The organism is Pseudomonas sp. BJa5, from assembly GCF_030272875.2.
Lineage (GTDB): Bacteria > Pseudomonadota > Gammaproteobacteria > Pseudomonadales > Pseudomonadaceae > Aquipseudomonas.
Window position 1 is genome coordinate 1 of the sequence record NZ_JALRNG020000034.1, and the last position, 55,810, is coordinate 55,810.

The window sequence follows — 55,810 nt, forward strand, 5'->3', positions numbered from 1 at the left end:
AGCACCACTTAACTCAGTTTCCCACAGTGGCAAGCACACCGCCGGCCCTTGTGGGAGCTGGCGAAGCCTGCGATGAAAGCACCACTTAACTCAGTTTCCCACAGTGGCAAGCACACCGCCGGCCCTTGTGGGAGCTGGCGAAGCCTGCGATGAAGGCCCCGCCTAGCCCTGGTCTTTCACCGGCTTGACCACAACAGTACAGGTCGTCCCCGCCGCCAGCAAAAAGCCCTCCGGCACTTCGTCGATATGAATCCGCACCGGCACCCGCTGGGCCAGGCGTACCCAGTTGAAGGTCGGGTTGACGTCGGCGATCAGCTCGCGGCTTTCCGGGTTGTCGCGGTCGTAGATGCCGCGGGAAATACTCTCCACATGGCCCTTGAGCACCTCGCCGCTCATCATCTGCAACTCGGCCTGGTCACCGACCTTCACGTGGGGCAGCTTGGTCTCTTCGAAGAAGCCGTAGACCCAGAACGAATCCTTGTCGACCACCGCCATCTTCGGCTCACCGGTGCGTGCATAGTCGCCGCGGTGGACGTTGAGGTTGGTCACGTAGCCATCGACGGTGGCGAGGATTTTCGTGCGTTTCAGGTCCAGCTCGGCCGCGGCCAGTTGCGCCTGGGCCTGCTGGTAGTCGGCCAGGGCCGAGTTGGCGATGTTGCTGGCGTCGTCGCGGTTCTCGCGGGAGATCACCAGGTTGTCCAGGTCGGCTCGGCGGTTGGCGTTGACCTTGCGCATCTCCCAGGTAGCCTTGCGCGAGGCGACCAGCGCCTGGGCCTGGCGCACCGCCACTTCGTAGTGCTCGGGGTCGATCTGCATCAGCAGGTCGCCCTTCTTCACCAGCTGGTTGTCACGCACCGGCACATCCACCACATAGCCCGGCACATCGGCGGCGACGTTGATGATGTCGGCGCGCACCCGCCCGTCGCGGGTCCAGGGGGTGTTCATGTAGTGCAGCCACAGCTGACGGCCGATCACCACGGCGGCGGCCAGCACGAGCAAGGTGGCGATCAGGCTGAAAAACTTTTTCATCAACAAGGGTCTCAACGGTAGAGAGTCAGGGCCATGGAACCGAACAGGCAGATAAACAGGCACAGGCGCAGCAGCGCCGGGTGCCAGAAGAAGCGGTAGCCGTCAACGCTTGCGATGAAGCGGTCCAGGCCCCAGGCAAGCCCGGCGGCAAACAGGAACATCAGGGTCATGGTCGGCATGTAGACGCCATGGAAGGCGATTTCACGAGGCATGGGGCAGTCCTTGCGCCGGGGCCAGGGCGGCCAGCGGCGACTGGGGGTCGAGCAGTGAAGTACGGATGAAATGCAGGTAGCTCTGCACCCGGCGCAGGGCCGAGGTGTCGAAGTGCCGGGCAAAGGGTTCGTCGGTGGCCTGCACGCGACTGATGGCATGGTCCACCGCGACCAGGGCGCGCTCATGGTTGCTCGCGCTCGGTTGCAGGAACAAGCGCGCCAGGGCGCGGCCCATGACCCGGATCGCCTGGCGCCAGGGTTGCGACTCGGCGTAGCACGGGTGCACCGGCAAAATCGCCTGCTCCTTGCGCAGCTCGATGATCGCGTGGCCGACCTCCAGCACCAGGAACATCCAGCGCAGCAGCTGGCTTTGCACCTGCGGCTTGCCGACAGCCAGGCCATAGGCCTGGTGCAGCAGGTCGCGGGTACGGCTTTCGAAGGCCGAGCCCAGGCCGCGCAGGCGACCGCTGATGGCGAACAGCACCTGGCCGCGCAGGTCCAGCTCCAGGCGACTCCACAGCCAGCGGCTGTTGGGCGGCAGGATGATCGCCCCGGCAGCGGCACAGACCAGCATGCCGATGACCATGGCGATGTAGTCGTTGATGAAGTTGTACGGGTTGTAGACCGTCAGATTGTCCGGCACCGAGCCGGTGGAAAAGAAGATCAGCAAGCCCAGGCCGACACCGGCATAGGCCGGTCGCGAAGCGAGGAAGGCGCCGAGCACGAACACCGGCGCCAGCACCAGGCACAGCAAGGGGAAGCCGTCGATCCAGGGGAACACGAAGAAGGTTTCGAAAAAGCCGATGAAGGCGCCAATCAAGGTGCCGCAGGCCATCTGGAACGACATGCGCTTGGGGTTGGGCGTGGCCGCCGACAGGCCCACGGTGGCAGCGGCGATCAGGGTCATCATCGCCCCGCTGGGCCAGGCCGTGGCGATCCAGTAGCTGCCCAGCACCAGCAGGATGAACGACGCGCGCAGCCCGGCCGCCAGCGACACCATCCAGTTGGTCTGCGCCACGTAGGGCTCGTCCCACTGCTCGCGGGCATGGTTGTGATCGGCCAGCGAGGCATGGGTCAGTGCGTAGCTGTGCAAGTCGTCGACGAAACGGTAGAGCAGCTCGTAGGCGGTGTGAAAATCCAGCAGGTCGGCATCGCTAGGACCGCTCTCGACAAAGGCGGCACGCAGGCTGCGCACGCGCTCCGGCAAGCCTTCCTTGTAGGCCGCCAGCTGCCCGGCCAGGCGCGCCGCGTCAGCATCGGTCAGGGCCCGGCCGGCATAGCCGTCAAGCAGCTCGGCCAGGGCCTTCAGGCCCGGCTCGATGGCGGTGACGATCTGCAGCGGGCCGCGCAGACGCAGGCGTTCAAGCAACTGGTGCAAGGCGTTGAAGCGCGTGGTGATGGCCATGAACTCGCTGTTCATGCGCCCCAGGCGACCGTTGCGCCGGCGCATGTGCGGGTCTTCGAAGGCGGTGACGTTGCGCAGGCTTTCCAGCCCCACCGCCTCGGCGATAAAGCGCACGTTGCTGCTTTCGAAGCGATCGCGCTGGCTGTCGCCGCGCAAGCCTTCGGCGACGAAACCGGCAAACACGCCAAAGCGCTGGTACAGCGCGTTGCGCATCGCCGCACTGGCCGACTGCGGCAGGATCGCGGCGCTGACCAGGGTCGAGACCAGGATCCCCAGGGAGATCTCCAGCACCCGCCACACCGCGGCCATGAAGGCGCCATCCGGATGCTGCAGGGCCGGCAGGCCGACCATCGCCGCCGTGTAGCCGGCAAGGACGAAGCCGTAGGCCTGGAAGGTCCGGTAGCGCATGGCACCGGCGGAACACAGGCCGACCCAGATCGCCAGGCTCGGCAGGAACAATTCGGTGTTCTGCGGAAACAGGGCGATCAGCAAGACCATCATCGACGAGCCGGCCAGGGTGCCGAGCAAGCGCCAGAAGCTCTTGGCGAACACATGCCCGCTCTGCGGCTGCATGACGATAAACACGGTGATCATCGCCGTACGCGGCTGCGGCAGCTCCAGGCGCATGGCCAGCCACAGGGTGAGGAAGGCGGCACTGAGGACCTTGACGATATAGACCCAGGTCACCCCGTCGGTGCGCGCCCATTCGAAGAAACCGCGACGCCATTCAAGGCTGGCCAGCCAGCGAAACGGCAAGCTGAGTGTGCTCATTCGGCATGGTCCGGTTTGTCGAAGATCGCCAGGGTGGCCGGGGTCTTCGGCGCCTGCTGTTTATCCTCGTCCGGCACATCGCTGCCCGCGCCCAGGCCGCCGCCCAGGGCGGTGACCAGTTCGGCATGGGCGGTCAGGCGCGCGGCCTGGACCTGCTGCTGGATCTGCTGCTGGCGGAACAGCAGGGTCTGGGCGTTGAGCACGTTGAGGTAATCGGTCAGGCCGCGCTGGAAGGCGATCATGGCGATGTCGTAGGTCTTCTGCGCCGAAGCCACCGACTCGGCGGCAAAGTGCTGCTGCTCGTTCATCGACTCGCGGCGGATCAGCTGATCGGAAATGCCCTTGAGTGCATCGACCACGGTCTGGTTGTAACGCGCCACGGCGATGTCATAGCCGGCCGACGCCACGCCCAGCTGCGAGCGCAGGCGGCCGCCATCGAAGATCGGCAGGCTGATGGCCGGGCCGACGTTGTAGTTGAACTTGCGCCCGGTGATGAACTCCAGCGGGCCGCCGCCGGTGGCCATGAAGCCCAGCCCGCCGACCAGGTCGACATTGGGGAAGAAGCCGGCATGGGCGACATCGATGCCACGCGCCTGGGCCGCCACCTGCCAGCGACTGGCCACCACATCCGGACGCTGGCCGACTAGCTCGGCCGGCAGGGCCGAGGGCAGCTTCAGCGGCGCGCCCAGGCTCAAGCGCGGGCGCTGCAATTGTGCGCCCTCGCCCGGCCCCTTGCCGGCCAGGGCCGCCAGTTGATTGCGCGCCAGGGCGATTTCTTCGTTCAAGGCATCGAGCTGGCGATGGGTTTCCGGCAGCGGTGTCTGCGCCTGGCTGACCTCGAAGTGGGTACCGATGCCACCGGCCAGGCGTCGCTCGGCCAGGGCCAGGATCTGCTCCTGTTGCTCAAGCTCGGCCTTGACGATATCGCGCTGGGCAAAATGCAGGGACAGCTGGATGTACACCTTGACGATGTTGTTCTGCAGCTCCAGTTGCGCCTGGCGCAGTTGCGCCGCGCTCATGTGGGCCATGTCCACGGCCTGCTCGCTGGCGTTGCGCTCGCGGCCCCAGAGGTCCAGGGCGTAGCTGAAGCCCAGCGCGGCGTTGTTGTCCCAGGTGTTGGCCCCGGACAGCGCGCCGGGGCCATAGAACTGGTCTTCCGGCCAGTTATGCCGCTTGAGCGTCGCCTCACCGTTGACCTGCAGTTTTTCCGCCGACTCGACCACCCCGGCCATGGCCTTGGCCTCACGCACCCGGGCGGCGGCCATGGCCATGCTCGGGCTGTCGTTGACAGCCAGGGCAATCCAGCGATCGAGTTGCGGGTCGCCGTAGGCGCGCCACCACTGCTGGGCGGGCCAATGGGCATCACGGGCGGCCTCTTGGATCGCCTCGTCGGTGGTCAGGGTATTGGCTTGCAGCGTCTTGCTTTGCGGGGCAATGCCCCAGGTTCCGATACAGCCGCTCAAGGTCAAGCTAAGGGCACAGACACTGAGCGCATTGAGCGCTCTGATGATGCGACGCGGCACAGCTGCGAATTCCCGACGTAGAAGGTGGATGACGCTTGGAGATGGCAATTCTAGGGGGCGGCCGCACTGGCGATAAGCGTGTATTACTGCGAATCTTTGTTACGAAAACGGCGATAATCCGGCTTTAGTCTGAAGACCGACACCGTTACTTCATGTCACAATTTGTCGTCTACTTTGAGAGCGACCCATGGACACCCTGCAAAACATGCGTGCTTTTAGTTGCGTAGCGCAAGTCGGCAGTTTTACTGCCGCGGCCGTGCAACTGGATACGACCACCGCCAACGTCTCGCGGGCGGTCTCCAATCTTGAAGCGCATCTGCAAACCCGCCTGCTCAACCGCACCACCCGGCGCATCGCCCTGACCGAAGCCGGCAAGCGCTACCTGATGCGCTGCGAACAGATCCTCACCTATGTCGAGGAAGCCGAAGCCGAAGCCAGCGACGCCCACGCCCGCCCCGCCGGGCAGTTGAAGGTGCATTCGATGACCGGCGTCGGCCAGCATTTCGTCATCGACGCAATCGCCCGTTACCGTGAAACCCACCCGGACGTGACCTTCGACCTGACCATGGCCAACCGCGTGCCGGACCTGCTCGACGAAGGCTATGACGTGTCCATCGTGCTGGCCAGCGAGCTGCCGGACTCGGGCTTCGTGTCCCAGCGCCTGGGCATCACCTACAGCATCGTCTGCGCCTCGCCCGACTACGTGAAACGCCACGGCATCGCCCAGAAGCCCAGCGACCTGCTCGGGCATGCCTGCCTGCGCATGGTCAGCCCGGTGATCCCGCTGGAAAAATGGCTGTTCGACGGCCCGGAAGGCCAGGAAGTGGTGAACATCACCCAGGCGCCGTTCCAGGTGAACTCGGCCGACGCGATGAAAACCGCGATCCGCAGCGGCATGGGGGTCGGCGTGCTGCCGATCTACTCGGCCATCGACGGCCTGCGCGACGGTTCGCTGGTGCGGGTAATGCCCGAGTACCGCCTGCAGGAGCTGAACCTGTACGCGATCTACCCGTCGCGCCAGTACCTGGATGCCAAGATCAAGACCTGGGTCGAGTACCTGCGCAACTCCTTGCCGGAAATCCTCGCGGCCCACGAAGCGGACCTCAAGACCCACGAATTGCGGATCGCCAACTGAAATCTTGCTGCACAGCGGCGGCGGAGAATGATAGCGTGCTACCCATTGTCCCCCGCCCGCAGGATTTCGCCGATGAAAAAGACCGTCCTTGCCTTCAGCCGCATCACCCCGGCGATGGTCGAACGCTTGCAGCAAGACTTCAACGTCATAGTGCCGAACCCCAAGCTCGGCGATATCAGTGCCCAGTTCAACGACGCCCTGCCAGAGGCCCATGGCCTGATCGGCGTGGGACGCAAACTGGGCAAGGCGCAGCTGGAGCATGCCGGCAAGCTTGAGGTGGTTTCCAGTGTTTCGGTCGGCTATGACAACTACGACCTGAACTACTTCAATGAACGCGGCATTGCCCTGACCAACACTCCCGACGTGCTGACCGAAAGCACCGCCGACCTGGGCTTCGCCCTGCTCATGGGCAGTGCCCGCCGGGTCGCCGAGCTCGACGCCTGGACCAAGGCCGGGCAGTGGCAGGCCACCGTCGGCCCGGCGCAGTTCGGCAGCGACGTGCACGGCAAGACCTTAGGCATCGTCGGCCTGGGCAACATCGGCGCAGCGATTGCCCGGCGTGGCCGGTTCGGCTTCAACATGCCGATCATCTACAGCGGCAACTCGCGCAAGCTGGCGCTGGAGCAGGAGCTGGGCGCCCAGTTCCGCAGCCTCGATCAACTGCTGGCCGAAGCCGACTTCGTCTGCCTGGTGGTGCCGCTGGGTGCCGACACCCGGCACCTGATCGGCAGCCGCGAACTGCAACTGATGAAGCCCAGTGCTTTCCTGATCAACGTCTCGCGTGGGCCGGTGGTCGATGAAGCGGCGCTGGTGCAGGCGTTGCAGCAAGGCACCATTCGCGGTGCCGGCCTGGATGTGTACGAGAAAGAGCCGCTGGCCGAATCGCCGCTGTTCCAGCTGCCCAATGCCTTGACCCTGCCCCATGTCGGCTCGGCCACCGCCGAAACCCGCGAGGCCATGGCCAACCGCGCCATCGACAACCTGCGCAGTGCCCTGCTGGGCGAGCGGCCACGGGACCTGGTCAATCCTCAAGTCTGGAAATAATCCCGACATCGCCATCGCAGGCTTCGCCAGCTCCCACAATGGTTCATCTTGCACCTAACCTTGTGGGAGCTGGCGCAGCCTGCGATCGACCGCGCAGCGGTCGCCAAAGCGTTCACCGCGGCCTGCGTCTTCTGCCCTGCACCTTGCGGATCACATACCGCGGCCGATGCTTGGTCTCCTGGTAGATGCGCCCGATGTACTCGCCAAGAATGCCGATGCCGATCAGTTGTACCCCACCCAGGAACAGGATCGCCGTCATCAGCGACGGATACCCCGGCAGGTCGGTGCCAAACAGCAGCTTGTCCACCACCATGAACAGGGCAAAGCCCAGGGCGATCAACGACACCCCACCGCCGATGTAGGTCCACAGCCGCAACGGCACGGTGCTGAACGAGGTGATGCCATCGAGCGCCAGGTTCCACAGGCTCCACGGATTGAACTTGCTCGCCCCGGCCAGCCGCGGCGCACGGTCGTACTCGATGATCTCGGTACGAAACCCCACCCACGACAACACGCCCTTCATGAACAGCTGCTGCTCCGGCAACTGGCGGATCGCCGTCACCACCTTGCGATCGAGCAGGCGAAAGTCGCCGACGTCCTCTTCGATCGGCGTCGAAGCAATGCGATTGTGCAGCCAGTAGTAAAGCCGCGCGCTCCAGCGCTTGAGGCGGGTATCGGCGGAGCGGTCGCGGCGCTTGGCCAGGACCACGTCGGCGCCTCCCTGCCAGCGCTGCACCAGCTTTGCGATGACCTCGACCGGGTCCTGCAGGTCGACGTCGATGGGCACCACAGCATCGCCATCGGCATACTCAAGGCCAGCGAACAAGGCCGACTCCTTGCCGAAGTTGCGTGAGAAGTTGATCACCGTGACCCACTCATCGCCTGCCGCAAGCTCGGCACAGATCGCCTCGGTGTCATCGCTGCTGCCATCGTTGACGAACAGGATTTCCACCTTCATGCCGCGCAGCGACGGCTCGTCGCGCACCGCCCGGTAAAAGCGCTCGATCGTGGCTTGCTCGTTGTACACCGGCACGATCAGGGAAATGTTCATGGTGTCCTGCGCCTGAAGACCACATTGGATGAAAAGCCGTAACCCACTATCAGGCTGATTGCGGAAAAGGTCACCAGGGTCAGCCAGGGCGACAGGTGTGCCCAGTCGGAAATGGCGCCCAGCACCAGGCTCAGGCTGCCCATCCCCAACAGGAACAACAGGTAGCGCCAGCCCCCCGGGCGGGTCCCGAACGTGAATCGGGCATTGAGGAAGTAGGACAGCGTGGCGGCCACGGCGAAGGCCAGCAGGTTGCTCAGCGCCTGGGACTGGCCCAACGGCAGGTGCAGTATGAAAAATACCAGCCAGTGCACCCCTGTATTGCCGATGCCGATCAGCCCGTAGCGGGCGAAGCGCTGCAGGTTCACCACCGGTAGCTCTCCGGATCGTGGGGCGTCTTCATCAGCACGTAGCCAACATCACCGACCAGGTGGATGACGTAGAACTTGTTGTCCACCCGGGGTTGCGGGCTACGGGCCAGCACCTGCCGACGTCCCAGGGGGACATGGGAGCCGAAGTTGCTCAGTCCGAGTCTCGGCATCATCTCCGGCAGCAGCAGGAAGTTGATGTTGAGCACGTACTTCAGGGCCGGCATGGCCCGCACCGAACCGCTGGCGGCAGGCAACCACTGGCCGCTGGAGTCGATGTCCAGCACGTAGTAGCGCCGGGCCGAAGCCAGGTCCGGTCGCGAGCTGATGTCGTGGGCCAGGGAAAAACTGATGGCCTGTTGCAACTCCTTCTCGACCAGCAGCACGCGCCCATAGGCATAGGCAAACGACAACATGCACAGCAGCGGAACCAGCAACAGCCAGCCCAGGCGCAGGTGCAACGCGGTCAGCAGCCGATGGGCGAGCCACAAGACCAGTACCATGACCGTCCCCAGGCCCATCAAGGTCCGCGCGCCGTCGTTGAAGTCGGCGAACAGCAGGGTCAGCCCCGGTACCAGCAGCAGCACCATCGGCAGCGGCAGCAGCAGCGCCAGCAGCAGGCCCAACCTTGCCAGGACACTGCCCTCGCCGCGCAGTACCCGGGCAGCGGCCAGGACCACCCCGAGTAGCGCCAGGGCCAGCAAACCGAACATGAACCAGGCCGTGCCCGGCGTGAACAACAATCCAAGATGTTCTGTGATCAGTTGCAGCCGTTGCAGGACCATGTCCGGCCATTGCCCATCGAATGCCAGCAATGACTCGCGCATCGTCGTCATTAGCTGAAACGCACTGAGGTAATAAAGCAGGCAGCCGCCGAGCAACTGGGCAAGGCGTCCGATGGCGTGAATACAGGTCTGCCGAAAGTCTGCTCCCTGCACCACCTGGCGCAGCACTTCGACACAACAGAGCCCGGCAAACAGGTTGAGGCTGATCTGGTAGAAGCTGGCGGCAACGGCCACCCACACCGCACCGTAGATCAGATAACGCCGACGTTCCGGCTCGAAGGTGATCGCCAGCACGCTGGCCGCCAGGGCCAGGGCCATGGTCGGGCCGTCGAACTGGTAGGACAGGTTCTGCAGGAAGAACGGGTTGTACCAAAGGGGCAGGACCACCAGCACGGCACTGGCATCGGGCGCGACGAAGTAGTGTCGTACCAGACGTGCCAGGGCCAGGGCGCTGGCCACCGCGGCCAGCAGCAACGGCAGCGGGAACAGGTTCGGCGCCCCCGGGCCGAAGCTCAGTACCGCATAGAGCCAGCCGGTGAGCACCCTGCCCTCGCCGGTCCAGCTATCGCTGGCCACCTGGGTGCGCCAGACGTCATCCATGTAGGTGTAGTCGGCCAACAGCAGCGGCAGCAGGTGCAGGCCGATCGCAAGCAGGCAGAACACCTGGACCTCGCGAGCGGACAAGTGCCTGCTCCACAGTGCTGATGACAACATGGCCGACCCCCGCAATGTGCATTCACTGGCCTAGTCTAGCCAGCGCATGGCACTGCGCACGCCGTGCCGGGAGTATCTATCCGGAGACCGGCTTGGCCTGCACGCTGGCCGCCCCGCTGACCGGGTTTTGCTTGCGACGAAACACCAGCACGTTGCCCAGCATCACCAGCACCAGCCCCAGCAAGGCCGGCGCCGTCCACTGATAGCCTTCGTAGAAGGCCGAGACATTCAGCGCCACCAGCGGAAACAGCACCGTGCAGTACGCCGCCCGCTCCGGCCCCATGCGACCGACCAGGGTCAGGTAGGCGGTAAAGCCGATCACCGAGCCCGGAATCACCAGGTACAGCAGCGAGCCGATATAGCGCGTGTTCCACTCCATCGCAAAGGGAATGCCGCTGAACAGGCAGAACAGGCCCAGCATCGTCGCGCCATAGAACATGCCCCAGGCATTGGTGGTCATCGGCCGCAGCCCGGCTTTCTGCTGCAGGGTGGAGAGCATGTTGCCGGCGGAGAAACACAAGGTGCCGAGCAAGGCCAGGGCCAGTCCCAGCAGGGTTTGCGGGCTGGCTGCATGCCCGGACAGCTCCGGCCAGAACAGCAGGCCCAGGCCGACAAGGCCCAGGGCGCCACCGGCCAGCACATTGGTGGCGATCTTCTGGCCGAAGAAAATCCTCGCATTGAGCGCGTTCCACAGCGTGGCGGTGGAAAACACCACGGCGATCAGGCCGCTGGGGATCCACTGGCTGGCGGTCAGAAAGCACATGAAGTTGACGCAGAACAGGCACAAGCCCTGAGCCAGGCAGATACCGTGGCCCCGCCGGTTCATCGGCTGCAGGCGCCGGCTGAGCAGCAGGATGGCAAACAGCACCAGGGCCGCCAGGGCGAAGCGATAGACAATCGACACGGGAATGGCGACCACGCCCAGCTGCCACTTCAAGGCAATCCAGGTGGTGCCCCAGATCAGGACGGTGAGCAGGTACAACGACAGGTTCATGGCAGCACTCCTCTAACTGGAGGCCAGTTTCTGCCCATGTCACGGTCGCGCGCTTGCACAAACTTGCGCTTTTCCCTCAGGACCCGCTGTCAGCCAGGGCCGACGCGGGTAGGATGGCAGCAGAGGAGAAAGCGATGATTCCCCTGAACCAGCTGCAAGTCTTTCAAGCCATGCACGACTCGCCCAACACCCGCCTGGAACACAGCGCGCAACTGGGTGACGGCATGGTTGCAGCCTTGTGGAACAACCGCGACGACGCCCGCGATTACCACGCTCCGAGTCATCACACCCTGTCCTGCTACATCGCCGGCGGCACCGGCACCTTTCGCCGTGACCGGCCATCGGCCAAGGGCGCGCCGGGCAAGCTGTGCATCCTGCCGGCCGGTCACGAGTCGAACTGGGTAATCAACGGCTCGATCCGCCTGGTGCACCTGTACATCACCCAGGAGCAGTTCGCCCTGGAGTGCATCCGCCTGCTGGACCGCGAACCCCGTGCCCTGCAATTGCAGGAAAACACCTTTCTCGACGATGCCGGGCAGACCGCGCGCTTTCGTCAGTTGATCGCCCTGAACTGGGACGAGCCGGGTGAACGGCTGCTGACCAGCAGCCTGGCCCACGAGCTGGTCGACCATGCCCTGCTCCACCAGGTCGGCCTGCGCCAGGGCCTGCGCCTGAAGGGCGGGCTGGCCCCCCATCAGCGCCGGCTGCTGGCCGACTATGTCGAACAGCACATCGAGCAGCCGCTGAGCCTGGGTGAACTGGCGGCCCTGTGCAACCTGTCCGAGTACCACTTCGCGCGGATGTTCCGTGAAAGCTTCGGCCTGCCGCCGCACCAGTACCTGCTGGCCCGGCGCCTGGCCAAGGCGCGGCAGTTGCTACGTTTCGGCGAGCTGCCGCTGGGCCAGGTCGCCCTGCTGTGCGGTTTTGCCAGCGCCAGCCACTTCAGCAATCGCTTCCGCCAGGCGCTGGGGGCGACGCCCGGTGAGTACCGGGCGGCGTTCCGGGGCTAGAACGGGCTCGGCTTACCCGGGCAGCACGGCCATTACCGGCCCCAGCACCAGGCTGATGCCAAGCAGCCCGAGCAACAGCTTCGGCTGGTAGGGCAGCAGGAACACCCAGAGGGTCACCCCCGCCATCAGCACCGCGAACAGTTCGACCAGGCCCATGGCCCAGCCGCTGTGGTGCACCGCCAGCCACAAGGCCAGCACCAGCAACGACCAGCCGCCGATGCGCAAGCCACGCAAGCGCGCAGCAGTGGGCGTGGCACCGAGCAGCTCCTTGTAGTGTTTTTCCATGGCCAGGCACAGGCTGGCGAAGCCGGCAAAGCCGAACAGGGTAACGGCGAGCATCAGGTCACCTCGCTTTCGATCAGGCTGGCAGTGGCCGCTTTCTCCGCCCTGGCTGCCCGCTTGGGCGCCGTCACCGGTGCACGCCACATCTTGCCGGCGCCCCAGGCCAGGAACAGGCCGCAGCCCAAGGCCGTCAGGTCGAACCCGGCCATGGCCCAGTCACCCGCAGGAATCGACTGCAACAGGCCTGCGTGGGTGGTCAGTTGATTGAGCAACGGCAGGCCGGCCCACAGCAGGGCCGCCAGCCCCAGTTGCTCGGCCCAGGCGCGTCGGCCCGGACGCAGCACGGCGTGCAGCAACGACAGGGCCCAGAGCAGGAAGAAGCTGTTGATCTCCCAGCCGGCGCGGCCTTCGAGCCCCAGCGGCAGCAGGCGGTTGGCCCAGAAGAACGCGGCCACGCCGATCAGCAGGCCGCTCATGCTGGCGATGTTCAGCACCTCCACCAGGCGCAGCTCGAACGGCTGGGTACCACTCTTGGCGTGCTTGAGCTGACGCTTGCCCAGCCACAGCACCAGGCCGGTGCCGATCACCGCGGTGCCGGCCAGGCCGAAGAAGAAGTACAGCCAGCGCAGCCAGGGCCCGGCGAACACGCCCATGTGCAGGCCGTACATGCCACCGGAAATCACCACAGGAACGGCGTCGAGCTTGCTGCTGCCCTGCAGCGTGCCGTTGACGCCATCGAAGATCCAGCCACCACCGCGCTGGTAGGCGATGCGCTCGCCGGCATGACGGGTAAAGCGCACGCGGGCGTTCTGGTCGCCGGGGTTCTGCACTTCGATCCAGCCCAGGCGCGTGCCCGGCGCCTGCTCCTGGACCTTCTGGTACAAGCTCGGCAATGGCAGCAGCGGCGCAGCGACGCCGGCGACCTTGACGTTTTCCGGGGTACCGAACAGGTCATTGAAAAAGCCGCGGCTGTTGTCGCCATAGCTGGCGATGATGCTCGCCGGCATGACCATGGACATGAAGATCACCAGGCTGCTGTAGCTGATCATCAGGTGGAACGGCAGCACCAGCACGCCGATGGCGTTATGGCCATCGAGCCAGGAGCGCTGGCCCTTGCCCGGGCGGAAGGTGAAGAACTCCTTGAAGATCTTCTTGTGGGTAATGATGCCGGTCACCAGCCCCAGCAGCATGATGAACGCGGCAAAGGTCGACAACCAGCGGCCCCAGGGATGCGGCATCTCCAGCTGGAAATGGAAACGATAGAAGAAGTTGCCGCCACGGGTCTCGCGGGGCGCAAGCTCGGCCCCGGTGGCCGGGTCGAGGGTCTTGTCGATGAAATCGCGGCGCCCGGCATTGGCCGCACGCCAGCCGACACTCAGGCCCGGCTCGCGGGCATCGGGCAAGCGGATGAACCAGCTGCCGGCACCGGTGGCGTGTTCCTCAAGGTACGACTGGGCCAGGGCCAGGCTGGCCTCGGGGTCCAGCGCCCGCACCGGCACCTCGGGCTGGGTCCAGTGACTGATCTCTTCCTTGAAATAGGACATCGTCCCGGTCAGGAAAATCGCGAACAGCAACCAGCCGAAAATCAGACCGGTCCAGGTGTGCAGCCAGGCCATGGCCTGGCGAAAGCCCTCTTTCATCAGTTTTTCATCCAGTAGGCCAGTCCATTGATCGCCCCCAGCACCAGGCTCGGCAGCAGTACACCCAGCCAGGCCTGCCAGGCGCTGCGGCTGGCGAAGCACCAGAGGAAGGCCACCAGGTAGAACAGGAACGACAGCATCATCCCGCTGAGTACCGCCTCGGCCTTGGGCATCGGTGCCAGCAGGGTGATGCAGACACTGGCCATGGCCGCCAGCAAGTAACCGCCAAACACAGCGGCCAGGCAGCGTGACGTCACGGCCAATCGATAACTCAGGGGTAGCCCGGCGGCTTTGCTTTTCATGGCATCCATTCCTGGTGAAGAATTCCTGATACTAAATGATTTGTATTCTCATAGGCAAAGCCGCCTGACGATCCATCAGAACGAGAAGTCGACGCCCAGGGTGTAGCGACGTCCATCGAGCACGGTCTGGTAGTTCTCGTAGTCCACTTCCTTGTTGAACACGTTGTAGACACCGGCCAGCAGCTTGAGGTTTTTCGTCACCTTGTAGGTGCCGCCCAGGTCGACGAAGGTGTAGGACGGCGTACCGTCGGACATGGTGGTCCTGCCCAGGTAGTCGGAGGTCTTGCCGCGATAGTTGAGCCGCGCCCAAGTGCCCAGCTGGTCGGTGTTCTGCCAGTCCAGGGTGGCGTTGAACATATGCCGTGGCATCTGGTTCAGCGGTTTGCCCTTGAGCGGACCGCTCTTCTGCTCGGAGTCGGTGAACGTGTAGTTGGTGGCCAGCGACAGCCGCTGGGTCAGGTCCCAATCCAGGGTCGCCTCGATGCCGCGCATCTGCGCCTCGTCGACGTTGACCCGGTCGCTGATGAACTTGTACGAGGTACCGCCGATCTGGCACTGGCCCGAGGCCGTGCCGGTGCTGTCGGTACAGCGGCGTTGTTCAGTGATCTTGTCCTTGAAGTCGGTGTTGAACAGGGTGACGCCGGTGGAGAAGCCCTCCAGGCTGTCCCAGATGACCCCGATTTCCTGGCTCAGGCTCTCCTCCGGCTTGAGGCTGGAGTTGCCGACGATGATCGCCGGATCGCCACCGCCACCGGTGATCTGTCCCCAGTCATCCACGGCCGCACGGATGTCCGGCGAGCGGTAGCCGCTGGATACGCCGCCCTTGACGGTCCAGTGCGCGGTCGGGTGGTAGACCCCGTACAAACGTGGCGACCAGTGGGTGCCGTAGTTCTCGTCGCGGTCCATGCGCAAGCCGCCGGTCAGGGCGAAGGTGTCGGTCAGGCGCCATTCGTCTTCGGCGAACAGGGCCCAGGACCAGCGCGTCAGCTGGTTCACGCTGGAGGCCGAGGCCAACTGGTTGCCCTCGTCGCTCAAATCTTCGTACTTGTACTGGCCACCGAAGGTGGTGGTGTGCGAATCGCTGAAGAACGACACCTGGGAGTTGAGCACGGTGTTCTCCAGCTCCATGCGCCGGCCCGGATTCTCGATCTTCTCGCGCTGCAGATAGCTGTCGGTGGTGATGCTGTCCCAGCGGCCGGAATGGCTGATGGCGAAATTGGTGCGGTCGTAGTCGTTGTTGCTGTCGGAGGAGCGCGCCGAGCGGCCTACGTGGGCATTGCGCTCCTGCTCGGACTTGCCCGCTTCCAGGGTGATGTCGTTGTGCGCGTCAGGGGTGAAGGACAGTTTGGCCGTGCCGCTGTCGGTGCTCTGCTCGTTGAAGCCGTTGACGATATGGTCTTCATCGCGGCGTGAACGCTGGCCGTAGAGCTGCAGGCCGACCAGGTTCTCGATCAGCGGCCCGGAGACGAAGGCGCTGGTGCTGTTGTAATCGCCCGAGTCGGAACGGTCCTGGAAGGTCGCTTCGCTGCGCACGCCGCCGTACCAGGTCGGGGTCACCTTGCGGGTGATGATGTTGATCACCCCGCCCATGGCATCGGAGCCATAGAGCGAAGACATCGGGCCACGGACCACTTCGATGCGCTCGATGGCTTCCAGCGGCGGCATCCAGCCCTGCTCGATACCGGCGCCATCACTGTTGGGGCGGGTCGCCCGGGAATCCTGGCGCTTGCCGTCGACCAGCATCAGGGTGTACTTGGAGGCCATGCCGCGGATGCTGATGTCGCTGGAACTGGCGCCACCGGTGACCACCACGCCGGGGACATCACGCAGGGCATCGGTCACGTCGCGGTAGGACTTGTTCTCGATCTGCTCGCGGGTAATCACCGAGATCGACGCCGGGGCGTCCTTGATCTGCTGGGAAAAGCCCGAGGCGGTGACCACCATGTTATCCAGCTCCAGCGGCTGGCTTTCAGCGCTGGCTTGGGCGGCATACAGCGAGCCTATGGTGAGTGCGAGGCAGGATCTGACGAAAAGCGGGGACACGAGGACCTCTCCCTGAGAAATGTAAATTCTGGGTAAACCCAATCAGGGAGCGAATGCTATTTATTCGCAAATGAGAGTAAAGGTTATTTACTTTTTTTACATTTTCCTCGGCACCTGCGACCGTCGAACCTCATACGGTATACCTGCAATCTTGGCCGCGTTCTGATCCAGCGCATGCAAAAGCCCGGCCCATGCCGGGCTTTTTGCTACAGGATATTTTTCTTCATCAAGGGGTTGAAAAGTTTCGCCAAGTGCCTGACCTTGTAGTCAAGAGGCGATGAGTTCCATTGGCCGCAACGGCCCCATCGATTCTCTTGCGAGCTAGCTGAATAAGGGATTGAACTATGCAAATCCAAGTCAATAGCGACAACCATATTCAAGGCAACATCCGGCTGAACGAATGGGTTCGCAGCACGGTAGAAAGCATGCTCGAACGCTACGAAGAAGACCTCACCCGCGTCGAGGTTCACCTTCGCGATGAAAATGGCGACAAGCCAGGCCCACACGACAAACGCTGCCAGATGGAGGCACGCCCAAAAGGCCATCAACCGATTTCCGTAACCCACAAGTCAGCCTCGCTGGACCAGGCGGTCGACGGCGCTGCCCAGAAGCTCAACCATGCCCTGGAGCACTTCTACGGCAAACTGCGCAGCAAGCGCGCAGTCACTCAGCAAAGCGCCAGCACCGGCCCGGCCGACGGCCTGCTACAGGAAGAATTCCTGGAGAACGAGCAAGCTCGCAGCATTAGCTGAATGACATAACGCAGACGGTAAAAAGGCGAGCCTGGGGCTCGCCTTTTTTATTGCTGTTTTCTGCGAGTCAACTTTTTGAAAGCTCGAGCAGTCCATACCCCAGCATCAGCCAGGTGAACGCGACTAGTACTGCCCATACCGAAGCAACAAGCCAGCGTTGAAGATAGGGGGGAAAATTACGCACATCATCAGCATCCAGCACACCTCGGCGAACATTGAACTGCGGGAACAGCAAAAAGGAACCCACGCCAATGACCAGATTGAGCCGAGAAGTCAGAACGATCATCCCCGTTTTTAGTATTTGTTCACGCAGCCAGGCGCTGTTTGGCAATGCTGCAATCATGATATGGAAGTGTCGGCTGCAAGCGATGTAGTAACTCAAAGCGAGCCCCAGTAAACCCATCACAAAAGGGATCAATCCGAAGGCAATCGCAATACTCGGCGGCCAGGTGTTGATATCAATCACTTTGCACCTCGTAGAGTACGTCTCCCAGCCACTCTCCAAATGATCCGACGCCGACTCCCCCGGCAAGTGATCCGCCTCCGACCATTACTATTCCGCACACAGCACCACCCAATGGCCCTGTCATGGCTAGAACCGCGCCACAGGTGTAAGTAGCGGCAGCCTTACCTGCGAGAGCTCCAAAGGCACCTCCTCCAAGCCCTCCGGCGAAACTCCCTGCTTCAGTAAATCTAATCCTCTTGCACGCCTCAGTCTCCCCAGCACGGCAAACCTCCTGCACCTTGAGCGCCGAAGCACCACCCCCGAGCGCAACCCCGACGTATCCCCCGTACTTGAGGTACTGCGCCGTCTTCGCCACCTGATCAAGGTGCGTGGCATAGCCGGGAATTTGCCCGGGCGCACCAGCTCGGGTCCAGTGATGCACCAGACTCTTGGTCGAGATGCCCAGGTCACGACGCAGCACATCGTAACTTCCAAGATTCAACGCTTTGTTGAGGAATGAGCCTCTCAACTGCCCATCCAGTTGCCGGAGCACCTGCTGACGCGAAGCAAAGAACTCCGGACTATTCAAATTGCCGTGGGTGATGAACGAGCGTTGATACAGTTGTTCCACCGCGTGCAAGGTGCCTTCGACCTGGCGCAGCCCATGCGTCAGCATCGATTGGCCTACGCCCATCGACTCGCTCGCCCCATCAAGCAACCCCGCAATCTCGCCCTGGTAACGGACCATGAAGTTGGCCTCTTCCTCGGTGAGCGGCGTCAGGACTTCACGGACCTGGGCGGCGGCGGCCATCAGGTCGGCTTCTTCCCGGGTGCACGCCGTACCGTTGTTCGGATCGCCAATGACGAACAGCTCGCCGGCCTTGAAGCCCTGGGCAAAGGTCGGATTGAGCCGATGCAAGCGGGCCGACAGGTAACGGGTTTCACCACCCAACTGGGCCAGCACCTGCTGGCCGGACATGCTGCGCGGCACCACATAGAAGCCAGGTTCCAGTGTGCCCGGTGCAGCGGACATGGCTGGCGCTGCGTGGTTTGCGGGGGTGAAGCCGGAGCTTGAAGGCGTTGCTGCTGCCACCGGCGACCGGCTGGCGGGTTCGACGGTGCGGTTAGCGGGGGGGCTATCCGGCCCGATCCAGTCGCCCAGCGGCGCAATCAGTCGGTTGCTGCCGGGCGGGCAGCCGCAGGCCACCAGCATGCCGTCCACGGCCACCGGCAACCCGTGGAAGGTGAAGCGCGAGTCGCCTTCGGCAATTTTTCCGGACTGCCCGCATTTCGGGCACGCTGTGGTGACATCGCCCTTGCGCAGGACGCCGCGACCACCATGGGCCGCTTGCGGCAGACTGCTGATGCAGGTGGCACCGGTGGTGGTCTTGTCGCCGTGTAGCCCTTCGCCCCGGCCGAACATGTTCGAACGCTTGCCCATGCTTCAGCCCTCGACCATGAATGCAGGTTGCGGTGTCAGGGGAGTGGCAAGGTAGGTCGCAGGGTTGTCGTTCCTTGGCATGAGCAGGTTCCTTGGGCAAATGGAGCCCGGAACCTAGCATGGGAAAAACGGCTTTTTACGCGGTAAAAATCGAAACAGAAACGTCCTACAAAATTCTCAGAACGCAACGCAATCCGTAGGAGCGGCGGTGCGACGACTCGACTTGTCCCGCGATGCGTCAGAACGATCGATCGCGGGGCAAGCCCGCTCCCACCGGCAGCGGCTACACCGTCAGGCAATCAAGACCGTTGCGCCGCCTGCCATTGAGCAGACCGCCTGAACCAACCCCGTGCACACCCGGTCAATCACTACAGGTCTTTACCAGGTGAAGCACGATGTTCAACCCTTTCGAACGGATCAACGACGCCTTCGCGCCACAGTACCGGGTCAATCTGAGTATCGAGCGGCTCGACGGCAGCATCATGCTGACGCTCTCCGACGAGCAGGGCGTGGTGGCCAAGCGCTTGATCAGCCCGGCCCAGCGCAATGACCCCAAGCGCCTGCAACGGGTGATCGACAGCGTGCAACTGGGCATCACCAGCGATCACGGCGACAACAGCCTGTCGGTGCTCGCCGGCAGGCGTCAGGCCGGGAAGGTCATTTGCCTTCCTCGATCTCCTTGCCACTAGCATCGATGGCCTTGGTCGAGGGGTATTGGTAGGAGGCGTAGCGCACCACCAGGATGGCGAAGGCCAGCAACAGGATGCCGCCACAGACATACAGCAGGCCCACATCCGGCGCCTTGTGGTGCGACACGTCGCCGATCAGCAGGCGGGTCAGCGCGGTGATCGCCACGTAGAGCAGGAAGCGGATGGGCATGTGGTTGGTCTTGAAGTAGATCCCCACCATGGCCCCGAGTTCGAGGTAGATGAACAGCAGCAGGATGTCATCGACGCTGACACCGCCCTTGCCGAGCATGTCGATGAAGGTCGCCACCGCCGCGTAGGCTGTGATCGCACCAATGCCGAACAGGGCCAGGTAGTGAAACGCTTCGACGCAGAGGTTGCCCAGCGAGTCGGCCGAGCCGTGCAGGCCCTTGCGCAGTTTGTCAGCCCAATTGTTGTTCACGATGACGGTTCCTTGATACGGCGGAAAGGATGATGCGGCAAGCACATGACGTTTTGTCTGCATGCAGTAAAAAGGCCAGGCCACCTGTTTGAGAAGGCGACCAAATGCCGCAAGGCACAGCCATCGCTGGCTGTGCCTTGTCCTTTCAAGCGTGGTTCAGGGGAACCGGGTTATTCCAGGGCCGAGGCCGGACCGAAGAATTCGTAGCGGCTTTGCTGCTCGGGCACGCCCAGGCCCTTGAGGTGACGCTTGATCACGGCCATGAAGGCTTTGGGGCCGAGGAAGTAGGCGTCCAGGTCACGCTCCTGCGGCAACCACTGGCCCAGCTGGTCGGCACTGAGCAGGCCAACGGCATCGGCCGGCGCGCTGACGCCGTCGTCTTCGGCGTAGCAGTAGAAGCGCTTGAGTTGCGGGTGACGCGCCGCCAGGCTATCGACCCAGTCACGGAACGCATGCACCGCGCCGTTGCGTGCACAGTGAATGAAGTGCACCACACGACCGCTTTCCAGCGCACTTTCGAGCATCGGCAGGGTCGGGGTGATGCCGACGCCGCCACTGATCAGCACCAGCGGCTTGTCGCTGCTGTTCAGGGTGAACTCACCCGATGGCGGGAAGAGCTTCAGGGTATCGCCGACCGCCATCTGCTCGTGCAGGTAGTTGGACACCTTGCCACCGGCCTCGCGTTTGACGCTGATGCGATACTGGCCGTCGTTGCTCAGGGCCGACAGCGAATAGTTGCGGCGCTGCTCCACGCCGTCGATGAACAGTTGCAGACCGATGTACTGGCCTGGTTCGGCCGCAAGGATCGCACCGCCATCGACCGGGGCGAAGTAGAAGGAGACGATTTCGCTGCTCTCCTCGACCCGCTGCACCAGCTTGAAGTCCCGCGCCCCGCGCCAGCCACCTGGAGCGGCAGCCTTCTGGTCGTAGACTGCACCTTCGGCACCGATAAGGATGTCGGCCAGCTGTTGATAGGCCGCGCCCCAGGCCGCAATCACCTCGGGGGTGGCGATTTCCTTGCCCAGCACTTCTTCGATGGCGCGCAACAGGCAGCTACCGACGATCGGGTAATGCTCCGGCAGGATCTGCAAGGCCACATGCTTGTTGATGATCTGGCCGACCAGGCCGCCCAGTTGTTCCAGCTGGTCGATGTGCCGGGCGTACATCAGCACGCCGTTGGCCAGTGCCCGAGGCTGGTCGCCACTGGCCTGGTGAGCCTGGTTGAACAGCGGGCGCACCTCGGGGTACTCGCTGAGCATCATTTTGTAGAAATGCGTGGTCAGCGCCTCGCCACCGCTTTCAAGCAGGGGAACGGTGGCTTTGACGATTGCACGGTCCTGGGCATTGAGCATGTGATGACTCCTGAGCCTGTGGCTTCTTGATGAATGCCTCGGTTATTACATGATCCATGCCAACTTTAAAAACCATATAAATCAACAACTTATAAATTAACAAGTCAAAAGGACAACAACTGCGATATAGTCATTTCGACCAACAGGAGTCTTTATGACCGCAAAATCCCTGCTCACCGCCCTGCTGCCCCTGGTCAGCGACCTGTCTCGCGAGCTGCCCGAGCGCGAACGTTATCGCCGCCTGCTCGAAGCCATGCGCAGCCTGCTGCCCTGCGATGCCGCCGCGCTCCTGCGCCTGGACGGCGACTGGCTGGTGCCGCTGGCGGTCGACGGCTTGAGCACCGACACCCTGGGGCGGCGCTTCAAGGTCGATGAGCACCCACGCTTCGCGGCCATCCTCAGCCGTAGCACACCCACCCGCTTTGCCAGCGACAGCGAGCTGCCCGACCCCTACGACGGCTTGGTCGAAGGCCTGCACCAGCACCTGGAGGTGCACGACTGCATGGGCTGCCCACTGTTCGTCGATGAACAGCCCTGGGGCCTGATCACCCTGGATGCGCTGGACCCCGAACAGTTCCAGCAGGTCGAGGTCGATGCCCTGCAAGCCTTCGCCAGCCTGGCCGCGGCCACGGTCAACGTCGCCGAGCGTATCGAGCGCCTGGCCCTGCGCGCCGAGGATGAACACGAGCGTGCCGAGGTCTATCGCCAGGCCAGCGGCCAACAGCTCAAGGAACTGATCGGCCAGAGCAAGGCGCACAAGCGCCTGCTCGAAGAAATCCAGCTGGTGGCCAGCAGCGACCTGACCGTGCTGGTCACCGGCGAGACCGGCGTCGGCAAGGAGCTGGTGGCCCAGGCCATCCACCAGATGTCGGGCCGCGCCGAGCAACCGATGATCAGCCTCAACTGCGCCGCCCTGCCCGACACCCTGGTGGAGAGCGAGCTGTTCGGCCATGTGCGCGGTGCCTTCACCGGCGCCGTTGGCGAGCGGCGCGGCAAGTTCGAACTGGCCAATGGCGGCACCCTGTTCCTCGATGAAGTCGGCGAGCTGTCGCTGACCGTGCAGGCCAAGCTGTTGCGGGTGCTGCAGAGCGGGCAACTGCAACGGCTGGGGTCGGACCAGGAGCACCGCGTCGATGTGCGCCTGATTGCCGCCACCAACCGCGACCTGGCCGAGGAAGTGCGCGCCGGGCGCTACCGCGCCGACTTCTATCACCGCCTGAGCGTCTACCCGTTGCTGGTGCCGCCCTTGCGCGAACGTGGTCGCGATGTGCTGTTGCTCAGCGGCTACTTTCTCGAACAGAACCGCTCGCGCATGGGCCTGGGCAGCCTGCGCCTGAGCAGCGAAGCCCAGGCCGCACTGCTGGCCTATGACTGGCCGGGCAACGTGCGCGAACTGGAGCACCTGATCGGCCGTTCGGCGCTCAAGGCCCTGGGCCAGCACCGTCAGCGGCCGAAGATTCTCACCCTCGATGCCACGGACTTGGACCTGCGCGCCGTCGAACCTGTCGCGCCCCAGAGCCCGGCCCCGCAGGCCACCGATGCGCCCCTGCCCGCCGGTGACCTGCGCCAGGCCCTGGACGGCTACCAGCGCCTGCTGGTCCAGGCGTGCCTTGAGCGCCATCAGCACAACTGGGCCAGCGCCGCCCGCGAGCTGGGCCTGGACCGCGCCAACCTCAGTCGCCTGGCCCGGCGCCTGGGCCTGCGCTGATTTGGCCCGGATGATTAAAGCCACGGGCGGGCGGGTCGATAACCCGGCATCGCCCCCATTCACTCTGTCCTGAAGGTGCCCATGGCCACGCAAAATGCCCGCGCGGACTCGTTGTCGCTGCTGCTGTTCACCCTGCGCAGCGGCAAGCTGATGGCGATCAACCTGCTCAAGGTCAGTGAAATCATCCCCTGCCCGCCGCTGACCAAGCTGCCGGAGTCGCACCCCCACGTCAAAGGCGTGGCCACCCTGCGGGGCAACTCGCTGTCGGTGATCGACCTGTCCCGGGCCATCGGCGAGCGGCCCCTGGAAGACCCGCAGGGCGGCTGCCTGATCGTCACCGATATCAGCCGTTCCCGCCAGGGCCTACATGTGCAGGCCGTGAGCCGGATCGTCCATTGCCTGAGTACCGACATCAAACCGCCGCCCTATGGCGCGGGCAGCAAGTCGTTCATCACCGGCGTGACCCGGGTCGACAACACCCTGGTGCAGGTGCTGGATATCGAAAAGGTCATCCACGGCATCGCCCCGCCGGTGCACGAGCCCATCAGCCATGAACTGAGCAGCGAAGACGCCGCGGTGCTGGCCGCCACCAATATCCTGGTGGTCGATGACAGCCAGGTCGCCCTGCAACAGTCGGTGCACACCCTGCGCAGCCTCGGCATCGAATGCCACACCGCACGCAGCGCCAAGGATGCGATGAATACCCTACTGGAGCTGCAAGGCACCGAGCGGGAAATCAACGTGGTAGTGTCGGATATCGAAATGTCCGAGATGGACGGTTTCGCCTTCACCCGCACCCTGCGCGAGACTCCGGATTTCCAGCACCTCTACGTGCTGTTGCACACCTCCCTGGACAGCGCCATGAACAGCGAGAAGGCCAGGCTTGCCGGCGCCAACGCGGTGCTGACCAAGTTCTCCTCGCCGGAGCTGACCGACTGCCTGGTCGTTGCCGCACGGGCCGTGGCCTTCGAAGAACGCTGATACATAGCCGCGGGTCCCTGGACTTGAAAGTGCTTGAGCCTCAGGCACAATCGGGCCCCTCGCCTCTTGGGACTTGCGCATGAAAGCCACTCTTTTCACCCTGCTCGGCTGCGCTGCTGTCAGCACCGTCGCCCAGGCCTCCAGCGACCAGGCCTGGGACCAGCACTACCAGCAGATGAACCAGCGTTGCATCGCCGCCAGCGGCCTGAAGGATGCCAGGGCCCTGGGCAAGCCGGCCGAGTTCGACGACCGGGTTGGCTACAGCGCTCTGCTGCTTGAGGGCCGTTACCCGCAAAAGCACATGAACAACCGCAGGGGCACCGAACTGTGCCTGTACGACAACCAGCGCAAGGCTGCCTTCGTCACCGAATGGACACCTGGAAAACCGTGAACGCTGCTGCCCCTTGCATGCGCAGCTGGAGGCCTGTGGTGCCCGGGTGCGGACTACTACAGTCCCATCGGTTTCAACTGATCCCTGTAGGAGCGGGCTTGCCCCGCGATCGTGTACCGCCGGCCACATCGCATCGCGGGGCAAGCCCGCTCCTACCACCAGGCAGCCGTTCCAAGCTGTCAGCGCTGTCAGTTGGCGGTCACGCTGCTGACCGGGTCGGGGCGCTATAAACTAGCCGTACCATCCCTTCGTCGGCGGTGCCCAGCCAGCATGCGAACCCAGTCCCGTACCCTCGTGCTCAGCCTCGCCGTCCTGCTTGCCTTGGCAGGGGCCGGCTGGTGGCTGTTCGCGCGCCCGGGCGATGAAACCGTCCGCAAGGCGCCGAGCATCCCGGTGCGAGTGGTCAGCGTCAAACAGCAGGACGTGCCGCGCTACGTCAGCGGCATCGGCTCGGTGCTGTCGCTGCACAGCGTGGTGATCCGCCCACAGGTCGAAGGGGTACTGACCCGCCTGCTGGTCAAGGAAGGCCAATGGGTCAAGCAAGGCGACCTGCTGGCGACCATCGACGACCGCTCGATTCGTGCCAGCCTCGAACAGGCCCAGGCCCAGCTGGGGCAAAGCCAGGCGCAGTTGCAGGTGGCCGGTGTCGACCTCAAGCGCTACCGGCTGCTGAGCACCGACAACAGCGTGTCGCGCCAGACCCTGGATCAACAGCAGGCGCTGTTCAACCAGTTGCAAGCGACGGTGCTCGGTCACCAGGCGGCGATTGCTGCCGCCCAGGTGCAGTTGTCCTACACCCAGATTCGTTCCCCGGTGACCGGTCGGGTGGGCATTCGCAATGTCGATGAAGGCAACTTCCTGCGGGTGGCCGATACCCAGGGGCTGTTCAGCGTCACCCAGATCGACCCGATCGGGGTCGAGTTCTCCCTGCCGCAACAGATGCTGCCGACCCTGCAGGCGCTGCTCAAGGCGCAGGCGCCTGCCGCTGTCCAGGCCTTCCTGGAAGGTGACGGCGACAGCGGCGGCACCTTGCTCGGCGAGGGCAAACTGACCCTGATCGACAACCAGGTGGCCGCCAACACCGGCACCATCCGGGTCAAGGCCGAATTCGCCAACCCCGACGCCCGCCTCTGGCCCGGCCAACTGGTGACCCTCAAGCTGCAGACCGCCCTGGACCAGGATGCCCTGGTGGTGCCGCCCCAGGTGGTGCAACGCGGCATCGACGGGCACTTTGTCTACCGACTGGTGGGCGACAAGGTCGAGAGCGTGCCGGTCAAGGTGCTGTACCAGGACAGTGTGCTGAACATCGTCGCCGGGGTCGGCAAGGGCGACAAACTGGTGTCCGACGGCCAGTCGCGCCTCAAGCCCGGCGCCACCGTCGAAGTGGCCGCCGACAACGCCGCTCCCGAGGATGTCGCCGACCGCCAGGTGAAGCCATGAAAGCCCGGGGCTCGCTTTCGGCCTGGTGCATCGACCGCCCGGTCGCCACCCTGCTGCTGACTTTCGCCCTGGTGCTGCTCGGGGTCATCGCCTTTCCGCGCCTGCCGGTCGCGCCCTTGCCGGAGGCTGATTTCCCCACCATCCAGGTCACCGCGCAGCTGCCCGGCGCCAGCCCCGAAACCATGGCCTCGTCGGTGGCCACCCCGCTGGAGGTGCAGTTCAGCTCCATCCCCGGCATGACCCAGATGACCTCCAGCAGCGCCCTGGGCTCGACCAGCCTGATCCTGCAGTTCACCCTGGAAAAAAGCATCGACACCGCCGCCCAGGAAGTCCAGGCGGCGATCAACACCGCCACCGCCCGCCTGCCCCAGGACATGCCCAGCCCGCCGACCTGGCGCAAGGTCAACCCGGCCGACAGCCCGGTGCTGATCCTCACCGTCAGCTCCGCGCAGATGCCCGCCAATGAACTGAGCGACTACGCCGAAACCCTGCTGGCCCGGCAGTTGAGCCAGATCGACGGGGTCGGCCTGATCAACATCACCGGCCAACTGCGCCCGGCGATCCGCGTACAGGCCCAGCCGGAGAAACTCGCCGCCCTCGGCCTGACCCTGGCCGACCTGCGCCAGTCCATCCAGCAGACCAGCCTGAACCTGGCCAAGGGCGCGTTGTACGGCGAGAACAGCGTCTCGACCCTGGCCACCAACGACCAGTTGTTCCATCCCGAGGAGTACGCCCAGCTGATCGTCTCCTACCGCGATGGCGCACCGGTACACCTCAAGGATGTCGCCAAGGTCATCAATGGCGCCGAGAACGCCTACGTCAAGGCCTGGTCCGGGGAGCAGCAGGGCCTCAACCTGGTGGTGTTCCGCCAGCCGGGCGCGAACATTGTCGATACCGTCGACCGGGTCATGGACGCCCTGCCGGGCCTTGAGCAGATGCTCCCGGCCTCGGTCCAGGTCTCGGTGCTCAACGACCGCACGCAGACCATCCGCGCCTCGCTGCGCGAAGTGGAAGTCACCCTGCTGATCGCCGTCGCCCTGGTGATCGGGGTGATGGCGCTGTTCCTGCGCCAGTGGTCGGCGACCCTGATCGTCTCCAGTGTGCTGGGGGTGTCGCTGGTCGCCAGTTTCGCCCTGATGTACCTGTTCGGCTTCAGCCTGAACAACCTGACCCTGGTGGCCATCGTCATTGCCGTGGGCTTCGTGGTCGATGACGCCATCGTCGTGGTGGAGAATATCCACCGTCACCTGGAAGCCGGCGACAGCATGCGCGAGGCAGCGATCAAGGGCTCGGGCGAAATCGGCTTCACCGTGGTGTCGATCAGCTTCTCGCTGGTGGCGGCGTTCATTCCGCTGCTGTTCATGGGTGGCGTGGTGGGCCGGCTGTTCAAGGAGTTCGCCCTCACCGCCACCTCGACCATCCTGGTTTCGGTGCTGGTCTCGCTGACCCTGGCGCCCACCCTCTGCGCCCTGTTCATGGACCGTCCCGGGCACGACGCGCAGCACACGACCGGCCTGGGCGAGCGCCTGTTGGCCTGGTACGAGCGCGCACTGGTCAAGGCCCTGGCTCACCAGCGGCTGATGCTGGGTATCTTCACCGTGACCCTGGCACTGGCGGTGGTCGGCTATGCCGCCATTCCCAAGGGCTTCTTCCCGGTCCAGGACACCGGCTTCGTGCTCGGCACCAGCGAAGCGGCGGCGGATGTGTCCTACCCGGACATGATCAAGAAGCACCAGGCCCTGGCCAAGGTGATCGAGGCCGACCCTGCGGTACGGGCCTTCTCCCATGCCGTGGGCGTCACCGGCAGCAACCAGACCATCGCCAACGGCCGCTTCTGGATCGCCCTCAAGGACCGTGGCGAGCGCGATGTCTCGGCCAGCGAATTCATCGACCGCCTGCGCCCGCAACTGGCCAAGGTGCCGGGGGTGGTCCTGTACATGCGCGCCGGCCAGGACATCAACCTGAGCTCCGGCCCCAGCCGCAGCCAGTACCAGTACGTACTCAAGAGCAACGACGGCGCGGCGCTCAACCTCTGGACCCAGCGCCTGACCGAACGCCTGAAGGCAAGCCCCGAATTTCGCGACCTGTCCAACGACCTGCAACTGGGCGCCAGCGTCACCCGTATCGACATCGACCGCCGCGCCGCCGCGCGCTTCGGCCTGACCACCGCCGACGTCGACCAGGCCCTCTACGATGCCTTCGGCCAGCGCCAGATCAGTGAATTCCAGACCGAAACCAACCAGTACAAGGTGATCCTCGAACTCGACGCCCGCCAGCGCGGCAAGGCCGAGAGCCTCAACTACTTCTACCTGCGCTCGCCGCTGAGCGGCGAGATGGTGCCGCTGTCGGTGCTGGCCAAGGTCGCGCCACCGAGCACCGGGCCATTGTCGATCAGCCATGACGGCCTGTTCCCGGCGGCCAACCTGTCGTTCAACCTGGCACCGGGGGTGGCCCTGGGCGATGCCGTGCGCATCCTCGAACGCACCCAGCGCGAGCTGGGCATGCCCGACTCGATCATCGGCACCTTCCAGGGTGCGGCCCAGGCCTTCCAGAGTTCACTGTCGAGCCAGCCGTGGCTGATCCTCGCCGCGCTGGTGGCGGTGTACATCATCCTCGGCGTGCTCTACGAGAGCTTCGTCCACCCGCTGACCATCATCTCCACCCTGCCCTCGGCCGGCCTCGGCGCCCTGGCGCTGCTCTGGCTGACCGGCCAGGACTTCAGCATCATGGGCCTGATCGGCATCGTGCTGCTGATCGGCATCGTCAAGAAGAACGGCATCCTGCTCATCGACTTCGCCCTGGATGCCCAGCGCAACCTGGGCCTGAGTCCCGAGCAGGCCATCCACCAGGCCTGCCTGACACGCTTCCGGCCGATCATGATGACCACCCTCGCCGCCCTGCTCGGCGCGGTGCCGCTGATGTTCGGGGTCGGTGCCGGCGCCGAGCTGCGCCAGCCCCTGGGCATCGCCGTGGTCGGCGGGCTGGTGGTCAGCCAGGCGCTGACACTGTTCACCACGCCAATCATATACTTGGCCCTGGAACGCCTGTTCCATCGGCGCCGGGCGTCCGTGAACCTGGCGCAGCCCAATGCCCGTTGAGAGCCGACCATGCGTGTGCTGATTATCGAAGACGAAGAAAAGACCGCCGACTACCTGCACCGCGGTCTGACCGAACAGGGCTTCACCGTGGACCTGGCGCGCGACGGCATCGACGGCCTGCACCTGGCCCTGGAAGGCGACTACGCGGTGATCGTGCTCGACGTCATGCTCCCGGGCCTGGACGGCTATGGCGTATTGCGGGCCCTGCGCGCGCGCAAGCAGACGCCGGTGATCATGCTCACCGCCCGCGAGCGGGTCGAAGACCGCATCCATGGCCTGCGCGAAGGCGCCGACGACTACCTGGGCAAGCCGTTTTCCTTCCTCGAACTGGTGGCCCGCCTGCAGGCCCTGACCCGTCGCAGTGGCAGCCATGAGCCGGTACAGATCCAGGTCGCCGACCTCTGGGTCGACCTGATCAGTCGCAAGGCCAGCCGTGCCGGCCAGCGCCTGGACCTGACGGCCAAGGAGTTCTCGCTGCTCAGCGTGCTGGCCCGCCGCCAGGGTGAGATCCTCTCAAAGACCGCCATCGCCGAACTGGTCTGGGACATCAACTTCGACAGCGACGCCAACGTCGTCGAAGTAGCGATCAAGCGCTTGCGGGCCAAGCTCGACGGTCCTTTCGAAACCAAGCTGCTGCACACCATCCGAGGCATGGGCTATGTTCTGGAAAACCGTGCCGACTAACTCCATCGCCCTGCGCCTGAGCGCGTTGTTCACCCTGGTGGCGCTGGGGGTGTTCCTGCTGATTGGCGGCGCCTTGTACAAGCAGGTGGACCGCAGCCTCGACCTGCTGCCAGTGGCGGAGCTGGAGGCGCGCTTCAGCGTGCTGGAGTCGTCACTGACCCGCTACGACACCCCGGAGCACTGGGCCAAGATCACCAACAAGCTCAACCTGCTCAGCGAGGAGGACCGGCGCATCCGCTTCTGGGTGGTCAGTGGCCGGCTGCCCTTCGAGTACGGCCAGCCCGACGCCGGCATCCGCACCTTCGCCCAGGGCCGGCTGGGCATGCGCGACCTGCACCTGGCCGACAGCCCCTACCCGTTCAAGGTGCTGGTCAGCGAACTGCCGGCCATGGGCAACCGCCCGGCCCTGCGCTTTCTGATCGCCATCGACACCGAGACCTTCTGGCAAACCCAGCACACCTTGCTGGTGGCGATCATCAGCCTGTCGGTATTCGGCGTGCTACTGGCTTCGCTGCTCGGCTACTGGGTGGCGCGGGTCGGGCTGCGCCCCCTGGGCACGCTGTCGGCCGACGCGCAGAAGCTCGCCCCGCCGCGCCTGAGCGGCCGCCTGCAGCTGGCCGACCTGCCGCCGGAACTGGCACAGTTCGCCAGCACCTTCAACGCCACCCTGGAGCGGGTCGACCAGGCCTACAGCCGCCTGGAGGCGTTCAATGCCGACGTCGCCCATGAGCTGCGCTCACCGCTGACCAACCTGATCGGCCAGACCCAGGTGGCGCTGACCCGTGGACGCAGCGCCGAGCATTACTTCGAGGTGCTGCAGTCGAACCTGGAAGAACTCGAACGCCTGCGCACCATCATCAACGACATGCTGTTCCTGGCCAGCGCCGACCAGGGCAGCAAGGCCACGGCCCTGACCTTGAGTTCACTGGCCGAGGAAGTGGCCGCGACCCTCGATTACCTGGACTACATCCTCGAGGATGCCCGGGTGCGCGTCGAAGTCAGTGGCGATGCCCAGGCGCACATCGAGAAGGCCCAGTTGCGCCGGGCGCTGATCAACCTGCTGAACAACGCCGTGCAGCACACCGCCCCGCAGCAGGTCATCCAGGTGCGCATCGAGCAGCAGGGCGAGCAGATCAGCATCGCCGTGAGCAACCCGGGCCCGGCCATCGACCAGGCGCACCTGCCGATGCTGTTCGAGCGCTTCTACCGGGTGGATGCTGCGCGCACCAGCGGCGGCGGCAACCACGGCCTGGGCCTGGCGATCGTCAAGGCCATCGCCCTGATGCATGGCGGCAGCGTGTTCGTGCGCAGCCAGGCGGGGGCCAATACCTTCGGCATCCTGTTGCCGGCTTGATGCGGCCCATCGCAGGCTTCGCCAGCTCCCACAGAATCTCAGCCCCTTGTGGGAGCTGGCGAAGCCTGCGATGCGATGTGACGGACGGAACGCAATCCCAGGTGTAGCCGCTGCCGAGGAACGAGGCTGCGATCGACTGCAAAGCAGTCGCAACCCAGGCACCCCGGCGAGGCGTCTAGCACGGCCGTTTCACGCCCGATCGCAGCCTGACGGCAGCAGCTACGAAAGCCGAACGCAAGCACTTCAAACCCTATTATTGTTACTAAAACTGCAACAGTGCTTATCCACCCTCCCTCTGTTTCCCGCCAACCATTCCGACTAATTTACTCACACCTACTTAACACTTGCCCTGCAAGAAGGTTGTTGCAAATGTCCACCAGTATGGGTGTTGCCAGCGTTTTCGTCCTGTCCTCACTGTTGTTGTCGCCCCTGGCCATGGCCGAAGAATCCAAGGCCTTCGTCGCTCAGAATGCCGAGCATTCCGTTGCCCTCGAACAAGCCCGCCAGGCCCTCGCCGCCCAGCCGGGCCAGTCGGCAAAGCCTGCGGAACAGACCGCTTCCCAGGTTTCCGTGAGTGACGCAAGCGACAGCTGATCGATACCCCGCGCCACCCTTCGACTCCCTCGATGACTGTACAGGTGACTTGAGCGCCTGTGCGGTTGTCTTCAAAAGCCGCTGCCTGCCAGCGGCTTTTTTTTGCTGTGTCGAAAAGTGCAAGAGCACTGCTGCGTTTGTTCATAACAAGATCGTGATTCGCACAATAAAAACTGCCTTACCTTCACCTCAAGGAGTTCATACCGGTGAACACTGCGTTACGCTTCACCCCCCTGTTCGTTGCACTGTCTGCAACGATCCCTTGCAACGCCCAGGCCGACCAGGACAAGGCCGACGGCTTTATCGATGGGTCCAGCCTGAACCTGCATGCACGCAACTACTACCTCAACCGCAATCAGCTCGATCGCGGCGTGCATGACAACCGGGAATGGGGACAGGGGTTTCTCGGCAAGTTCGAATCGGGCTACACCCCAGGCATGGTCGGTTTCGGCCTGGACGTGCACGGCATGCTCGGCCTGAAACTCGATGGCGGCGCCGGCACCTCCGGCTCCAGCATCCTGCCGATCAACACCCAGGGCGACGGTGAGCCGGGCAAGGCCCCCGATTCGTTCTCGACCGCCGGTGCCGCGGTCAAGCTCAAGGCCTTCGACACCGAGCTCAAGGCCGGTGACCTGTTCCTGACCAACCCGGTGATCGCCGGCGGCGAATCGCGCATGCTGCCGCAAACCTTCCGCGGCGTCAGCCTGAGCAACAACAGCATCGAGGGCCTGATGCTCGAAGCCGGTCAGGCCAGCTTCACCAAGCCCTACAACCAGAGCGGCCACCGCCGCATCGACACCTTCTACGGCGCCCTGCCGGACGATCGCGAAAGCCGTCACCTGAACTGGGCCGGCATGGCCTGGAGCGGTGTGCCGAACCTGACCTCCAGCCTGTACGCTGCCGAACTCAAGGACATCTGGAACCAGTACTACTTCGACCTCGACTACACCTGGCAGCTCAACGAGTTGGTCAGCCTCAACCCGGGCCTGCACTACTACCACACCCAGGACACCGGCCAGGCGCTGCTCGGTCATATCGACAACAACACCTACAGCCTGCACTTCACCGTCAATGTCGGCTACAACAGCCTCACCGCGGTGTACCAGCGGGTCAACGGCAACACCCCGTTCGACTACATCAACCAGGGCGACAGCGTCTACCTGGACAACTCGCAGATCTATTCGGACTTCAACGGCCCCAACGAGCGCTCCTGGAAGCTCAAGTACGCCTACGACTTCACCGGCGCCGGCATTCCCGGCCTGAGCACGATCATGTCCTACTCACGGGGCGAGCTGGACCTGACCAAGGTCGACCCCAACAGCGTTGGCTACGGCGAGCACTGGTACAACCCCGAAGGCGAGAACGCCCAGCACTGGGAGCGTGACATCGACGTGCAGTACGTGTTCCAGCAAGGCAGCCTGAAGGACCTGTCGGTGCTGCTGCGCTGGGCCAGCCACCGTGGCAGCCAGGGTTATTCGCAGATCGACAACGACGTCGACGAGTACCGGGTGATCATCGACTATCCGCTGAACATCTTCTGATCTGTCCCTGCAAAAAGCCTGCAAAGAGCTGGCCCACGCCAGCTCTTTCCGTCGGCCAGTGCCCATTAACATCTTGTCCGACAATCACGCCGCCCCTAGAATACCGCCGCCGCGTAACCACGCCGCGACTCTTCTGACGGTCTTCGGCTGCGACCATGACTTTGCCCACCCGCTCCCAGCGATCTGCCCTGTACAAGTCTCATCCGGAGCTGATCCTGAACCTGGGCAGTTGCCTGGCCGTTCTCGCCATCGTTGCCATCGTCAGCTTCCTGCTGATACGTGAGCGCAGTAACGTCGAACAAAGTGCCACGCGCGCGGCCAGCAATATCGTCCAGTTGATCGAAAGCGACATCGTGCGCAATGTCGAACTCTACGACCTGTCCCTGCGCGGCCTGATCTGGGCGGTGCAGCAGCCGCAACTGCGCTCGATGCCGCCCGCCTTGCGCCAGCAGATCATCTTCAACCAGGCCTTCACCACCCCGGTACGCGGCGACATGCTCTGGCTCGACGCCCACGGCGATGTGGCGGCCGACTCCACCAGCGTGATCCCGCGCCAGGCCAATTTTTCCGACAGCAAGGTGTTCCAGGCCCATCGCCAGAACAAGGACCTTGGCCTGGTCATCAGCCCACCGTTCAAGGCACGCCTGGGCGACCTGGACTGGTGCATCAGTTTCACCCGCCGCATCAACGGCGCCGATGGCGAATTTGCCGGCGTTGCCGCCGGCGCCCTGCGCCTGTCGTACTTCAACGAACTGTTCAAGCGCCTGGACATCGGCAGCGAAAGCAGCATCAACCTGATGAACACCGACGGCGTGCTGCTGGCCCGCCAATCGACCACGGCCGAAGATCCGCTGATCGGCGCCAACTTCGCCGACCGCCCCAACTTCAAGCGTCTGCTGGCCGAAGGCAGCGGCAGCTTCGCCACCCTCTCCGGGCGCACCGGCAAGCCACGGCTGCTCACCTTCGCCAAGGTGGCGGACCTGCCCCTGATCGTGATCGTGGCGCGTTCGAGCGATGAAGTCTTCGACTCCTGGCGGCGCACGGCGATCCTGGTCGGCTGCGCCACCGGCGTGCTGTGCATCGGCATCCTCTGGCTGACCCTGTTGCTGGGCCGCGAGCTGCGCCGTCGCCATAGCGCCGAACAGGACCTGGCCGCGCTGGCCGCCACCGACAGCCTCACGGGCCTTGCCAACCGCCGCCAGCTCGACCAGGTGCTGCGCCGGGAATGGTCGCGCACCCAGCGCAACCAGCGGCCGATGGCGGTACTGATGGTGGACGTGGATCACTTCAAGGCCTTCAACGAACGTCATGGCCACCAGGGTGGCGACCAGGCCTTGCGCGCCGTCGCCGCCGCCATCGCCCGCAGCATCCGCCGCCCGGCCGACCTGGCGGCGCGCTACGGCGGCGAAGAATTTCTGGTGGTGTTGCCCGAGACCGAACGCCGTGGCGCGCAGAACCTGGCCGAACGCATCCGCAGCAGCATCGAGGCGCTGCCGCCCTATGCCGACGACACACAGCCGGTGACCGTCAGCATTGGCGTCGGCTGCTTCACCCCAGGCACCCAGCACGACCTGGCCGCCTTGCTGGGCAGTGCCGACGATGCGCTCTACCGTGCCAAGCGCAATGGCCGCAATCGCGTGGAAACTGCGGCCTAGCGGGCCCGTGCCTGGTTGCGCAACGCCTTGACCTGATCATGGTTGCGCTGCACACCGTGATACTGGCGCTCGACCAGAGCGTAGACATCACTGCCCGGAACTTCATTCAGCCGGGCGAGTTTCTCCAGCGCATCCCGGTAGGCCTTCAGGGCATGGTCCTCGCCGCGCTCCACTTCATTGAGCACCGCCTCTTCGCTTTTGCCGGTAAGCATCGACTTGAGGTTGACCCATCCACGATGCATGTCACCACTCACACTGGTAGACGTTTGCGGATCGCCGCCCAGGGTACGCACCTGACTCTGCAGCTCGGACGCTGCACTGCCACACTCGCCGGCACGCTGCAGGAAATAGGTTCTCAGGTCAGGATTCTTCACATCGTCGGCAGAGGTCTTGAACCCCTTTTCGCCATCTTTGCTGTACTCGATCAGATCGTTGAGTACCGAAACCACTTCTTTGTTCTGGCTAGTCATGACAAAACTCCTTTGCATGAGGAAAGGTGCAAAGGTATGGAGCAGTGTTCATGCCAGCCCTGGCGCAACAGGCACCTGCCTGTTTTTCAGGCACTTGCGCAACAGAAAATGAACACGAACCGAGCGTTCTGCATGAACTGTCCTTTGGCCTTCATGCAGAATGCATGTATGGTCGAACCTTCTTCCCCAGAACCCGCTCCATGAATCCTGAAACCCTCGTCCTGCTGGTCACCCGCGAAATGCCCTTCGGCAAGTACCAGGGCCGGCTGATCGCCGACCTGCCCGGCCACTACCTGGCCTGGTTCGCCCGCCAGGGTTTTCCCAAGGGTGAACTGGGCGGTTTGCTGGCCCTGATGCACGAGATCGACCACAACGGTCTGGGCGAGTTGCTGGTGCCTGTGAGAGCGGGCTTGGCCCGCGATACGAGGTAGCTGATGCACCGCAATCGCGGGGCAAGCCCGCTCCCACCAGGCCTGATCAGGCCTTGGCCGGTTGCACGGCCAGCTCCACCACCTCGCTGCGCTTGAGCACGGCATACACCAGCGCGGTCAGCAGGCTGCCGGCCAGGATCGCCAGCAGGTACAGCAACGCGTGGTTGATGGCATTGGGAATCAGCATGACGAACAGCCCGCCGTGGGGCGCCATCAGCTTGCAGCCGAAATACATCGACAGCGCGCCGGTCAAGGCGCCACCGGCGATACTCGCCGGAATCACCCGCAGCGGGTCCTTGGCGGCAAAGGGAATCGCGCCTTCGGAAATGAAGCACAGGCCCAGTATAAACGCCGCCTTGCCCGCCTCCCGCTCGCTCTGGGCGAACTTGCGCCGGGCGATGAAGCTGGCGATGCCCAGGCCGATCGGCGGCACCATGCCCGCCGCCATGGTCGCGGCCATCGGCGCGTAGCTCTGGGACGCCAGCAAGCCGACCGAGAACGCATAGGCGGCCTTGTTGATCGGCCCGCCAAGGTCCACGCACATCATCCCGCCCAGCAGCACGCCGAGCAGGATCGCGTTGGTGGTGCCCATGCTGTCGAGAAAGTGGGTCAGCCCTTCGAGCAGCCCGGCCACCGGCTTGCCGACCACGTAGATCATCACCAGGCCCGTAAACAGGCTCGCCAGCAATGGAATGATCAGGATCGGCTTGAGCGCCTCGAGGCTGGTGGGCAAGCGCACCCAGCGGCTGATGGCCTTGGCGCTGTAGCCGGCGAGAAAGCCGGCAACGATGCCGCCGATGAAACCGGCGCCCAGGGTGCTGGCCAGCAGGCCGCCGATCATCCCCGGGGCCAGGCCCGGACGGTCGGCAATCGAGTAGGCGATGTAGCCGGCGAGCAGCGGCACCATCAGCTTGAAGGCCGCCTCGCCACCGATCTGCATCAGCGCCGCCGGCAGGGTGCCGGGCTCCTTGAAGGCTTCGATGCCGAAGACGAATGACAAGGCGATCAGCAAGCCGCCGGCCACCACCATCGGCAACATGAACGACACACCGGTGAGCAGATGCTTGTACACCCCGGCTTTCTCGCTGCGCGCAGGGCTAGCCGCAGTACCCTGCCCGCTCGACTCTTCGCGGCCTTCGGCCAGGGCCTTGTTCAGGGTGGCCTGGGCCTGCTTGAGGGCGGTACCGGTGCCGCAGCGGTAGATGCGCTTGCCGGCGAAGCGTTCGGTGGGCACCTCGATGTCGGCGGCCAGCAGCACAACATCGGCCTCGGCAATCGCCGTCGATGGCAGCGGATTGCGGGCGCCGACCGAGCCCTGGGTCTCGACCGTCAGTTGATAACCCAGCTGCTGCGCGGCCTGCTGCAAGGCTTCGGCCGCCATGAAGGTGTGGGCGACGCCAGTCGGGCAGGCGGTGATGGCGACAATCTTCGCCCCGCGCTCGACGCGTGCCGGCAGCGTTTCGGTCAGCGGCTGATAGACCTCGGCCTTCTGCGCCGCCTCGCTGAGAAAGTGCTGGGTATCGCCCAGGGCCTGGGCCGGGGTGCTCTGGAACAGGCGCTTGCCGGCGAAGCGACGCAGGTCCAGCGGGCCGGTGTTGACCACCAGCACCCAGTCGGCAGCGGCAATCACCGCTTCGGACAATTGCCGCTGCGGCTGCTGCGGGTCGTGGACCTCGACGCTGGTGCTCCAGCCCAGGCGCTGCGCGGCGGCTTCCAGCAGGCGCGCACTGAGGACACTGGAGACCTGGCCATTGGGGCAGGCGGTGACGATGGCAATGTTCATCTGCAACCCTCTTGTTGTTCTTCGCGCAGGCTCACGTCGCATTCCAGTTGCGCCAGTTGCTCGCGGTCATTGATGCCGAAACCGATCTGGGTCACGGCCTGGGCGGCAATGGCCGTGGCCCGGCGCAGGGTCTGTGCGGGCGCTTCGTCACGCAGCAGGCCATGGACCATGCCGGCCAGCAGCGAGTCGCCGGCACCGACCGTGCTGGCGACCTTGATCCGCGGCGGCACGGCGCCGAGCACGGCCCCCTGGCTGAACCAGTTGACCCCCCGCTCGCCCTGGGACACCACCACGTGCTCGACACCCTGTTCGATCAACTGGCGGGCGGCGGCTTGTTGCTCGGCAAAGCCGTGCACCGCGCTGCCCAGCACTTCGCCCAGCTCGTCGGTGTTCGGCTTGACCAGCCACGGCCCGCTTTGCAAGCCCAGGCGCAAGGCGTCGCCGCTGCTGTCCAGGGCGACCTTCAGGCCCATGGCCTTGAGCCGATCGAGCAACTGGCGCAACCACTGGGCCGTGACGCCACGCGGCAGGCTGCCGGCGACCACCACCGCATCGTGCCCGGGTGCGACCCTGGCCAGTTTCTCCAGCAATTGCTCACAGGCCCGGGCATCGACCTGCGGGCCCGGCCCGTTGATGTCGGTGACACGGCCATCGGCCTCGACCAGCTTGATATTGCAACGGGTCTCACCGGGCACGCGGACAAAACAGTCGGCAAAGCCACGGCGGGCGATCAGGCTTTCGAAAGGCTGCAGGTTGTCTTCACCCAGGAAGCCGCCGACGGTGACACTGTGCCCCAGGTCTGCCAGCACCTGGGCGACGTTCAGGCCCTTGCCCGCCGCATGGCTGTGCTGGGCCTGGCTACGGTTGACCTGGCCGCTGTGCAGGGCATCGAGGCTGACGGTCAGGTCCAGCGCCGGGTTAAGGGTCAGGGTCAGTATCTTGGCCATTCAATCGCTCTCCACCAGCGCCCGCACGGCGCTGGCACTGCCCTGCAACAACGCTTGTCGGGCAAGCTGTCGGGCGTGTTCAAAATTCAGTTCACGGACCTGTGCCTTGACCTCGGCGATGCTGCGCGCGGCAACGCTCAGTTCGTCGACGCCCAGGCCCAGTAATACGGCGACCGCCTGCGGATCGGCCGCCAGCTCCCCGCACACGCCCACCCATTTGCCATGGGCATGGGCAGCGCGCACGGTGATATCGATCAGTTGCAGCACCGCCGGGTGCAGGCCGTCGGCCTGGGCCGAGAGGCTCGGATGGCCACGGTCGATGGCCAGGGTGTACTGGGTCAGGTCGTTGGTACCGATGCTGAAGAAGTCCACTTCGTGGGCCAGCACCGGCGCCAGCAGGGCCGCCGAGGGCACCTCGACCATGATCCCCAGTTGCAGGTCGCTGACGCTGATCTCGGCGCGCAGGCGCTCGACCATGGCCCGCGCCTGCTGCCACTCCTCCAGCTGGCCGACCATGGGGAACATGATCCGCAACGGCCGGTCACCCGCCGCCCGCAACAGGGCGCGCAACTGGGTTTCCATGACCTGCGGACGCTGCAGGGTCAGGCGAATACCACGCACACCGAGGAAGGGGTTCTCTTCCTTGGCGATCGGCCAGTACGGCAGCGGCTTGTCGCCGCCCACATCCAGGGTGCGCACCACCAGCGGCCGGCCAGCGAGACCATCGAGGACACGCCGGTACTCGGCCTCCTGCTGGGCTTCGTCCGGGGCTTGCTGATGGGCCATGAAAATCAGCTCGGTGCGCAGCAGGCCGACGCCTTCGGCGCCCTGGTCGACCACTGCCTCGATACCTTTGCTTTCGCCGATATTGGCGCATACCTCGATGGCATGACCGTCACGGGTCACGGCCGGTTCCAGACGACGGGCGCGGGCCTGTTGCAGGCGCTGCTCGCGGCGCTCGCGTTCGGCCAGGGCGCGCTGCAGCTCATCGGCAGGCGGCGCCACCTGCAGGCGGCCGCGCTGGCCGTCGAGCAGCAGCAGCGTGCCTTCGGCAATCAGCAGCACCGCATCGCCGGCGCCGACCACCGCGGGAATTCCCAGGGCGCGGGCGACAATGGCACTGTGCGCGGTAGCGCCGCCACGGGCGGTGAGAATCCCGGCCACCCGCGCCGGGTCCAGGCGCGCCACATCCGACGGGCCGACCTCTTCCATCACCAGCACATAGGGCTGCTCGGGCGCTGCGCAGTCGGCTTCGCCACACAGCTGTGCCAGCACCCGCCGACCGATATCGCGCAGGTCGGCCGCCCGCTCGGCGAGCAAGGCATCGTGCAGGGCCTCCTGCTGGCGCGCGGCGGCATCGATCACTGCCATCCACGCCGCCGGTGCGCTTTCGCCCTGACGCAGGCGTTGGTCGACCTCGTCGCCCAGGTCCGGATCGGCGAGCATTTCCTGGTGGGTGATGAAAATGTCGCCAATAGCCTTGGCTTGACTGCGCTGGATCAGTGCGGCGATCTCGCCGTTCACCGCCGCCAGGGCCTGTTGCAGGCGCTGGCGCTCGGTCGGCAGGGCCTGTTGCAGGCGCTGGCGCTCGGTCGGCAGGGACTCGCCGCGCAGCGGGTAATCGAATTCACGCAGCACCTGGATATGCGCAGGACCACTGGCAATCCCCGGCGCGGCGGCCACGCCCTGGATCAGCGCACCGGCCTGCGGCGCCTCAAGCTCGGGCTCCGGCAGCAATACCGGCGCAGCTTCAACGACTTCGGCCAGCGCCTCGACCTCCTCGCCCAGGCCGGCCTCGATGGCGGCCAGCAACGCCGGCAATGCATCGGCGGCGACCGTCGGTTCGGCGATGATCTCCAGCACCTGGCCACGCCGGGCACCGAGGCTCAGCAGCTTGCTCAGGCTCTTGGCCGAAACCGCGGCCTGGCCGCTGTCGACCACCCGCAGGCGGATCTCGCCGTCGAAGGCCTTGGCCAGTTGCGCCAGCTCCTTGGCCGGGCGCGCATGCAAGCCATGGGCGTTGGCCAGGGCAATGCGGGCACTGGGCCAGTCGGCCGGCAGCTCGCCGCCGAGCACTTCCAGCACCGCACGGCTACTGGTGGCCCGGCACAACGCCTGGCCACGGCCCTCGATCAGCAAGGTGCACAGGCGCTCCAGCAATGCCTGGTGCGCGGCGCCCAGGCTGGCCAGGCAGAACACGCCGTTGACCGGCTGATCGCGATAACGCAGGGGTTGTTGCGGGGTAACGAAGGCCAGGCCCGGCTGGCGCACCGCCTGTTCGCTGTGCAGCCACCACAAGCCTTCGCCCAGCGGCAGCGACTCGACCTGTTGCAACACCCCGGCAAAGCCGCCGGCCACACAGTCGGCACGGTGCAGCAAGCGGGCTGCACGCCAGACCAGTTCATCGAAATCCTCGACCGGCACACCGAGACCGATCATCTGCGCATCCAGCGCCAGCTCCTGGGGTGCGCCCTGCAACAGCTTGAGCAGCGCCTCGGCCGAGCTGGCCCGGCGCAGCGCCTCGGCCAGGTCGGTTTCGCCCAGGGCCCGGGTCAGCAGTTGCAGCAGGCGCAGGTGCTCGTCGGAGCGCGCGGCGATGCCGATGGCCAGGTACACCCGCTGACCGTCGCCCCAGTCCACGCCGTCGGGAAACTGCAGCAAGCGCACGCCGGTGGTGAACACCTGGTCGCGGGTTTCCGGGGTGCCGTGGGGGATCGCAATACCCTGGCCGAGAAAGGTCGAGCCCTGCGCCTCACGCGCCTGCAGACCCGCCAGGTAACCCTCGGCGACCAGACCATCATTGACCAGATAGCCGGCCAGCAGTTGCAAGGCCGCTGCCTTGTCTGGCGCCGACTGGCCCATGGAAATCTGCTCTACAGTGAGCTCGAGCATGACCTTCTCCTTTGCAGCACCAGGACGGTGCCGAGGTATTGTTGTAAATTTTATTGCACAGGGCCATTACTCATAGCCCTGGGCAGGCGATGGTTCGGCAGAAAATTCGCCTGCTGAAACGTTTAATCTAGAATTGTGACCACGTTACTCGATAATCTTCGATCAATGAAGCCCCATCTTGTCGGACAATTGCGACAATGGTCGTCTGCGCCGTGATCTCTGGATCGGCGACAATTCCCGGTCAGGCTGTGCGAACAGCCACGGTAATAACAAGGAATAAGCGGTGAAACTCAGCGATATCGCCCGTCTGGCCGGTGTGTCCGTGACCACAGCCAGCTACGTCATCAATGGCAAGGCCGAACAGCAACGCATCAGCAGCAGCACGGTGGAGCGTGTGCGTGCGGTGGTCGAAGCCCATGGCTTCACCCCCAACCCGCAGGCCGCTGGCTTGCGTAGCCGGCACACCCGGACCCTGGGCTTCATTCTCCCGGACCTGGAAAACCCCAGCTACGCACGCATTGCCAAGCAGCTAGAGCAAGGTGCCCGGGCCAAAGGCTATCAACTGCTGATCGCCAGCAGCGACGACCAGCCCGACAGCGAGCGCCAGTTGCAACAACTGTTCCGTGCCCGACGTTGCGATGCGCTGTTCGTTGCCAGCTGCCTGCCGGCCGGCGATGACAGCTACCGCGAGCTGCAGGCCAAGGGCCTGCCGATCATCGCCCTCGACCGCAGCCTGGACCCAGCGCATTTCTGCTCGGTGGTCAGCGACGACCGCAACGCCAGCCTGCAACTGACCCGCAGCCTGCTGGACACCCGGCCGGCCAACATTGCCCTGATCGGCGCGCGCCCGGAACTGAGCGTCAGCCAGGCCCGCGCCGGTGGATTCGACGAGGCCCTGCAAGGCTTTGCCGGCAACATCAGCCGCTACCAGGGCGAAGCCTTCAGCCGCGAGTGCGGCCAGCGCCTGATGAACCAGCTGATCGCCGAACTCGGCGGCCTGCCCGACGCCCTGGTGACCACCTCCTACGTGCTGCTGCAAGGCGTGTTCGACGTGCTCCAGGGTCGCCCGGCCGACTCGCGCAGCCTGCAACTGGGCACCTTTGGCGACAACCAGTTGCTCGACTTCCTGCCGCTGCCGGTCAACGCCATGGCCCAACAGCACGGCGTCATGGCCGAAATCGCCCTGAAGCTGGCCCTGGCCGCCGTCGAAGAGAAACGCTACGAACCCGGCGTGCACGCCGTCGGTCGAACCTTCAAACAGCGGATCAACAAGGCCTGAACATGCGCCTGATCGACACCCACACCCATCTGGATTTTCCGGATTTCGACCACGACCGCCCGGCCTTGCTGGCCAACGCCAGAGCGGCCGGGGTCGAACGCATGGTGGTGCTGGGGGTGTATCAGGCCAACTGGCAGCGGGTCTGGGACCTGGTGAGCAGCGACCCGCAGCTGTATGCCGCCTTCGGCCTGCACCCGGTCTACCTCGACCAGCACGGCCCCGAGCATGTGCGTGAACTGGGCGACTGGCTGAGCCGCCTGCGTGGCGAACGGCAACTGTGCGCCGTGGGCGAATTCGGCCTGGACTACTACCTGCCGGAACTGGACCGAGAGCGCCAGCAGCAACTGTTCGAAGCACAGCTGCAACTGGCCGTCGACTTCAACCTGCCCGCCCTGCTCCACGTACGTCGCAGCCATGCCGTGGTGATCGCCACCCTCAAACGCTACAAACTCAAGCGCGGCGGCATCATCCACGCCTTCGCCGGTAGCGTCGAAGAGGCCCGCGAGTACCACAAGCTCGGTTTCAAGCTCGGCCTGGGCGGTGCGGCTACCTGGCCGCAGGCCCTGCGCTTGCACAAGGTGCTGCCGCAGTTGCCGCTGGAGAGCCTGGTGCTGGAAACCGATGCGCCGGACATGGCGCCGGTGATGTTTGCCGGGGTGCGTAACAGCCCGGAACATCTGCCGCAGATTGCCGGGGCGTTGGCGGACATCATCGGGATTGCGCCAGAACAGCTGGCGCAGGTCAGTAGCCGAAATGCCTGTGAGTTGTTTGGCTGGGCGAGCGACGATTCCAGTCGGTAAGGCCTTACCCACCCGCTTTGCCCTCAAGACCTGACGTGGGTCAGAACCAGCCGCTGTCATCCTCCAGCTCCTGCCGGCACTGCTTGAGCTGCGCGCCATAGACCTTGGCCTGCTGCTCCACCTTGCGCGCCACCTGCATCAGCCAGGGTTTGCTGCGATAAGTCCCGCGACTGAAACCACCGCGCCCCTCGTGGTACGCCAGGTACTGGTTGTACGTATCCCACTTGGAGATCCCCAGCTGCTGCTGGGTACCTGCGGTGTACCAGCCAATGAACATGACCGCGTCATCGAAGTTGTCACGCGAACCGCCATTGCCGGTGCCGTCCTTGTACTCACCCCAGACCGGGTCCTGGGCCTGTGCATAACCATAGGCCGAACTCACCCGCCCCCAGGGAATCACCCAGAGCAGGTAGTCACGGGGAGGCAGCGCATCGGAAACGAAACTGCTTTCCTGCTTCATGATCGCCATCGCCACATGTTGTGGCGTGCCGAATTCCTTCTGCATCTGCAGCGAATCTTCGTACCAGTCAGGGTACTCGCGGAAGATATTGCAGAGATTGTTCTGATCCCTGGGTGGTGCAGTGGCACAGCCCGCCAGCAACACCAACAGCAGCATCAGCGGCCAGAATCGACCTTGTTTCATCCATCGCCCCAGCAAGAAATGAGGGCGTTAGTTGCCCTTCGTAGTTGGCTCGGAACCTGGACAAAGCAGGTTCCGCTGTAAATCTATGATGGCCTGTGGCCTGGCAGGGTCACGCAGCAGGTGACTGGCCGGCAACCATCCGGTAAGCAAAACGGGCGAAATTATCACCCCGGTGAACACTCTGTTGAAAGGGACTCATCAGATTTTCCTGATTCCATGTAGTCCATTTCCCAAACATACTTTGGGCGCTTTCAAGGCATTGCAGGGGTCCCGCCGGGGTTCTAGTCTCGGCCGGTCGTTGCCACTTGCAACGATCGGTTTTGACAGGCCGCATTCACCGTGGACATGTGCAAGTCGTTATGGCGATTGTACGTGGGGCACCTTCGTGTGCGCCGAGTTCTCCGGTGTTCGGTCTGTCAACCCGCGTACAGTTGCCACCTATTTGTTTGACAGCGGATTCGTGGCGGCTCCACTCACCGGGAGACACCATGCTGAAAATCGTTCCTGATCCACCGGATCACTCAAACCAGTCACTGGAAGACGTTCTTGTCCAGATCTCCGAATACCTGGCCTGCGCCAGGGCTGTCGCCCTGCAGACAGTGCTACTTGATTCGAAACCTCCAGGCCAGTTACTGACCTTGACCACTCTGCACGAGATCGAAAATGCCCGAGGGTTGCTTGAAGTGGCCCTGAGCAAGGTTCAACTGTAGGGCAAGCGCCAGCATTGCTGTCGATGGGCTATCGGCAAAGCTGGCGCCTGATAGCGCACTTGGAAAATGCAGTCTGTCTCCTTCTTCGTTCGAAGTGATGAGCGGTCAGGGGCTCAGATCAGCAGGGCGGCATAATGGCACTCTTTTTTGCACACGATCAGCATCCACACTCCGCCGTTGCGAGCCCCTTTGTAATGAATACCGAAACACGCTACTCGATCATCCTGGAACGCAGCGCCGAAGTGCTGCTTGAAAACGCCCCCATGGCCCAGGTGGAGGCGTTCTGGGATGCCAATGACTCCCGCTACTTCGGTCTGCGCATGGAAGACGAGCACAGCGCTCATGCGCGAGTGTTTGTCACGGATGAGTTTCCGGAGGAGGAAGCGCTTTTCCAGCGATAACCAGGACGATAAGTCCGTCCCCCTTTTCTTTTCCTTTTCGTCTACCCGGCCCTGAATCACCCCGATGCCGATTGGCTAAGCTTGAAGGTGGATGTGCCGCATTTGACGGGCATCAACCCTCCTGCCAGCACGATCCGCACTGAACGCTGCTTGCCAGCCTCGTCTGGAAAATTGCGCTGGCAAGCCCCGTAAGCGATAAACGTAACAACCAGCACTCGGTACTACCGCCCCGTGGGTGGGTGAACATGAACATTGTTTGCGGTGCCTTGCGGTGTTTTTTCCTCTGCCTGTTGCTCTGCGGTATCAACACCTCATTCGCCGCGACGACACCCGACCTGCCAGCCGTCGAACTGACCCCCGCCGAAGAGGCCGAAGTTCAAAAACTGGTCCTGCCGGTGCCCAAGGACTGGGTCGGCGACTTCGAAGGTATGCGCCAGCGCCACCTGATCCGGGTGCTGGTGCCGTATAGCAAGACCTTCTTCGAACTCGATCGCGGTCGTCAACGCGGCCTCAGCTATGAGATTGCCAAGGGGTTCGAGGACTGGCTCAACAAAACCCAGCCGTACGCAAAAAAATCGATGCGCTGGCAAGTGATGTTGATCCCCACGAGCCGTAACGAGCTAATTCCCCGTTTGATCCAGGGCGTCGGCGACATCGCAGCCGGAGGCCTTTCGGTGACGGAAGGTCGGCTGAAAACCGTGGATTTCTCCGATCCTTTTGCGACGAACATTCCGGAAGTACTGGTGACCGCCCCCGGCAGTCAGGCCTTCGCGAAAATCGAAGACCTGTCCGGCCAGGAAATTACCGTCAGGGTGTCGAGCAGTTATTACGAACATCTCCAGACGCTGAACGCCTCATTCAAGGAAAGGGGCCTGGCGCCCATCAACCTCCAGGCAGCCGACGAAAACCTGGAGTCCGAAGACCTGCTGCAAATGGTCAATGCCGGGTTACTCAAAGCTACGGTGGTGGACCGCTACATTGCGAAGATCTGGACACCGCTGTACACCGACATGCAGATTCACGATCAGTTCTACCTGCACGACAATTCCGAATTTGCCTGGGCCATTCGCAAAAACAGCCCGGAACTCAAAGCTCAATTGGCGAAGTTCGTCAAAACCCACAAGGTCGGTACCGCCTTCGGCAATAGCCTGAGAACAAAATACGTCACCAACAGCAGCAAACGGGTGCTCAACGCCACTTCACAAGCGGAGCTGAAGAAATTCCAGGAGATGGTGGAGATTTTCAAACGCCACGCCGGCACCTACGGATTCGACCACCTGATGCTGATGGCCCAGGGTTTCCAGGAGTCGCGACTCGACCAGACTGCCCGCAGTCACAGAGGCGCGGTCGGCGTGATGCAACTGCTGCCCCAAACCGCCCGGGATCCGAAGATCGCAATCAGTGAAATCGACAAGAGCGCCGATAGAAACGTCGAAGCCGGCACCAAGTACATGCACCTGCTTGCAGACAAGTACCTCAACGATCCACAACTGACGCAAAAGAACAAAACCCTGATGACGTTTGCGGCCTACAACGCCGGCCCCGGTAACCTGCGCAAATTCCGGGCACTGGCCGAGAAGTCCGGGCTGGACAAAAACATCTGGTTTGGCAACGTCGATCAGGCGGCGGCCCAGATCGTGGGCCGGGAAACGGTGGATTATGTCAGCAATATCTACAAGTACTATGTTGCCTATAAGTTCGTAGAGGAGAAGTCGAGGGCGGCGGCTGTTGCGCCTGCGCGAGCGGATAACGAATGACTGGGGACTTTGAACCAGAACAACAAAGCCCGCACTGGGCGGGCTTTGTGGGGCTTGTCGTAGACACCCACAGGTGTCTAGAGGCTGTTCTATGGTGCCGGAGACAGGAATCGAACCTGCGACCTTCGCGTTACGAGTGCGCTGCTCTACCGACTGAGCTACACCGGCGTGGCACCAACGCTACCACTGCCGGATCGCTTACGCAAATCACTGTTTAATAACAGCTATTGCTCACTGTGCCGGAGCACCTGCGGCGGGCTTGCAGGCGGTGGGGGCGAGGTCTTCGGCGAGGTCGCTGGTGCAGGCCCAGCCCGTGGTCGAGCGGGTCAGGCTGAGGGTCTTGCCCACGGCCACGGCCGGGGCGTCGACCAGGGTGCAGACGATGCTGCCGGCGCCAGTGGCAGCAGTGCCGGTTGCGCTGATGGCGCAGTTGCCGGTACTGGCCTGGCCGCCCAGGGAGCCGACGTCGGTCACGTCCTTGCCTTCGTTCATGCGCAGGTCGAACGGGGTTTTCAGGGCGGAGATCTCGACCAGGGCGGCGGATGCCTTGGTCCGTACCTGGTGGTTGGTGTACATGGGCAGGGCGATGGTCGCCAGGATGCCGATGATCGCCACCACGATCATCAGTTCGATCAAGGTAATGCCGCGTTGTCCTTTCATGGACGTTCTCCCTCACAAATTCGGTTCGTGTCGGCAGCCAGCCGGGCCAGGCCGCCAACAGGCGCGCCAGTAGGCCCGAATAGACACCTTTTGTCACCCTGTGCCGGTGATTCGTCAGCGGGCTCGACTACTCTAGTGAGCAGCGGGCAATCCTGCCCGGGGTACCGGAGCCAAAGCTGTTTCCGGGTTTGTGCAGGCCACGCAGCAAGGAAGTCGCGATGTCCGAAAATCCCTCTGGCTACACTTGGCGCCGCCCTGCCCCGCTGCGTACACAACGACGCAATCGAGGCATGCGGGGTGGATCGAGCAAAACATCCGGAAACGCTTTCTGGCAAAAACAGGGCAGGCTCGGCACCCGCGAGCTGAGCCAGTTCAGCCGCCAGCTAGCCACCTTGCTCAGTTCGGGCGTCGCACTGTTGCAAGCCCTGGAGGTGGTTGCCCGGAGCGCAAGCCACCCGGCGCTGGTCAGTCTGGTCGATGCCTTGAAAACCGATATCGCCTCGGGTCGCAGCCTCGCGGATGCCTTGCGCCGCCATCCGCGCTGTTTCGATGCGCTGTATTGCAACCTGATCGCCAGCGGTGAGCAGTCCGGTACCCTGGAAACGGTGCTGGAGCAGGTGGCCAGCCTGCAGGAGCAGCGCCAGGCCTTGCGGTCGCGGTTGAAGAAGGCCATGACCTATCCACTGATCGTGCTGCTGACCGGGCTGGGGGTGTCTGCCCTGTTGCTGCTGAAAGTGGTGCCGCAATTTCAGGCGATGTTCAGCGGCTTCGGTGCCGAGCTGCCCGCCTTCACACAAGCGGTGATCGGCCTGTCGGACTGGCTGGGGGATGCTGTCGGGTGGCTGCTGCTGCTCACGCTGGTCAGTGGCTGGAGCCTGCGGCAGGCGTATCGACTCAAGCCGGCCTTTCGCCTGTGGTGCCTGCGCTCGGCGCTGAAGCTGCCGGTAGCCGGGGCCTTGCTGGGCAATGCCGCCCTGGCCCGTTTCGCCCGCACCCTGTCCACCTCCTTTGCCGCCGGCGTGCCGCTGGTTGAAGCGCTGGGGCCGGTGGCCGGCGCCTGTGGCAATCCGCTGTTCGAGCAGGCAGTGCTACGCCTGCGCAAGGACCTGGCCAATGGGCAGTCGTTAACTCAGGCATTGGCCTACAGCGGTTTGTTCCCACCTCTGATGCAGCAGATGTGCGCGATCGGCGAAACTGCCGGCACGCTGGAGGTGATGCTGGCACGGGTTGCCAGCTACTATGAAAGCGCAATCGAAGGCTCGCTCGACAACCTGGCCAGCCTGCTCGAACCGCTGATCGTGCTGATCCTCGGTGTACTGGTGGGCAGTCTGGTGATTGCCATGTACCTGCCAATCTTTCAGTTGGGTAGTGTGATCTGAACATGGACCTGATCGATGCGCTGGCCAGCCAGCCACTGTTGTACCTGGGCGCGGCCCTGTTGCTGGGCTTGATCGTCGGCAGCTTTCTCAATGTGCTGGTGCACCGCTTGCCGATCATGCTGCAACGGCAGTGGCAGGCTGAAGCACGGGAGGTGCTGGAATTGCCCGGTATTGCCGAGCCCGAGCGCTACGACCTGTTCCTGCCCGCCTCCCAGTGTCCGCATTGTGGGCATCGCATTCGCCCCTGGGAGAACATCCCGGTGCTGAGCTACCTGATGCTGCGCGGGCGTTGTTCCAGTTGCCACAGCCCCATCAGCCCGCGCTACCCGCTGGTGGAGCTGGGTTGCGCGGTAATCACGGTGTATATCGCCTGGCACCAGGGCGCCAGCTCCAGCGCCCTGGCGCTGATGCTGCTCAGTTGGGGCCTGCTGGCCATGAGCCTGATCGATATCGAGCATCGGCTATTGCCTGATGTCTTGGTATTCCCGTTGTTGTGGCTGGGGCTGATCGTCAACGCCTTCGAGCTGTTCGCGCCGCTGCCGGACGCGTTGTGGGGTGCCGTGGCCGGTTACCTCAGCTTGTGGACGGTGTTCTGGCTGTTCAAGATGATCACCGGCAAGGAGGGCATGGGTTACGGCGACTTCAAGTTGCTGGCGCTAATCGGCGCCTGGGGTGGCTGGCAGATCCTGCCGCTGACCCTGCTGCTGTCGTCGTTGCTTGGCGCGGTGATCGGGCTGATTGTGCTGCGCCTGAAAGGACAGAAAGCCAGCACACCGATCCCGTTCGGCCCCTATCTGGCCATTGCGGGCTGGATCGCACTGCTCTGGGGTGGTCAAATAACCACTTCTTACCTGAAATACTCTGGAATGTGATGACCACCGCTGCTTTCACTCCCTGGATTCTCGGCCTGACCGGCGGCATCGGCAGTGGCAAGAGCGCGGCCGCCCAGCGCTTTGTCGAACTGGGCGTGCACCTGGTGGACGCCGACCAGGCCGCGCGCTGGGTGGTCGAGCCCGGTCGGCCGGCCCTGGCCCGTATCGTCGAGCGTTTCGGCCCCGGTGTCCTGCAGGAGGACGGGCAGTTGAACCGTGCCGCCCTGCGCCAGCTGATCTTCGCCGACGCCGAACAACGGCGCTGGCTCGAAGCCCTGCTGCATCCGTTGATCGGCCAGGAAATCTTCAGCTACCTGGCCAAGGCAGAATCACCCTATGCAGTGTTCGTCTCGCCCTTGATGGTCGAATCGGGCCAGTACCAGCGCACCCAGCGCCTGCTGGTGATCGACGCGCCCCAGGAGTTGCAGGTCCAGCGTACCCTGCTGCGCGACCAGACCAGCCCCGAGCAGGTCCAGGCCATCCTCCAGGCCCAGGCCAGCCGCGAGGAACGCCTGCGCCACGCCCATGATGTGCTGGTCAACGACCGCGACCTGGCCTGGCTGCATTCGGAGGTCGACCGCCTGCACCACTTTTACCTGACTTTGCGAGGAGGCCAAGCATGAGCCAACCCCTGACCGTAGAATGCCCGACCTGCGGCGCCCCCGTGGAATGGAGCGCCGCCAGCCCGTTCCGGCCGTTCTGCTCCGATCGCTGCAAGCTGATCGACCTGGGCGCCTGGGCCGCTGAAGAGCACAAGATACCGGTCGCCCCGGATGCCGAAGACGAGCTGTTTTCCGGCGAACTGGATCCCCGCGCCCACCATTGAGCCTCAACGCCCGGGGTCGTCGTCCTTCCAGGGCGCCTGCAGGTAGCGGGTGCGGTTGAAGGTCTCCAGCCACTCCGGGCAGAACACCACCAGTGCGCTGACCACCATGCCGTTGATGAAAGCTTCGGGAAAGATGATCAGCCACAGGTAGCCGATAAAGTCCTCGATCCATTCCGGCATCACGAAGCGCCCGTCCATCCACAGGATGCCCAGCCCCGCCAGCAGGCATAGCAGTGCCGCCAGCGCCGCGGCGAAAAAGCCCGAGCAGAAGATGTAGACGAACAGGTTCTTCGGCTGCGCCCGTTCCACCAGGATCGCGCAGGCCTCGGTGACCAGCACCGGCAAGCCGATGAACAACAGGCCGTTGACTCCCATGGCTGCCAGGTCCTGGCGCCCGAGCAGCATCAGCCCGGTCTGGGCGACCAGGCCGCCAAGGAGGGCCAGGGGCCAGTCCAGCAACAGGGTGACGGCGGTCATGCCGATGAAGTGGTAGGAAACGCCGGTGTCGAAGTCGCGTCGTACCAGCCAGAGGGCGAACAAGGCGAACATGGTGCCGAACAGCAGGTGCTGGCGGCGACTGTCGCTGAACAGTTCGACCCAGGGGGTGCGCCAGATGGCCCAGAGCAGCAGCGGCACATAGCCAAGCCAGCCGAGCATGAGGGTCTGCTGCGACAACACATGAGCGCCAATCACCGTACACGACCTTTGCTTGCGATCCTGTCGGCAGTCTACACCGCACGCCCCCAGCGCTGGCCGACAATAAAACGGCGCGCACTAACAACTATCACGATTTGACCGCTAAGCTTGTCCCATGGATGACTCAGACTACCTGCGCCTGCTCACCATTCAGGCCGAACAAGCCAATGCGTTTCTGTCCAATGCCCGTAAATGGGAACGCGAGCGTTGGGTTTGCCAACGCCTGCTGCAAGGCCTGAACATTCCCTATCGCAGCGAGGATTTCACGCCTGCCGGCCAGGAGCCGCCGGATGTGCTGTTTCGCGATGCCGCCTTCGAGGTGTTTTTCGTCCTCGATGAAGGCCGCCGCCTCAACGATGAGTGGCGCGAGGAGCTGCAACGCCGGCGCAGCGCCTTCTCCCTCAGTCAGTTGGTGCGCCGCGAGGCGCGGCCCCGACGGATCAGCGCGCAAGAACTGCTGCAGCGCCTGGCCCCGACCCTGCGCAAGAAGTCGCACAACTACCAGGAACGCGGCCTGGACCTGAGCGAGCTGGACATCATTGCCTTTGCCAGCCTCAAGCGCGAAGTGCTCGACCTCAACAGCCATTTTCCGCCGCCGACCGAGTACCTGCGCCAGGGCTGGCGTTCGCTGTCACTGGTCGGCCCGACCTTCGCCCGGGTGCTGTTCGCCCACCCCGATGCCCCGGAATTCCTGCGTGGCAACCTCGGGCGCAGCATTGTCTTCGATGTCGGCATCAGCCTCTGAGCTGGCCCCCTGCCAACGCGTAATGGCATAAATTCCGCGCCGATGATACAAAGCGCAATCATTCGTCATAAAGACCGCGGCGTGACTGCACGATGGGCCCTGTTCGAACAACTACAGTGAACCCTGTAGCTTCCCTTCAGTCACAAGCGTCTACCTGACGAGGCCTCCATGACCAGCCGCCTGACCCCCGAAGACCAACGTCGTGTCGATGACTACCTGCAAGCACCCCAACATCAAGTCGAGCGCAAGCCTTTCCGGCCCTGGCTGCTCCTTTGGATGGTGGTGCTGGTGACCATTGGCCTGGGCCTGTTGAGCCGCCTCTTGAGTAACCTGGTGCTATGAGCTGCCTTGCGCTCGCCCGAACCGCCCGCCCCGTGCGGCCGCCCACTCGAGACCCGAATTCCGTAAACCTTATGAGATATCTCCATGACTCACCGTATCGTGATTGTCGGCGGCGGCGCCGGCGGCCTGGAACTGGCGACCCGCCTGGGCAAGACCCTGGGTAAGAAAGGCAGCGCCAGTATCACCCTGGTCGACGCCAACCTGACGCACATCTGGAAACCGTTGCTGCACGAAGTGGCTGCCGGCTCGCTGAACTCCTCGGAAGACGAACTGAACTACGTGGCCCAGGCCAAGTGGAATCACTTCCAGTTCCAGCTCGGGCGCATGAGTGGCCTGGACCGCGAGAGCAAGCAGATCCAGCTGGCCGCGACCCTCGATGAAGAGGGCCGCGAGCTGCTGCCTGCGCGCACCCTGGGTTACGACACCCTGGTCATCGCCGTGGGCAGCAACACCAACGATTTCGGCACCCTGGGGGCTGCCCAGCACTGCCTGTTCCTCGACACCCGCAAGCAGGCCGAGCGTTTCCACCAGCAGTTGCTCAACCATTACCTGCGCGCCCATGCCGGCGACCAGGCCAATGAAACCATCAGCGTCGCCATCGTCGGCGCCGGTGCCACCGGCGTGGAGCTGGCCGCCGAACTGCATCACGCTGCCCACGAGCTGGCGGCCTACGGCCTGGACCGCATCCAGCCCAAGGACATGCACATCACCCTGATCGAGGCCGGTCCCCGGGTGTTGCCGGCACTGCCGGAGCGCATCAGCGTGCCGGTGCACAAGACCCTGGAAAAGCTCGGCGTCACGGTCATGACCAACGCCGCGGTCAGCGAAGTCACCGCCACCGAACTCAAGACCGGCAATGGCGATGTGATCCAGGCCAGCCTGAAAGTCTGGGCGGCCGGTATCCGTGCGCCAGGCTTCCTCAAGGATATCGACGGCCTGGAAACCAACCGGATCAACCAGCTGGTGGTGCGCCCTACCCTGCAGACCACCCTGGACGACGACATCTTCGCCTTCGGCGACTGCGCCGCCTGCCCACAACCGGGTAGCGACCGCAACGTGCCGCCACGGGCCCAGGCGGCTCACCAGCAGGCTTCGATGCTGGTCAAGTCGTTCAAGGCGCGCCTGGAAGGCAAGCCGTTGCCGACCTACGCCTACCGTGACTACGGCTCGCTGGTTTCGCTGTCGCGTTTCTCGGCGGTAGGCAACCTGATGGGCAACCTGACCGGTAGCGTGATGCTCGAGGGCTGGCTGGCGCGGATGTTCTATGTGTCGTTGTACCGCATGCACCAGATGGCACTGTACGGCACGTTCCGTACGCTGATGCTGATGCTGGGCAGCCGCATTGGCCGGGGTACCGAGCCGCGCCTGAAGCTGCACTGACGTTCTGCGGTACCTGTAGGAGCGGGCTTGCCCCGCGATCAGGCCGATGTGAGCACTGCTGATGCATTGCCTGCCCCGGCCTCTTCGCGGGGCAAGCCCGCTCCTACGCGGTTTATCTGAGCACTCGGTAGGTGCTTTGCACGAAACCATTCTCGAATGTGGTGCTGCGCATGTGCTGCAGCTTCACGTCCGCCGCCAACGCCCCGAACAGGGGAATGCCACTGCCCAATAGCACCGGAATCCGGGTAATGGTCAGTTCATCCAGCCGCCCTTCACGCAAAAAGCTCTGAATCACCTGGCCACCGTCCAGGTACAGGCTCTTGGCGCCCGTATCGTGCAGATAGTCCACCAGGTCGGCGATCGGCCCGGGATGGACTTCGACACCTTCAGCCTGGCCCAGGGTGCTGCTCAGCACCACGACCCGCTTGTGCGGATACGGCCAGTCGCCAAAGGTCAGGACTTTCTCGTAGGTATTGCGGCCCATGACCAGGGTATCGATGGTCGCCATGTAGGCGGCATAGCCATGATCGTCACTGGAGCTGGTGGCAACCATCAACCAGTCCAGCTCGCCACTTTCACGGGCAATGAAGCCATCGAGGCTGGTGGCGATGTATACGGAGGCTTTGAGGGTCATGGGGCAGCTCCCTTGCAGAATCTAGCCGGATAGTAGCAGGCAATATTCCAGGCTGCAGAAACGAAAAAAGGGCACCCTTTGCAAGGTGCCCTTCTTTCTGAATATGGTCGGGGTGAGGGGATTCGAACTCCTGACATCCTGCTCCCAAAGCAGGCGCGCTACCGGACTGCGCTACACCCCGGTAAAAAAAAAGCACCTGTTACGGCGCCTTTTTTTCGTTGACCAGCCGCTAATGGCAAACTGATCCTTTAAGATCCAAACCCAGCGAACCGAGCTCGAAAATGGTGGGTCGTGTAGGATTCGAACCTACGACCAATTGGTTAAAAGCCAACTGCTCTACCAACTGAGCTAACGACCCAAATATGGTCGGGGTGAGGGGATTCGAACTCCTGACATCCTGCTCCCAAAGCAGGCGCGCTACCGGACTGCGCTACACCCCGAAATTGGCTCCGCGACCTGGACTCGAACCAGGGACCCAATGATTAACAGTCATTTGCTCTACCGACTGAGCTATCGCGGAACTACAAACTTCGTTACAACATTTACTGCAATTTCGAAAACCGTATCGCTACCGCTTCGAACACTTCGACCGTTCGCATCGCTGCGTTCGTGTCTCTGTGGCGCCGTATTCTACAGCCTTCGAAACCCTTGTCAATCCCTAATTTGCATTCAACTTACTGATTTGCAACTTTTTTTCAGATTTCCAGTTTTGCCGGAAAGCTGCGGGGTGACATACAGCGGGGCGCACTTTACAAGCACTGAAGAAAAAATGCAAAGAAAAAAAAGGCCCCGATAATCGGGGCCTTGATCTAAGCCTGTGAAAACTCAGGCAAAGACGATTTCCTCACCCTCTACCTGGGCGGTGATCGCCGTGCCCGGCAGGAACTTGCCCGCCAGGATCAGCTGCGCCAGCGGGTTCTCGATCCAGCGCTGGATCGCCCGTTTCAGTGGCCGTGCGCCGTAGACCGGGTCGTAACCGACGGCGATCAGTTTATCCAGCGCCTCGTCGCTCAGCTCCAGGCTCAGGTCGCGCTCGGCCAGGCGGCTGCGCAGGCGACCCAGCTGGATCTGGGTAATGCCGGCGATCTGGTCGCGACCCAGCGGCTCGAACACCACCACTTCGTCGATCCGGTTGATGAACTCGGGACGGAAATGCGACCCGACCGCGTCCATCACCGCAGCGCGCTGCGCCTCGCGATCGCCTACCAGGTCCTGGATCTGCGCGGAGCCCAGGTTGGAGGTCATCACGATCACCGTATTGCGGAAATCCACCGTACGGCCGTGACTGTCGGTC

General features: G+C 63.8%; 53 protein-coding genes and 5 tRNA genes (1 of these 58 cut by a window edge). 28 read left to right on the forward strand and 30 right to left on the reverse strand.

All coding sequences use genetic code 11. From position 1 onward, the window contains the following. Positions 1–162: 162 nt before the first annotated feature. From M2D63_RS18765 to M2D63_RS18780, 4 genes are read right to left on the reverse strand one after another with little or no spacing between them, the layout of a single operon-like run. Positions 163–1,029 carry an HlyD family secretion protein gene (locus M2D63_RS18765; RefSeq protein ID WP_285864493.1) on the reverse strand — a complete coding sequence of 289 codons (867 nt, stop codon included), beginning with the start codon at positions 1,027–1,029 and terminating at the stop codon, positions 163–165. An 11-nt stretch (positions 1,030–1,040) separates the two neighbouring features. Beyond that, complete coding sequence (locus M2D63_RS18770; RefSeq protein WP_128323828.1) at positions 1,041–1,241, reverse strand: DUF1656 domain-containing protein; 201 nt, start codon at positions 1,239–1,241, stop codon at positions 1,041–1,043. Next, positions 1,231–3,417 (reverse strand): FUSC family protein, encoded by a 2,187-nt coding sequence (locus tag M2D63_RS18775; protein ID WP_285864494.1) that lies wholly within the window; start codon positions 3,415–3,417, stop codon positions 1,231–1,233. Before M2D63_RS18775 ends, M2D63_RS18770 begins: the two co-directional genes overlap by 11 nt. Next, a complete protein-coding gene (locus tag M2D63_RS18780) occupies positions 3,414–4,940 on the reverse strand; it encodes an efflux transporter outer membrane subunit (RefSeq protein WP_285864495.1) in 1,527 nt (508 codons plus the stop codon). Before M2D63_RS18780 ends, M2D63_RS18775 begins: the two co-directional genes overlap by 4 nt. A 187-nt stretch (positions 4,941–5,127) precedes the next feature. On the opposite strand from M2D63_RS18780, the gene M2D63_RS18785 reads away from it, so the two are divergent. Next, a complete protein-coding gene (locus tag M2D63_RS18785; protein ID WP_285864496.1) occupies positions 5,128–6,075 on the forward strand; it encodes a LysR family transcriptional regulator in 948 nt (315 codons plus the stop codon). A 72-nt stretch (positions 6,076–6,147) separates the two neighbouring features. Then, positions 6,148–7,119: a D-glycerate dehydrogenase gene (locus tag M2D63_RS18790; protein WP_285864497.1), complete on the forward strand. Its 972-nt coding sequence runs from the start codon at positions 6,148–6,150 to the stop codon at positions 7,117–7,119. A 112-nt stretch (positions 7,120–7,231) separates the two neighbouring features. Here M2D63_RS18790 and M2D63_RS18795 read toward each other — a convergent pair whose 3' ends face one another. The 4 genes from M2D63_RS18795 to M2D63_RS18810 form a co-directional block, all read right to left on the reverse strand. Then, positions 7,232–8,170, reverse strand: coding sequence for a glycosyltransferase family 2 protein (locus M2D63_RS18795; protein ID WP_285864498.1), 939 nt, complete (start codon positions 8,168–8,170; stop codon positions 7,232–7,234). Beyond that, the gene (locus M2D63_RS18800) at positions 8,167–8,538 is read right to left on the reverse strand and encodes a GtrA family protein (RefSeq protein WP_285864499.1); all 372 of its coding nucleotides are present in this window, start codon (positions 8,536–8,538) and stop codon (positions 8,167–8,169) included. Before M2D63_RS18800 ends, M2D63_RS18795 begins: the two co-directional genes overlap by 4 nt. Beyond that, positions 8,532–10,004, reverse strand: coding sequence for a glucosyltransferase domain-containing protein (locus tag M2D63_RS18805; RefSeq protein ID WP_285864500.1), 1,473 nt, complete (start codon positions 10,002–10,004; stop codon positions 8,532–8,534). The genes M2D63_RS18800 and M2D63_RS18805 overlap by 7 nt, the downstream gene beginning before the upstream one ends. A 106-nt stretch (positions 10,005–10,110) precedes the next feature. Beyond that, positions 10,111–11,028 carry a DMT family transporter gene (locus tag M2D63_RS18810; protein ID WP_285864501.1) on the reverse strand — a complete coding sequence of 306 codons (918 nt, stop codon included), beginning with the start codon at positions 11,026–11,028 and terminating at the stop codon, positions 10,111–10,113. 134 nt (positions 11,029–11,162) lie between these two features. Between M2D63_RS18810 and M2D63_RS18815 the strand changes: the two genes are divergently transcribed. Further along, positions 11,163–12,038, forward strand: a complete 876-nt coding sequence (locus M2D63_RS18815) for a helix-turn-helix domain-containing protein (protein ID WP_285864502.1) — start codon at positions 11,163–11,165, stop codon at positions 12,036–12,038. A 12-nt stretch (positions 12,039–12,050) separates the two neighbouring features. Here the strand turns inward: M2D63_RS18815 and M2D63_RS18820 are convergent, their stop codons facing one another. From M2D63_RS18820 to M2D63_RS18835, 4 genes are all read right to left on the reverse strand, one after another. After that, positions 12,051–12,377 carry a DUF3325 domain-containing protein gene (locus M2D63_RS18820; RefSeq protein ID WP_285864503.1) on the reverse strand — a complete coding sequence of 109 codons (327 nt, stop codon included), beginning with the start codon at positions 12,375–12,377 and terminating at the stop codon, positions 12,051–12,053. Continuing rightward, positions 12,377–13,960, reverse strand: coding sequence for a PepSY domain-containing protein (locus M2D63_RS18825; protein WP_285864504.1), 1,584 nt, complete (start codon positions 13,958–13,960; stop codon positions 12,377–12,379). Before M2D63_RS18825 ends, M2D63_RS18820 begins: the two co-directional genes overlap by 1 nt. Next, the gene (locus tag M2D63_RS18830) at positions 13,960–14,262 is read right to left on the reverse strand and encodes a DUF3649 domain-containing protein (protein WP_285864505.1); all 303 of its coding nucleotides are present in this window, start codon (positions 14,260–14,262) and stop codon (positions 13,960–13,962) included. Before M2D63_RS18830 ends, M2D63_RS18825 begins: the two co-directional genes overlap by 1 nt. 75 nt (positions 14,263–14,337) lie before the next feature. Next, positions 14,338–16,305 carry a ligand-gated channel protein gene (locus M2D63_RS18835; RefSeq protein WP_285864506.1) on the reverse strand — a complete coding sequence of 656 codons (1,968 nt, stop codon included), beginning with the start codon at positions 16,303–16,305 and terminating at the stop codon, positions 14,338–14,340. Between the two features lie 344 nt (positions 16,306–16,649). Here M2D63_RS18835 and M2D63_RS18840 point away from each other — a divergent pair, with 344 nt between their 5' ends. Next, positions 16,650–17,057 (forward strand): HPF/RaiA family ribosome-associated protein, encoded by a 408-nt coding sequence (locus tag M2D63_RS18840; RefSeq protein ID WP_285864507.1) that lies wholly within the window; start codon positions 16,650–16,652, stop codon positions 17,055–17,057. Between the two features lie 67 nt (positions 17,058–17,124). On the opposite strand, the gene M2D63_RS18845 is transcribed toward M2D63_RS18840, so the two are convergent. After that, positions 17,125–17,523, reverse strand: a complete 399-nt coding sequence (locus M2D63_RS18845; protein ID WP_285864508.1) for a hypothetical protein — start codon at positions 17,521–17,523, stop codon at positions 17,125–17,127. Further along, positions 17,516–18,943 carry a PAAR domain-containing protein gene (locus M2D63_RS18850; protein WP_285864509.1) on the reverse strand — a complete coding sequence of 476 codons (1,428 nt, stop codon included), beginning with the start codon at positions 18,941–18,943 and terminating at the stop codon, positions 17,516–17,518. The genes M2D63_RS18845 and M2D63_RS18850 overlap by 8 nt, the downstream gene beginning before the upstream one ends. Positions 18,944–19,338: 395 nt before the next feature. Between M2D63_RS18850 and M2D63_RS18855 the strand changes: the two genes are divergently transcribed. Then, positions 19,339–19,632 carry a DUF3509 domain-containing protein gene (locus M2D63_RS18855; protein ID WP_285864510.1) on the forward strand — a complete coding sequence of 98 codons (294 nt, stop codon included), beginning with the start codon at positions 19,339–19,341 and terminating at the stop codon, positions 19,630–19,632. On the opposite strand, the gene M2D63_RS18860 is transcribed toward M2D63_RS18855, so the two are convergent. Next, the gene (locus tag M2D63_RS18860) at positions 19,601–20,071 is read right to left on the reverse strand and encodes a phosphate-starvation-inducible protein PsiE (RefSeq protein WP_285864511.1); all 471 of its coding nucleotides are present in this window, start codon (positions 20,069–20,071) and stop codon (positions 19,601–19,603) included. The genes M2D63_RS18855 and M2D63_RS18860 overlap by 32 nt on opposite strands. Positions 20,072–20,241: 170 nt before the next feature. Beyond that, positions 20,242–21,423: an NO-inducible flavohemoprotein gene (gene hmpA, locus M2D63_RS18865; protein WP_285864512.1), complete on the reverse strand. Its 1,182-nt coding sequence runs from the start codon at positions 21,421–21,423 to the stop codon at positions 20,242–20,244. 154 nt (positions 21,424–21,577) lie between these two features. Here hmpA and norR point away from each other — a divergent pair, with 154 nt between their 5' ends. The 10 genes from norR to M2D63_RS18915 all read left to right on the forward strand — a co-directional run bounded on the left by norR (position 21,578) and on the right by M2D63_RS18915 (position 34,869). After that, entirely contained in the window at positions 21,578–23,131 is a 1,554-nt protein-coding gene (gene norR / locus M2D63_RS18870) for a nitric oxide reductase transcriptional regulator NorR (RefSeq protein ID WP_285864513.1), read from the forward strand. An 81-nt stretch (positions 23,132–23,212) separates the two neighbouring features. After that, the gene (locus M2D63_RS18875) at positions 23,213–24,112 is read left to right on the forward strand and encodes a chemotaxis protein (RefSeq protein ID WP_285864515.1); all 900 of its coding nucleotides are present in this window, start codon (positions 23,213–23,215) and stop codon (positions 24,110–24,112) included. 79 nt (positions 24,113–24,191) lie between these two features. Then, a complete protein-coding gene (locus M2D63_RS18880; protein ID WP_285864516.1) occupies positions 24,192–24,503 on the forward strand; it encodes a hypothetical protein in 312 nt (103 codons plus the stop codon). Positions 24,504–24,773: 270 nt separating this feature from the next. Further along, positions 24,774–25,943, forward strand: coding sequence for an efflux RND transporter periplasmic adaptor subunit (locus M2D63_RS18885; RefSeq protein WP_285864517.1), 1,170 nt, complete (start codon positions 24,774–24,776; stop codon positions 25,941–25,943). Beyond that, positions 25,940–29,041, forward strand: coding sequence for a multidrug efflux RND transporter permease subunit (locus M2D63_RS18890; RefSeq protein ID WP_285864518.1), 3,102 nt, complete (start codon positions 25,940–25,942; stop codon positions 29,039–29,041). The genes M2D63_RS18885 and M2D63_RS18890 overlap by 4 nt, the downstream gene beginning before the upstream one ends. A gap of 9 nt (positions 29,042–29,050) precedes the next feature. Then, positions 29,051–29,725: a heavy metal response regulator transcription factor gene (locus M2D63_RS18895; RefSeq protein ID WP_285864519.1), complete on the forward strand. Its 675-nt coding sequence runs from the start codon at positions 29,051–29,053 to the stop codon at positions 29,723–29,725. Next, positions 29,700–31,079: a heavy metal sensor histidine kinase gene (locus M2D63_RS18900; protein ID WP_285864520.1), complete on the forward strand. Its 1,380-nt coding sequence runs from the start codon at positions 29,700–29,702 to the stop codon at positions 31,077–31,079. Before M2D63_RS18895 ends, M2D63_RS18900 begins: the two co-directional genes overlap by 26 nt. 369 nt (positions 31,080–31,448) lie before the next feature. Further along, positions 31,449–31,673: a hypothetical protein gene (locus M2D63_RS18905; RefSeq protein WP_285864521.1), complete on the forward strand. Its 225-nt coding sequence runs from the start codon at positions 31,449–31,451 to the stop codon at positions 31,671–31,673. A gap of 206 nt (positions 31,674–31,879) precedes the next feature. Beyond that, on the forward strand, positions 31,880–33,214 hold the full coding sequence (locus M2D63_RS18910; RefSeq protein WP_285864522.1) for an OprD family porin: 1,335 nt from the start codon (positions 31,880–31,882) through the stop codon (positions 33,212–33,214). A gap of 161 nt (positions 33,215–33,375) precedes the next feature. Continuing rightward, positions 33,376–34,869 (forward strand): sensor domain-containing diguanylate cyclase, encoded by a 1,494-nt coding sequence (locus M2D63_RS18915; protein WP_285864565.1) that lies wholly within the window; start codon positions 33,376–33,378, stop codon positions 34,867–34,869. Here M2D63_RS18915 and M2D63_RS18920 read toward each other — a convergent pair. Beyond that, positions 34,866–35,339 carry a PA2169 family four-helix-bundle protein gene (locus tag M2D63_RS18920; protein ID WP_285864523.1) on the reverse strand — a complete coding sequence of 158 codons (474 nt, stop codon included), beginning with the start codon at positions 35,337–35,339 and terminating at the stop codon, positions 34,866–34,868. The two genes, M2D63_RS18915 and M2D63_RS18920, sit on opposite strands and share 4 nt — an antisense overlap. A gap of 200 nt (positions 35,340–35,539) precedes the next feature. Here M2D63_RS18920 and M2D63_RS18925 point away from each other — a divergent pair, with 200 nt between their 5' ends. Continuing rightward, entirely contained in the window at positions 35,540–35,770 is a 231-nt protein-coding gene (locus tag M2D63_RS18925; protein WP_285864524.1) for a DUF3820 family protein, read from the forward strand. Between the two features lie 46 nt (positions 35,771–35,816). Here the strand turns inward: M2D63_RS18925 and M2D63_RS18930 are convergent, their stop codons facing one another. The 3 genes from M2D63_RS18930 to ptsP are packed head-to-tail and all read right to left on the reverse strand — an operon-like array spanning position 35,817 to position 41,392. Then, on the reverse strand, positions 35,817–37,553 hold the full coding sequence (locus M2D63_RS18930) for a PTS fructose-like transporter subunit IIB (protein WP_285864525.1): 1,737 nt from the start codon (positions 37,551–37,553) through the stop codon (positions 35,817–35,819). Continuing rightward, the gene (gene pfkB, locus M2D63_RS18935; protein WP_285864526.1) at positions 37,550–38,500 is read right to left on the reverse strand and encodes a 1-phosphofructokinase; all 951 of its coding nucleotides are present in this window, start codon (positions 38,498–38,500) and stop codon (positions 37,550–37,552) included. The genes M2D63_RS18930 and pfkB overlap by 4 nt, the downstream gene beginning before the upstream one ends. Continuing rightward, positions 38,501–41,392: a phosphoenolpyruvate--protein phosphotransferase gene (gene ptsP, locus M2D63_RS18940; RefSeq protein ID WP_285864527.1), complete on the reverse strand. Its 2,892-nt coding sequence runs from the start codon at positions 41,390–41,392 to the stop codon at positions 38,501–38,503. It abuts the gene before it with no gap. A gap of 283 nt (positions 41,393–41,675) precedes the next feature. On the opposite strand from ptsP, the gene cra reads away from it, so the two are divergent. Together cra and M2D63_RS18950 are read left to right on the forward strand one after the other, a co-directional pair. After that, positions 41,676–42,671 carry a catabolite repressor/activator gene (gene cra / locus M2D63_RS18945; RefSeq protein WP_285864528.1) on the forward strand — a complete coding sequence of 332 codons (996 nt, stop codon included), beginning with the start codon at positions 41,676–41,678 and terminating at the stop codon, positions 42,669–42,671. A gap of 2 nt (positions 42,672–42,673) precedes the next feature. Then, on the forward strand, positions 42,674–43,471 hold the full coding sequence (locus tag M2D63_RS18950; RefSeq protein WP_285864529.1) for a TatD family hydrolase: 798 nt from the start codon (positions 42,674–42,676) through the stop codon (positions 43,469–43,471). A gap of 40 nt (positions 43,472–43,511) precedes the next feature. Here M2D63_RS18950 and M2D63_RS18955 read toward each other — a convergent pair whose 3' ends face one another. Then, positions 43,512–44,114 carry a hypothetical protein gene (locus M2D63_RS18955; protein ID WP_285864530.1) on the reverse strand — a complete coding sequence of 201 codons (603 nt, stop codon included), beginning with the start codon at positions 44,112–44,114 and terminating at the stop codon, positions 43,512–43,514. A 488-nt stretch (positions 44,115–44,602) separates the two neighbouring features. Here M2D63_RS18955 and M2D63_RS18960 point away from each other — a divergent pair, with 488 nt between their 5' ends. The 3 genes from M2D63_RS18960 to M2D63_RS18970 all read left to right on the forward strand — a co-directional run bounded on the left by M2D63_RS18960 (position 44,603) and on the right by M2D63_RS18970 (position 46,982). After that, the gene (locus M2D63_RS18960; protein ID WP_285864531.1) at positions 44,603–44,824 is read left to right on the forward strand and encodes a hypothetical protein; all 222 of its coding nucleotides are present in this window, start codon (positions 44,603–44,605) and stop codon (positions 44,822–44,824) included. A 194-nt stretch (positions 44,825–45,018) separates the two neighbouring features. After that, positions 45,019–45,225, forward strand: a complete 207-nt coding sequence (locus tag M2D63_RS18965; RefSeq protein ID WP_285864532.1) for a hypothetical protein — start codon at positions 45,019–45,021, stop codon at positions 45,223–45,225. 245 nt (positions 45,226–45,470) lie between these two features. Then, positions 45,471–46,982, forward strand: a complete 1,512-nt coding sequence (locus M2D63_RS18970) for a lytic transglycosylase F (RefSeq protein ID WP_285864533.1) — start codon at positions 45,471–45,473, stop codon at positions 46,980–46,982. Between the two features lie 92 nt (positions 46,983–47,074). Here the strand turns inward: M2D63_RS18970 and M2D63_RS18975 are convergent. After that, positions 47,075–47,150: transfer RNA gene (locus tag M2D63_RS18975), tRNA-Thr, on the reverse strand. 63 nt (positions 47,151–47,213) lie between these two features. Continuing rightward, on the reverse strand, positions 47,214–47,642 hold the full coding sequence (locus M2D63_RS18980; RefSeq protein WP_285864534.1) for a pilin: 429 nt from the start codon (positions 47,640–47,642) through the stop codon (positions 47,214–47,216). Positions 47,643–47,860: 218 nt separating this feature from the next. Here M2D63_RS18980 and M2D63_RS18985 point away from each other — a divergent pair, with 218 nt between their 5' ends. From M2D63_RS18985 to yacG, 4 genes are read left to right on the forward strand one after another with little or no spacing between them, the layout of a single operon-like run. Next, a complete protein-coding gene (locus M2D63_RS18985; protein ID WP_285864536.1) occupies positions 47,861–49,021 on the forward strand; it encodes a type II secretion system F family protein in 1,161 nt (386 codons plus the stop codon). Positions 49,022–49,023: 2 nt separating this feature from the next. After that, a complete protein-coding gene (locus tag M2D63_RS18990) occupies positions 49,024–49,893 on the forward strand; it encodes an A24 family peptidase (protein WP_285864537.1) in 870 nt (289 codons plus the stop codon). Then, positions 49,893–50,516 (forward strand): dephospho-CoA kinase, encoded by a 624-nt coding sequence (gene coaE / locus M2D63_RS18995; RefSeq protein WP_285864538.1) that lies wholly within the window; start codon positions 49,893–49,895, stop codon positions 50,514–50,516. The genes M2D63_RS18990 and coaE overlap by 1 nt, the downstream gene beginning before the upstream one ends. Further along, on the forward strand, positions 50,513–50,719 hold the full coding sequence (yacG, locus tag M2D63_RS19000; RefSeq protein WP_285864539.1) for a DNA gyrase inhibitor YacG: 207 nt from the start codon (positions 50,513–50,515) through the stop codon (positions 50,717–50,719). The genes coaE and yacG overlap by 4 nt, the downstream gene beginning before the upstream one ends. 3 nt (positions 50,720–50,722) lie before the next feature. Here yacG and M2D63_RS19005 read toward each other — a convergent pair whose 3' ends face one another. Continuing rightward, entirely contained in the window at positions 50,723–51,412 is a 690-nt protein-coding gene (locus M2D63_RS19005; RefSeq protein ID WP_285864540.1) for an energy-coupling factor ABC transporter permease, read from the reverse strand. A 118-nt stretch (positions 51,413–51,530) separates the two neighbouring features. Between M2D63_RS19005 and M2D63_RS19010 the strand changes: the two genes are divergently transcribed. The 3 genes from M2D63_RS19010 to M2D63_RS19020 all read left to right on the forward strand — a co-directional run bounded on the left by M2D63_RS19010 (position 51,531) and on the right by M2D63_RS19020 (position 53,882). Beyond that, positions 51,531–52,160: a DUF1780 domain-containing protein gene (locus M2D63_RS19010; RefSeq protein WP_285864541.1), complete on the forward strand. Its 630-nt coding sequence runs from the start codon at positions 51,531–51,533 to the stop codon at positions 52,158–52,160. 168 nt (positions 52,161–52,328) lie between these two features. Next, complete coding sequence (locus M2D63_RS19015; RefSeq protein ID WP_285864542.1) at positions 52,329–52,502, forward strand: DUF3094 family protein; 174 nt, start codon at positions 52,329–52,331, stop codon at positions 52,500–52,502. Between the two features lie 84 nt (positions 52,503–52,586). Beyond that, complete coding sequence (locus M2D63_RS19020) at positions 52,587–53,882, forward strand: NAD(P)/FAD-dependent oxidoreductase (protein ID WP_285864543.1); 1,296 nt, start codon at positions 52,587–52,589, stop codon at positions 53,880–53,882. 112 nt (positions 53,883–53,994) lie between these two features. Here M2D63_RS19020 and M2D63_RS19025 read toward each other — a convergent pair whose 3' ends face one another. From M2D63_RS19025 to clpB, 6 genes are all read right to left on the reverse strand, one after another. Beyond that, positions 53,995–54,516, reverse strand: a complete 522-nt coding sequence (locus tag M2D63_RS19025; RefSeq protein ID WP_285864544.1) for a dihydrofolate reductase family protein — start codon at positions 54,514–54,516, stop codon at positions 53,995–53,997. Positions 54,517–54,620: 104 nt separating this feature from the next. Next, positions 54,621–54,697, reverse strand: a tRNA-Pro gene (locus M2D63_RS19030). 101 nt (positions 54,698–54,798) lie between these two features. Then, a tRNA-Lys gene (locus M2D63_RS19035) sits at positions 54,799–54,874 on the reverse strand. 5 nt (positions 54,875–54,879) lie between these two features. Beyond that, positions 54,880–54,956, reverse strand: a tRNA-Pro gene (locus tag M2D63_RS19040). Between the two features lie 4 nt (positions 54,957–54,960). Continuing rightward, a tRNA-Asn gene (locus M2D63_RS19045) sits at positions 54,961–55,036 on the reverse strand. Between the two features lie 305 nt (positions 55,037–55,341). Continuing rightward, positions 55,342–55,810 carry the end of an ATP-dependent chaperone ClpB gene (gene clpB / locus M2D63_RS19050; RefSeq protein ID WP_285864545.1) on the reverse strand. It continues 2,096 nt past the right edge of the window, so 469 of the gene's 2,565 nt are visible here — the last part of the coding sequence; its start codon lies beyond the right edge, outside the window; its stop codon occupies positions 55,342–55,344.

What these genes read in the sequence shown, in the direction of transcription:
- ptsP (WP_285864527.1), bottom strand. Translation starts at nt 41,392, where the DNA reads ATGCTCGAGCTCACTGTAGAGCAGATTTCCATGGGCCAGTCGGCGCCA.
- M2D63_RS18950 (WP_285864529.1), top strand. Translation starts at nt 42,674, where the DNA reads ATGCGCCTGATCGACACCCACACCCATCTGGATTTTCCGGATTTCGAC.
- M2D63_RS18900 (WP_285864520.1), top strand. Translation starts at nt 29,700, where the DNA reads ATGTTCTGGAAAACCGTGCCGACTAACTCCATCGCCCTGCGCCTGAGC.
- M2D63_RS18960 (WP_285864531.1), top strand. Translation starts at nt 44,603, where the DNA reads ATGCTGAAAATCGTTCCTGATCCACCGGATCACTCAAACCAGTCACTG.
- M2D63_RS18840 (WP_285864507.1), top strand. Translation starts at nt 16,650, where the DNA reads ATGCAAATCCAAGTCAATAGCGACAACCATATTCAAGGCAACATCCGG.
- M2D63_RS18980 (WP_285864534.1), bottom strand. Translation starts at nt 47,642, where the DNA reads ATGAAAGGACAACGCGGCATTACCTTGATCGAACTGATGATCGTGGTG.
- M2D63_RS18785 (WP_285864496.1), top strand. Translation starts at nt 5,128, where the DNA reads ATGGACACCCTGCAAAACATGCGTGCTTTTAGTTGCGTAGCGCAAGTC.
- norR (WP_285864513.1), top strand. Translation starts at nt 21,578, where the DNA reads ATGACCGCAAAATCCCTGCTCACCGCCCTGCTGCCCCTGGTCAGCGAC.
- M2D63_RS18985 (WP_285864536.1), top strand. Translation starts at nt 47,861, where the DNA reads ATGTCCGAAAATCCCTCTGGCTACACTTGGCGCCGCCCTGCCCCGCTG.
- M2D63_RS18955 (WP_285864530.1), bottom strand. Translation starts at nt 44,114, where the DNA reads ATGAAACAAGGTCGATTCTGGCCGCTGATGCTGCTGTTGGTGTTGCTG.
- M2D63_RS18965 (WP_285864532.1), top strand. Translation starts at nt 45,019, where the DNA reads ATGAATACCGAAACACGCTACTCGATCATCCTGGAACGCAGCGCCGAA.
- coaE (WP_285864538.1), top strand. Translation starts at nt 49,893, where the DNA reads ATGACCACCGCTGCTTTCACTCCCTGGATTCTCGGCCTGACCGGCGGC.
- M2D63_RS18770 (WP_128323828.1), bottom strand. Translation starts at nt 1,241, where the DNA reads ATGCCTCGTGAAATCGCCTTCCATGGCGTCTACATGCCGACCATGACC.
- M2D63_RS18830 (WP_285864505.1), bottom strand. Translation starts at nt 14,262, where the DNA reads ATGAAAAGCAAAGCCGCCGGGCTACCCCTGAGTTATCGATTGGCCGTG.
- M2D63_RS18905 (WP_285864521.1), top strand. Translation starts at nt 31,449, where the DNA reads ATGTCCACCAGTATGGGTGTTGCCAGCGTTTTCGTCCTGTCCTCACTG.
- M2D63_RS18880 (WP_285864516.1), top strand. Translation starts at nt 24,192, where the DNA reads ATGAAAGCCACTCTTTTCACCCTGCTCGGCTGCGCTGCTGTCAGCACC.
- M2D63_RS18820 (WP_285864503.1), bottom strand. Translation starts at nt 12,377, where the DNA reads ATGCTCGCCGTTACCCTGTTCGGCTTTGCCGGCTTCGCCAGCCTGTGC.
- M2D63_RS19010 (WP_285864541.1), top strand. Translation starts at nt 51,531, where the DNA reads ATGGATGACTCAGACTACCTGCGCCTGCTCACCATTCAGGCCGAACAA.
- M2D63_RS18895 (WP_285864519.1), top strand. Translation starts at nt 29,051, where the DNA reads ATGCGTGTGCTGATTATCGAAGACGAAGAAAAGACCGCCGACTACCTG.
- M2D63_RS19025 (WP_285864544.1), bottom strand. Translation starts at nt 54,516, where the DNA reads ATGACCCTCAAAGCCTCCGTATACATCGCCACCAGCCTCGATGGCTTC.
- M2D63_RS18850 (WP_285864509.1), bottom strand. Translation starts at nt 18,943, where the DNA reads ATGGGCAAGCGTTCGAACATGTTCGGCCGGGGCGAAGGGCTACACGGC.
- M2D63_RS18925 (WP_285864524.1), top strand. Translation starts at nt 35,540, where the DNA reads ATGAATCCTGAAACCCTCGTCCTGCTGGTCACCCGCGAAATGCCCTTC.
- M2D63_RS18920 (WP_285864523.1), bottom strand. Translation starts at nt 35,339, where the DNA reads ATGACTAGCCAGAACAAAGAAGTGGTTTCGGTACTCAACGATCTGATC.
- M2D63_RS18930 (WP_285864525.1), bottom strand. Translation starts at nt 37,553, where the DNA reads ATGAACATTGCCATCGTCACCGCCTGCCCCAATGGCCAGGTCTCCAGT.
- M2D63_RS18990 (WP_285864537.1), top strand. Translation starts at nt 49,024, where the DNA reads ATGGACCTGATCGATGCGCTGGCCAGCCAGCCACTGTTGTACCTGGGC.
- M2D63_RS18855 (WP_285864510.1), top strand. Translation starts at nt 19,339, where the DNA reads ATGTTCAACCCTTTCGAACGGATCAACGACGCCTTCGCGCCACAGTAC.
- hmpA (WP_285864512.1), bottom strand. Translation starts at nt 21,423, where the DNA reads ATGCTCAATGCCCAGGACCGTGCAATCGTCAAAGCCACCGTTCCCCTG.
- M2D63_RS18890 (WP_285864518.1), top strand. Translation starts at nt 25,940, where the DNA reads ATGAAAGCCCGGGGCTCGCTTTCGGCCTGGTGCATCGACCGCCCGGTC.
- M2D63_RS18825 (WP_285864504.1), bottom strand. Translation starts at nt 13,960, where the DNA reads ATGAAAGAGGGCTTTCGCCAGGCCATGGCCTGGCTGCACACCTGGACC.
- M2D63_RS18775 (WP_285864494.1), bottom strand. Translation starts at nt 3,417, where the DNA reads ATGAGCACACTCAGCTTGCCGTTTCGCTGGCTGGCCAGCCTTGAATGG.
- M2D63_RS18790 (WP_285864497.1), top strand. Translation starts at nt 6,148, where the DNA reads ATGAAAAAGACCGTCCTTGCCTTCAGCCGCATCACCCCGGCGATGGTC.
- pfkB (WP_285864526.1), bottom strand. Translation starts at nt 38,500, where the DNA reads ATGGCCAAGATACTGACCCTGACCCTTAACCCGGCGCTGGACCTGACC.
- M2D63_RS18815 (WP_285864502.1), top strand. Translation starts at nt 11,163, where the DNA reads ATGATTCCCCTGAACCAGCTGCAAGTCTTTCAAGCCATGCACGACTCG.
- M2D63_RS19015 (WP_285864542.1), top strand. Translation starts at nt 52,329, where the DNA reads ATGACCAGCCGCCTGACCCCCGAAGACCAACGTCGTGTCGATGACTAC.
- M2D63_RS18970 (WP_285864533.1), top strand. Translation starts at nt 45,471, where the DNA reads ATGAACATTGTTTGCGGTGCCTTGCGGTGTTTTTTCCTCTGCCTGTTG.
- M2D63_RS18810 (WP_285864501.1), bottom strand. Translation starts at nt 11,028, where the DNA reads ATGAACCTGTCGTTGTACCTGCTCACCGTCCTGATCTGGGGCACCACC.
- M2D63_RS19020 (WP_285864543.1), top strand. Translation starts at nt 52,587, where the DNA reads ATGACTCACCGTATCGTGATTGTCGGCGGCGGCGCCGGCGGCCTGGAA.
- M2D63_RS18795 (WP_285864498.1), bottom strand. Translation starts at nt 8,170, where the DNA reads ATGAACATTTCCCTGATCGTGCCGGTGTACAACGAGCAAGCCACGATC.
- M2D63_RS18875 (WP_285864515.1), top strand. Translation starts at nt 23,213, where the DNA reads ATGGCCACGCAAAATGCCCGCGCGGACTCGTTGTCGCTGCTGCTGTTC.
- M2D63_RS18765 (WP_285864493.1), bottom strand. Translation starts at nt 1,029, where the DNA reads ATGAAAAAGTTTTTCAGCCTGATCGCCACCTTGCTCGTGCTGGCCGCC.
- M2D63_RS18885 (WP_285864517.1), top strand. Translation starts at nt 24,774, where the DNA reads ATGCGAACCCAGTCCCGTACCCTCGTGCTCAGCCTCGCCGTCCTGCTT.
- yacG (WP_285864539.1), top strand. Translation starts at nt 50,513, where the DNA reads ATGAGCCAACCCCTGACCGTAGAATGCCCGACCTGCGGCGCCCCCGTG.